Here is a 55,092-nt window from a genome sequence, read left to right on the forward strand (position 1 = left end):
ACAGGCTCTGTCATTGAGGTCGGGGTTACCCGCCCTGGAGCTTCGCGCCAGATCCTTGTCTCTGGAGCGAAGCGCTATCCGTTTGGTCCCTCCGCTGGCTGGGTCTACGGCAATGGCCGCACCTTGCTGCGAGAGTTGGACCAGGACTATCGTCCCCTTGGGTTGCGCGGAAGCGGGGTAGGTGGACTCAGTGTTGGCTATACGTTCAATACCGCTGGAGATCTCATCGCCTTGAGCGGCTCTGCGACCGGGGAGCCGTCCATTGCGCTTGCTTACGACTCGTTGGGACGCCTCACGGCGTTCACGGATGCGGCCACAGGGGTCACTATCGAGAGCTATGCGTACGACGCAACGGGCAATCGCCTCTCGGCAAAGGTCAATGGCTTGGAGCAGACCTACGTTTACCCGGCAGAGAGCCATCGTCTGCAAAGCATTTCCGGTGCGGCACGGAGCTATGATTCTGTGGGGAACATGGTGTCGAATGCCGGAAATGGAAGAGACTATTCCTACAGCGCAGCGAACCGCATGAGCATCGTGCGTCTGAACGGAGTGCCCGCTGCAGAGTATCGTTACAACGAGCTGGGGCAGCAAAGCCGCCGGGTCGCGGGAGGGGAAGTCAGCCATTCCCTCTATGACGAACAAGGGCGATGGCTTGGTGACTACGGCTTGGACACCGGTAGCGTTCAGCAGCTGATTTGGCTCGATGACCTGCCGGTAGGTGTAATGAAGGGGGATGCCCTTTTCTATGTTCAGGCGGATCATCTGGGGGCACCTCGAGTGATCATCGATCCTGTGCGAGACGCCGTTGTCTGGACCTGGGACTTGAAGAGCGAGGCGTTTGGCTCAACTTTGCCGAATGAAGATCCCGATCTGGACGGGGCCAACTTCGAGTTCAGTCTCCGCCTCCCTGGTCAAAGGTACGATGCGATTTCTGCTCTGAGTCAGAACATGCATCGTGATTATGATCCGGCTGCTGGACGGTATGTGCAGAGCGATCCAATCGGACTGGCGGCAGGGGTTTCAACGTACGCCTACGTCAATGGGAATCCCATGTCGGGTGTTGACCCCGATGGGCTGGACTCTATCGTGACGTATCAGAATCTTGGTGTTACCACATACTATGATGATGGCGGCAATGTTGTTAGATCCTGGCAGTCGCTAAGCGCCGTCGCAGGCAATGCGCTTCCCGGTGCGGCTGGTCCCTACCAGTCTGCAAATGTCTATCCCATAAGGGGGCCCTACAAGATGAACGACAGGGCTTATGGCCCCAACGACATTCTGAAGACCGATGACCCGCGTGGCAGGTGGATCCATGGTGGTGGGTCAAGGCTCCGCAATCCGCTGGCGCCGAGGCAGGGCTGGACCCCGGCTGTGGGGTGCACCAGGATGCAGAACGAAGACATCCAGGAACTGGTTGATATGGTTCGCGAGGCAAAGGCTCGCAATCCTTCAAAACCGATCTCCTATCAGCGGATGAACTACGAACGCCCGGTGATCATCCCATTCTTCTGAGCATTCAGAGATCATTATGAAGACAAGCAAAGTCGCCTTGGTTGGACTTGGATTGCTGGCCGCGGCCGCGTACTCTGCGGCGGGAACGGCTGGAGTAGACTACGTATCAAAGGTGTTCCGCGACGGCGCATACCTTCCTCATGCCTACAGCGAACGTGAGGTCCTTCGCCGGTATGGAGAGGGCGACAAGGTCGTAGATGCCGTGGGTCTAATTCGGCGTGTATACCGGGATCCAGCCACACAGCTGGAGGTGATAGTTAGCTCCAATCCTGACGTTGAGCCGAAGTTCCGAACAATCGATGAGATTCGCGTCTCATCGATCGCGGCCGATCGTCCTTCCTCGGCTCGTGTCGAGAGTCTGAAGGGCCTGAGGCTGAAGGGGGTTGCGATCGGTGATCCGGCGTCCAAGGCGGTCAGTGCTGCGCGTAGATACGGCTCGATGGACACTGCGCGAGCGAAGCTGGGTTCCTTCGACGTTGAGCGCGTCTGCGCCTTCTCGGAAGGTGGATCTAACATATGTTTCTTCACCCGAGATGAGAAAGTCGTTTCAATGGCCGTGGGGTTCGGCCCTTGAGCGATTAGGCCCGGAGGCTCGTTCCACCGCCTGGAACATTGCCCGAGGGTGACAGCGCGAGTTTGCTTACAACGCAATGGGGCGCCTGAGTGCGGTGAAGCGAAACGGCACGGTTGCTGCGGAATACCATTACAACGATCTTGGCCAGCAGAGAGCCCGTAAGGCCGGAGGTGCCTCAGCACTGAGTCTCTACGATGAGCGCGGGCAATGGCTGGGGGAGTACGACCAGGCGGGTATTGCACGTCAGCAGGTGATCTGGTTGGACAAATTGCCTGTCGGATTGCTGAAGGGTAGCGCCCTCTACTACGTCCAGCCGGATCATCTGGGTACCGCTCGTATTGTCATTGACTCAGCCCGTGACGTGGCGGTTTGGAGTGGGGATCTGAAGGGGGAAGTGGTCGGTGCGACGGCACCAAACGAGGATCCGGACCAGGACGGCACGCTTTTTGAGTTCGCGATGCGCTTCCCTGGGCAGCGATACGACCCTGAAAGCGGCCTTCACTACAACGTTCAGCGTGAATACGATCCCGCCAGTGGCCGCTTCGTGACGTCAGACCCGCTCGGATTGCAGGGGGGAATCAGCACCTATGGCTACGTGAAGGGCAACCCGCTCGCATCGGTTGACCCCGATGGGATGCAGGCCATTCCTTTGCTGCCCCCGCCCCCCGTGGTCACGGGCGCCCCGGGTGCCGTTGGGGCGCACAATGGGACAGACCTCAGCAATCCGAACGGCAACTGGGATTTTGGTCCAAAGATCAACAGCGATAGCCTTAGGAATGCCCTTAAGGCGGGTGAGATGTTGGGAGTCGGGCCGAACGGTATTCTGAATCCGCATAGCCCAGCGTCGCAGATGGCTGTTGCATTGATCAAATCTGCGTGTGCCGACGGGGATGACGACGACTTCGTTGCTGACCGCCAAAGCCGTATCCAAGGCTGTAAGACTACCTGCACGCGCGCTGGTGGAGACTTCAGACAGCCTGGGGTGTGGGGGGCTTCTTCGTTGCATGACCGGCTGCGTCCCGCACCGCTGTCAAGACTTGATCAAGGAGAGCGATATTAGGAGTGCCAAGTTGCTGCTGGAGTCGGGCGACGTGGATGGTGCTCGTCAGCAACTGTTGGAGATCGTTGAACGTGATTCCTCTTCCGAGCGCGCTTGGCTATTGTTGGTCGGCCTCGGTTTTCGAACAAATGACGCGAATCTATCGCTGCAAGCCTTGCGCCAGCTTGAAAAAACCCGAACGCGTGACGCGTTCGTTGTTTCTGGGTTGGTGGACTGTTTGATTCAGCTGGAGCGCTATGGCGAGGCGAAGGAGGTCATTCGCGCATTCTCGGATGCAGCCGTTCCTGGAACTCCTGCTCACGATACCGTGCTGCAAGAACATCGCAGAGCACTTCAGTTCATCAACGATAGACTTGAGGCTGCAGGTGACGAAGACGAATAGCTGAAGCGTTCGCTAATCGCGAAGCCTTGGATTGATCGATTACTTTCGCTCGACGTCACGAGCTCTACGCCTTGGTTAGGTTGCTCTCCGAGCCGTGCCTGGCTGGCAGCGTTGTCCTCGATGAGTTTCTCAAGCTTTTGCGCGAGAGTGCTGTTCTTGATTCGCCCCCGAGCAGGCGTGGAGAATTAATATGTGTCAGCTTGCGCGCTTTCCGACATTTCTGGTGAGTCTATGAAAACCACCGCACTGATTTCGTGCTTCGTCTTTTGTGCTCAATTTGGGTCCTCGCTAGCCGCCCGTCCGCTGTCAGAGAGACTCGCGGCGGACATTGAGATGGCCGAACACTCTATTCTTGCCTCGCTGGTGGTGCACAAAAGTTCCGAGAGCAAGTCACTGTGCTCTCAGACGCCATATGCTTGTGTTGGAGCAGACGGTGCTGAGCTTGGTCTCGCCTTGATAGGGGGCAGCAGGAGCGCTGCCGCTCCTCGGCACTTGGTTGGGCTGTCGCGATTCCGTATGGATGGAGCGCTTTCAGAGGACTACAAGTGCTACCTCGCTGCGCAGGGCAATTCAGTGGTTCAGGCCGCGTCGAAGCTGGATGCCAAGAAGCTGGCAGGGCAATGCATGTCCGAATTTGCTGCTTTCAAGCGTCGGGCCGGCCCTGCAAAGTTCGACGTGGCGCCCGAGAACATTTGCAGCTCAGTGGCGGACATCCAGGGTTCCCTGCGTGAAGTTGTCCTACTAGCCAATGCAGGTGGTGACTGTGACGGTGTCTGAGGCTGTCGTCGGAAAAAGCTGATGCATACCCGATTCGCGAAGCCTTGGCTTGGTCGACTACTATCGCTCGACGTCGCGAGCTATACAGTTCTGCAGTTCGCTGGCTCCGAGGCAGGATGGACCCCGGCGGTGGGGTTCAGCCGGATGCAGAACGAAGGCATCCAGGAACTGGTTGATATGGTTCGTGAGCCTACGAACGCCTGGTGATCATTCAATGCTTCTGAGAATAGGGCCAACGCATTGGCTCCGGGCGTCGAAGGTCTACTGATTCTGCTCGCTCGCTTGAGCAAAAAGCCAGTAGATCTCATCTCAGGCCACTGATTTGGTTAGAAAAGGAAGCCCCGCCGATGCGGGGCTTTTCTTTCTGCGCGATGTCGTTGGCATTGTGCTTCGCAGCATCAGTTTTCGTGCACCGCAACTTGCAAACAGGCAATTTCCTCCCCTATGGTGCAATCGATTGCATTGCTGTGAATCGTTGCGTTTGATACCGGTTGGGAGGCCGGCAGGTGGATGTCCATCCATTCGATCAGACCGGCCCCGGCGATAGGGCTCACGCGGCGCGATGCGTTGCGCCTTGCGGTTGCTGGCGGCATTGGCCTGGGGGCGGCAGGCGTGCTCCCCGCATTCGCCGCCACGGCGCAACTCAAGGGCAACCTGAAGCACTCCGTGGCCCGCTGGACCTTCCCGCAGCTGTCGGTCGCCCAGCTCTGCGCGACGGTGAAGGACATCGGTTTTGCCGCCATCGATCTGGTCGGCCCGGAAGACTGGCCGACGCTGAAGGCCAATGGCGTCTACAGCTCGATGTGCAATGGCGCGGAGCTGGGCCTGACCAAGGGCTTTGCCGGCCGCGAATTCCACGACCAGCTGGTGGAGCGCTACACGCGGCACATCGACCTGGTCGCCGATGCCGGTTACCGCAACCTCATCTGCTTCTCCGGCAATCGCAACGGCATGGACCCGAAGGAAGGTCTGGCCAATGCCGAGGCCGGCCTCAAGCGCATCCTCGGGCATGCCGAAAAGCGCGGTGTGGTGCTGGTGATGGAGCTGTTGAACTCCAGGGTCGATCATCGCGACTACCTGTGCGACCACTCCGCATGGGGTGTGGAGCTGTGCCAGCGGCTCGGCTCGGACAACTTCGGCCTGCTCTACGACATCTACCACATGCAGATCATGGAGGGCGACATCATCGCCACCATCGGCAAGTATCACGCCTGCTTCAAGCATTACCACACCGCGGGCGTGCCGGGCAGGAACGAGATTGGAGACCAGCAGGAGCTCCACTATCCGGCCATCTGTCGCGCGATCCGCGACACCGGTTTCAAGGGGTATCTGGCGCAGGAATTCATGCCTGCAGCGCCCGATCCCGTTGCCTCATTGCGCGAGGCGATCCGCCTCTGCGACGTCTGAAACGATATCCACCCAGGTGAGAAACCCATGGCAGATAATCACTACGACGCCATTGTTGTTGGCTCGGGAATCAGTGGCGGTTGGGCAGCGAAGGAGCTGACCGAGAAGGGCCTGAAGGTCCTGATGCTGGAACGCGGACGCAACATCGAGCACGTCAAGGACTACGTCAACGCGATGAAGGAGGCGTGGGACTTCCCGCATCGCAACCGGCCAACGCAGGCGATGAAAGCCGACTTCCCGGTGCTGATGCGCGACTATGGCCTGGCCGAGAACCTGGAAGGAATGTGGGCCAACGAACAGGACTCGCCCTACATCGAGACCAAGCGCTTCGACTGGTTCCGTGGCTACCACGTCGGCGGCCGCTCGTTGCTGTGGGGGCGGCAGAGCTATCGCTTCTCCGACCTGGACTTCGAGGCCAACCTCAAGGACGGCATCGCCACCGACTGGCCGATCCGCTACGCCGACATCGCGCCGTGGTACGACCATGTGGAAAGGTTCGCCGGCATCGCCGGCACGCGCGAAGGACTGGACGTGCTGCCTGACGGCGAGTTCCTTCCGCCGATTCCCTTGAACATCGTCGAGAAGGATGTGGCCGCGCGGATCAAGAAGGCCTTCGGTGGGACGCGCCATATGATCCACTCGCGCACCGCCAACATCACCAAGCCGATGCCCGAGCAGGGGCGCGTCAACTGCCAGTACCGCAACAAATGCATCCTGGGTTGCCCCTTCGGTGCCTATTTCTCGACCCAGGCGGCGACATTGCCGGCGGCGATGAAGACCGGCAACCTGACCCTGCGGCCGTTCTCGATCGTCAAGGAAGTGCTCTACGACAAGGACCGCAAGCGTGCGCGCGGGGTGGAGGTGATCGACGCGGAGACCGGGCAGACCTACCAGTACACCGCCAAGGTCATCTTCCTCAACGCATCGTCGTTCAACTCGACCTGGCTGCTGATGAACTCGGCCACCGAGGTGTGGGAAGGCGGGCTGGGCTCCTCGTCGGGCGAGCTCGGGCACAACGTGATGGACCATCACTTCGGTGCGGGCGCCTCGGGCCGGGTCGAGGGCTACGAAGACAAGTACTACTTCGGCCGCCGTCCCTGCGGTTTCTACATTCCGCGTTTCCGCAACGTCGCGGCTGACAAGCGCGGCTATCTGCGCGGGTTCGGCTACCAGGGCGGTGCCAGCCGCACCGGCTGGTCGCGCGAGATCGCCGAGCTGAACATCGGTGCCGACCTGAAGGAGGCACTGACCGTGCCGGGTGACTGGCGCATCGGCATGACCGGGTTCGGTGAAATGCTGCCGCACCACGACAATACGATCCGCCTGGACCGGGAGCGCAAGGACAAATGGGGGCTGCCGGTGCTGGCGATGGACGTTGCCATGCGTGCCAACGAACTGGCCATGCGCAAGGACATGGCCGCCGACGCCGCCGAGATGCTGGAGGCGGCTGGCGTCAAGGACGTGAAGATGCACGACCACGACTATGCCCCGGGCAAGGGCATCCACGAGATGGGGACCGCGCGGATGGGACGTGACCGGAAGAGCTCGGTACTGAACGCGCACAACCAGGTCTGGGATGCCCCCAACGTCTATGTGACCGACGGTGCCTGCATGACCTCCAGCGCCTGCGTGAATCCGTCACTGACCTACATGGCGCTGACCGCGCGCGCGGCCGACCATGCCGTACGCGAACTGAAAGCGGGGAACCTCTGATGGATCGCCGCGAACTGTTGAAGATGATCGTCGCCGCCACCGGTGCCGCCATGGTTGGTCTGCCTGCGCTTGTCCAAGGGCAGGCGCCTACTGGCGGTACGAAGATCCCGTTCTCCGACGCCGATGTCGGCGCGCTGGACGAGATCGCCGAGACCATCCTGCCGCGGACCCGGACACCAGGGGCGAAAGACGCGGGCGCTGGTCTGTTCATGGCGACCTTCGTCAGCGACTGCTACACCGCCCGGCAGCAGGCGACGTTTCGCGCAGGGCTGGCCGACATCGACAGACGCGCCGGCGGCCGCTTCGTGTCGCTCACGCCGGAAGCCCGAACCGAATTGCTGCGCACGCTGGATGCGGAAGCAAAAGCAAAATCACACACGGCCGAGGTCACCGAGACCGGTACGCCTGAAGAGGGCGAGGCGATGCCGCACTACTTCACGATGCTCAAGCAGCTGGCCATCTTCGGCTTCTTCACCTCGAAGGTCGGCGCGACCGGGGTGCTGCAGTACGTCGCCGTGCCGGGACGTTACGACGGCGAGCTCGCCTATGTTCCCGGCACGCCTGCCTGGGGCACCAGCTGATGGAGCGCAACACGATGATCAAGCGGTTGCTGATCGCGGCCACCGTGCTGGCCACCACCTCACCCGTGTTCGCGCAGAGCGGTGCCGATGCCGCGCGCGATCCGAAGAAGACCGAGGTGTGGGCGCCGGTGCCTGTAACCGTGGCTACGCCGCAAGGCAAGGCCCCCTCCGACGCGATCGTGCTGTTCGATGGCAAGGATGTCTCCGCGTGGGAGTCGGAGCAGGGCGGACGCGTGCCCTGGAAGGTTGCCGATGGCGCGATGACCGTCGTGCCCGGCAGCAAGGGCATCCGCACCAAGCAACGCTTCTGCGACGTCCAGCTGCATGTCGAGTGGCGCACACCCACCGACACGAAGGGCTTCGACGGCCAGAACCGGGGCAACAGCGGCATCTTCCTGCAGGAACTGTACGAGCTGCAGGTGCTCGACAGCTACAACAACCCGACCTATGCCAATGGCCAGGCGGGCTCGATCTACAAGCAGGCCATGCCGTTGGTGAACGCCTCGCGCGCGCCGGGTCAGTGGCAGGCCTACGACATCCTCTGGAAGGCGCCGCGCTTCTCGGCGGGCGGTGGGCTTGAGTCGCCCGCACGCATCACGGTGCTGCACAACGGCGTGCTGGTGCAGGATGACACTGTGCTGGCGGGCAAGACCGAGTACATCGGCGCACCGTCGTACGCGCCGCATGGGTGCGCGCCGCTCTATCTGCAGGAACATGACTCCAGGGTCAGCTACCGCAACATTTGGGTGCGCGAGCTGTAGCGGCACGTGGCCGGCGTGGTCGCCGGCCGCTTACTTCGCCAGGTAGCTGGCGATGTCATCGATCTCCTGCTGTGACAGCTGGGAGAAGGGCGGCATCAATCCGCCGCCCTTGCTGATCTTTTCCTTGATCTGCGCGGGTGCCATGCGCTTGCCGATGTCGGTGAGCGCCGGGAACGCGCCCGGCATGCCTGCACGATCGGCGCCATGGCAGGCCACGCAGTTCGCGGTGTAGAGCTTTGCACCGGCAGCCGGGTCGTCCTTGCACCAGGCGGCTGTCGCAACGCTCATGCCGCCCAGGGCCACCGCCATTGCCAGGATCATTTTCATGTGGGGCTCCTTGATGCGTCAGCGCTGCGCACGGGCAGGCGCATTCGTGGTCAGGTGTTCACGCAGATAGTCCGCACCGGTCTGGATGACCTTGGCCGGATCGCGTGGCTGGTCGTGCTCGATGATGTACCAGTGCACGCCGGCGGCTGCCGCAGCCGGCAGGATCGCGTTCCAGTCGAGTACGCCCTGGCCCACGGCAGCGAATCCGCCTTCGTCTTCGGCCTGCCCCTTGGGCGCATTGTCCTTGGCGTGTACCGCGAATACGTGGCCGCGGAATTTTCCCAGCATCACCGCCGGGTCCAGGCCTGCACGCGCGACCCAGGCCAGGTCCAGCTCGGTCTGCAGGTCTGGACCGGCGGCGGCGAACAGCAGCTCCAGTCCGGTCCTGCCGTCGAAGTTGGCCAGTTCGAAATCGTGGTTGTGGTAGGCCAGGCGCATCCCCTTGTCGCGCACCTGCTTTGCAATCCGGCCCAGTTCCTGGCCCAGGGCGGTCCAGCCGGCGGCATCGCTCGGGCGATCCCTCTTGTCCAGGTATGGCACCACCAGCGTCGTGTTGCCGATCGACCGGTTGAAGGTCACCACGCCATCCAGGTTGCTGCGCAGCTCGGCCAGCGGCACATGCGATGAAATCGCCTTGATCGAATATCTGTCCAGCAGCTGCTTGAGTTCGGCCGCGCTGGTGTTCTGCGTGCCGACCGTCTCCACCGCATGCACGCCTGCGTCGTGGACGATCTTCAACTGCTGCTCGAGCGAGCCGGCATCGCGCAAGGTGTACATCTGCACCGCGATCGGCTTCTGCGTGCTGGCGGCGTCGACTGCGAAAGCGGGCAGGGCGGCCAGCAACAACAGGGCGAGGGTTGCAGTTCCATGGACAAGGGCTTTCATCAACAGGTCCTCCCGGGATTCAACCGATGGTGGTCCAGGCGTGTGACCTGGCCGATGCAATGACACGATCGACGATCCGCGCCGAGCGCAGGCCGTCTTCGAAGGTAGGCAGGCCCTGCGGTCGCTCGCCGTCGATGGCGCGATAGGTGTCGGCGACGAACGCCTCGAAGCATTGGCCGTAGCCCTGCGCGTGCCCGGCCGGCAGCACCGACAGCCGGCGTTGTTCGGCACTGCCGGCGCCCGGACCGCGTACGAAGATCTCCTCGCGCTGGTCGGGCAGGCCAATCCACAGCCGCTCGGCATCCTCCTGGTTGAACGCCACGCTGGCGTTGGCGCCATCGATCTCGAACCAGAGGCGGTTGCGGCGTCCGGCCGAGACCTGGCTGACCGTCAGCGACGCCAGCGTACCGGCACCGGTCCTGAACATCGCCGCCGCCACGTCCTCACTCGCGACCGCCTGCGTTGCCCCGCTTGCCGCCGGCGTGCTGAAGCTCTGGCCGGTGACGGCGCTGCGTTCGGCGATCACCGTGGCGAACGCCGCGTTCACTTCGGCGAAGCGCTCGCCACTGACCCATTCGACCAGGTCGCACCAGTGCGAACCGATGTCGGCGAACACGCGCGACGTGCCACCCAGCGCCGGGTCCACGCGCCAGTTGTTGCTGGCCGGGTCCAGCAGCCAGTCCTGCAGGTAGCTGCCATGGATCAGGTGCAGCGGCCCGAGATCGCCCTGGGCGATGCGTGCGCGCGCCTCACGCACCACCGGGTGGTAGCGGTAGACGAAGGGGACTGCGGCAACCAATCCAGTCGAGGCGGCCAACGCCGCCAGCGCCTGTGCATCGTCCAGCGTCGTCGCCAGCGGCTTCTCGCAGATCACATGCTTGCCGGCGTCCAGCGCGGCCTGCGCCATCGCGCGGTGCAGATGATTGGGCGTGCAGATGTGCACGACCTGCACCTGCGGATCGGCGATCACGTCTTCGATGTCCCGGTAGGCGCGGGGTACATTCCACGCCTGCGCTGTCTCGCGTGCGCGCTGCGCGGTCGAGGCGGCTACGCCACGGACATCGGCACCGGCCAGCAATGCAGCGCGACGATGCACGGTACCGATCATGCCAGCGCCGACGATGGCGATTCCAAGCTTGGGCATCGGGCAGGTCCTCAGGGCGTGGAAGGCGTGGCCACGACCGTCGGCCGGTCGCGGAACAGCAGCAGGAAGGCGACCAGCACCACCAGTGCAACGCCGGCCGGGAACAGCCAGATCTGCTGCCAGTCGGGGCCGGCCTCGGTGGTGAAGTGCTCCACCACGGCACCGGACAGGAAGGTGCCGATCAACATGCCCACGCCGTAGGTGGCCAGGGTGATGAAGCCCTGCGCGCTGCTGCGCGCGGCGGGGCCGGCGTGGGCATCGGTGTAGATCTGGCCGGTGACGAAGAAGAAGTCGTAGCAGATGCCGTGCAGTACGATGCCGATCACAAGCAGGGAGAAGCCACTGCCCGCATCGCCGAAGGCGAACAGCGCGTAGCGCACGACCCAGGCCGCCATGCCGACCGCCAGCATGGTCTTCACTCCCAGCCGGACGAACAGGAAGGGCATGGCCAGCATCAGCAGCACTTCGGAGACCTGGCCCAGCGACTGCAGGCCTGCGGCGCCGTGCACACCGAGGTCGTTGAGATACGGATTGGTGAAGTTGTAGTAGAACGACAGCGGGATGCAGATGGCGATGGAAGCCAGGAAGAACACCAGGTAGGCGCGCGACTTCAGCAGCCGCAGTGAATCCAGCCCCAGGATCTGTCCCAGCCCGGCATCGCGCTGCTGCGCCAGCGGCGGCGTGTGCGGCAGGGTGAACGCATACAGGCCCAGCACCAGCGATGCCAATGCGGCCATGCGGAAGGTCAGCTCAAGCCGATGCGCCTGTTCCCAGCCCAGCCAGCCGATCAGCACGCCTGCGACGATCCAGCCGACGCTGCCCGCCACCCGCACCAGCGGGAACTGCTTCTCGGGCGATTGCATGTGGCGCATGGCTACGCTGTTGGCCAGGGCCAGCGTCGGCATGAACAGCAGCATGTAGCCCATGACGCAGGCGGAGAACATGCTGAAGCTGGATGCCGTGGATGCCAGCCACATCAGCACCGCGCCGGCCAGATGCAGCACCGCAAGGATGCGCTGCGCCGCGAAGTAGCGGTCTGCGATCAGGCCGACCAGGAACGGCGCCACGATGGCGCCGATGGACTGGCTGAGGAACGCCGTTGCCACCTGGCTCGCGCTGGCCTGCAGCGGGCCCTGCACCAGGTAGGTTCCGAGGGTGACGAACCACGCCCCCCAGATGAAGAACTGCAGAAACATCATCGCGCCCAGGCGCGACATGGCGTGCGTCATGGCTTGCCCTCCCGGGGCGGTCTTGGCTCAGATTCCCAGCATGCGGTGCAGTGATCCGGCATCCGTGCCGCTGTCGGCAAAGTCGTCGAAGGCGCGTTCGGTCACGCGGATGATGTGGTCACGGATGAAGGCGGCCCCCTCGCGTGCACCATCCTCCGGGTGCTTCAGGCAGCACTCCCATTCCAGCACCGCCCATCCGGGGAAGTCGTACTGGGCGAACTTGGAGAAGATCGCCTTGAAGTCGATCTGGCCATCACCGGGTGAACGGAACCGCCCCGGACGATCGATCCAGTCCTGGTAGCCGCCGTACACGCCGCTGCTGGCGCTCGCGTGGTACTCCGCATCCTTCACGTGGAAGACGCCGATGCGCGCGTGGTAGCGGTCGATGAAACCGAGGTAATCCATCTGCTGCAGCAGCAGGTGGCTGGGGTCGTACAGGATCTTCGCGCGGGGATGGTGATCCACCACATCGAGGAAGCGTTCGAAGGTCGCACCGTCATGCAGGTCCTCGCCCGGGTGGATCTCGAAGCACAGGTCCACGCCGCAGGCATCGAACACATCCAGGATCGGGCGCCAGCGGCGGCCAAGTTCGGCGAAGGCTTCTTCCACCAGTCCCGGTGGGCGTTGCGGCCAGGGATAGAAGTAGGGCCACGCCAATGCGCCGGAGAACGTGGCGTGGGCGGTCAGCCCCAGGCGTTGGCTGGCTTTGGCGGCCAACAGAAGCTGCTCCACTGCCCAGGCCTGACGGGCGGCGGGATCGCCACGCTTGTCCGCGGGTGCGAATCCGTCGAACAGGCTGTCGTAGGCGGGATGGACGGCCACCAGCTGTCCCTGCAGATGGGTCGACAGTTCGGTGATCTGCACCCCATGCCCGGCGAGCATGCCGGCGATGTCGTCGCAGTAGGCCTGGCTGCGCGCGGCCTCGGCCAGATCGAACAGGTGGGGCGCGGAGGTGGGGACTTGTACGCCAGAATAGCCCAGACCCGCGGCCCATCCGGCCAGCGTGTCCAGCCGATCAAAAGGAGCCGTGTCGCCGATGAGCTGCGCCAGGAACAGCGCTGGACCCTTGAGCGTCTTCAACGTGATTCGCCCTCGATGCAATCGATTGCATTATCCTAGCAGGGGCTCACGCAGGACCTGTTGTGCACTGCACAGCGGACAGGAGAACTAACGCCATGGCCACCATCTACGACATCGCAAAGCACGTCGGCGTCTCCGCAGGCACGGTGTCGCGGGCGCTTTCGCGGCCGGACAAGGTCCTGCCGGCCACCCGCGCCCGCATCGAGCAGGCCGCCGCCGCCCTCGGCTACGTGCCCAACACGGTGGCGCGCACGCTCAAGACCCAGCGCAGCGGCAAGATCCTGGTCACCGTCCCGGACATCGCCAATCCGTTCTTCGCGCAGATCCTGCAGGGCGCGGAGGAGGCCGCGCAGGCGGTCGGCTATGCGGTCCTGCTGGGCGATACCCAGCATCAACCCGACCGCGAAGAGCGCTACGCGCAGATGCTCCGGCGCAACGAGGCCGACGGCATGATCGTACTGGGCCATCGCCTGCCACCCACGGCACGCGAGATTGTCGAGCAGCGCGGCGCCGCCGCACCGGTGGTCAACGGGTGCGAGTTCGACCCTGCACTGGGCATTCCCAGCGTCCACATCGACAACGCGGCCGCCGCATGCGCGGTGATGGAGCATCTGTACGGGCTGGGACACGAACGGATCGCCGTGGTCGGCGGGCCGCCTGACAATCCGCTGCACCAGCAACGGCTGGAAGGGGTGCGGGCGGCCGGCAAGGCGCGTGGCCGCCTGCGCCAGCTGAACATCGTGCCGGGTGACTTTTCCGTGGAGTCCGGCCATGCAGCGGCGATGGCGCTGCTCGATGGCACGGCGGCGCCGACCGCGGTGTTCTGCTTCAGCGACCAGATGGCACTGGGTACCCTGGCCGCTTGCCGGGACCTGGGCATCCGCGTACCCGACGAGCTGTCCGTCGTCGGCTTCGACGATCTGGCGTCCTCCCGTTACCTCACGCCGCCGTTGACGACCATCCGGCAGCCGATGCGGGAGATTGGCGAGCGCGCGGTCAACCTGCTGCTCGCCATCATCGAACACGTCGACGTGCCGCTGCAGCAGACGCTGGAGTTCAGCTTCATGCTGCGCGGTTCGACGGCTGCGCCCCGGCGGGGGTGAGCGCGGGGGAGGGGGGCCGCGGGAGCATGGTGGCTGGCCCGCGCGACGTGCCACGACCTTGATCCCGAATTGACGCAAGGCTGTCAGACTCATCGCAGGCAGCCCGGCAAGGGCCGTAGCAGCAGGTGCGATCGCGCAAGGGGGGCGGCAATGCCATTCTTCACCGATTCGGCGGAAGGCGCGGTCGAAGGCATTGGCGCGGCACGTCGCATCGGCTGGATGCGTTTCGTCGGCAATGGACTGGGGGCGATCCCCATCGCTTCGATCATGCTTGAACGCCAGGATGGCGGGCTGGCGTGGGTCCTGCTGCTGCTCAACGCGCTGGCGTGGCCGGCACTGGCATTGCTGCTGACCCAGCGCTCCCGCCAACCGGCGGTCGTCCAGTTCCGCTGCATGGTGGCCGACTCCTTCTTCGGCGGTGGCTGGATCGCCTTCATGGCGTTGAGCGCGGTGCCCAGCGCACTGTTCGCCGCGCTGCTGGTGGCCGACAAGATCGCTGCCGGGGGCGTACGCCTGGCGATGCGCGCCACGCTGGCGCTGCTGCTGGGCTTCGCACTCACCTGGTGGGCGCTCGGCTTCCCTTACCAACCCGTTTCCTCGCAGCGCACGATCGTGCTCAGCGTGCCGTTCCTGTTCGTCTACGGCATCGGTCTCAGCATTCTCAGCTGGCAGCTGGCGCGCCGGGTCAAATCGCAGAACCGTCAGCTGCAGCGGCTCAGCCGGATGGACCCGCTGGTCGAGCTGGCCAACCGTGGCTTCCTGATCCTGCGTGCGCAGCAGGCGTTGGACCGCGCACAGGGCCAGGGCGGGTTTGCCTGCCTGCTGATGCTCGATGTGGATGACTTCAAGCACATCAATGACTCGCATGGCCACCGCGCCGGTGACGAGGTGCTGCGGCATATCGCGGCAACACTGCGCACCTTTGCCCGGCCCGGTGATACACCCGCGCGGCTGGGGGGCGACGAGTTCGTGGTGCTGCTGCGCGACTGCGCGCCCGTCGATGCGATGCACGTGGCCGAGCGGGTACGCCTGCATCTGCTCGAGGCCGCGCGGCAGGCCACGCCGGGCGTGGAGTTCAGCGTGAGTATCGGCATTGCCGCCACGCCGCGTGGCGGCAGTGTCGAGGACTGGTTGGCACTGGCCGACCGCGCGCTCTACCACGCCAAGCGGCAGGGCAAGAACACGGCCAGCTACGGTGAGTGAGGGGGGCGTGAGGGCGGCACGGCTGCCGCCGAACGAGGCCGAAACGCCCGTTCATCCTGCACGCGGAATCGGCACGCCAATCCTCTACCATGGGCCACCCCGCCCGGACGCGCTCCCATGCAAGACGCTCTTGTTGCCCAGCCCAAGCCCCCCATTCCAAGAATCGCGGCGTGGCTGATGATGCTGCTGGGCATGTGGCTGGCGCTGAAGCTGGGCCTGGTGGTGACCCTGTTGTCCGGCCTGCTGGTGTTCCAGCTGACCCACGTGCTGGCCTCCACCGTGGAAGGCAAGCTGCCGCCGGGACGTGCGCGGGCGATCGCGGTGATCCTGCTGTCGGCGATCATCATCAGCGGGCTGGTACTGGCCGGCATCGGCGTGGCCTCCTTCTTCCGCAATGAGACCGGCGGCCCGGACGCATTGCTGGCGCGCCTGATGGAGATCCTCAACACCTCGCGGCACCAGGTGCCGGCGCTGCTGCAACCCTACATTCCCGAAGACATGCCGGCGCTGCGCGCGGCGCTGAACGACTGGGCCGCCGAGCATCAGCGCCAGCTGGGCGTGGCCGGTACCTCGGTGGTACAGGTGGGTGTGCGCGTACTGATCGGCATGGTGCTGGGTGCGATGATCGCGCTGTATGACGAACTGCCGCTGCCGAAGATGGGGCCGCTGGCGCAGGAACTGATCGGGCGCACCAGCCGCCTGGCCACCGCGTTCCGCCAGGTGGTGTTCGCGCAGGTGAAGATCTCGCTGCTCAACACCGTGTTCACTGCCATCTTCCTGCTGGGCGTGCTGCCGCTGTTCGGCGTGCACCTGCCGCTGTCCAAGACCCTGGTGCTGATCACCTTCCTTGCCGGCCTGCTGCCGGTGGTGGGCAACATCATCTCCAACACGATCATCACCATCGTTGCGCTGTCGGTCTCGTTCTACGTGGCGGTGGCGGCGCTGCTGTACCTGATCGTGATCCACAAGCTGGAGTACTTCCTCAACGCGCGCATCGTCGGTGGCGAGATCCAGGCGCGTGCCTGGGAGCTGCTGCTGGCCATGCTGGTGATGGAGGCAGCCTTCGGCCTGCCGGGCCTGGTCGCCGCGCCGGTGTTCTATGCCTACGTGAAGCGCGAACTGGTCGACCAGCGCTGGATCTGACGCGGCAGGGTATGACGCATTTGCCCCGATTCGACGGCCCGCGCGGCCTTGTCGGCGCGTTCGCGGTGGGCGCGGTATACCCACGGCAACGGTTGGTCCGGTAGCGGCTTGGCGCCTGTGTAGGCGGCCGCTACAGTGTTCTGCACTACAGGGGAAATGTGCATGGCCCGCAAGGCGTCGCCCATCGGATTGCGGACCTGGGTCTGGATCCTGGCCGGGCTGTTCGTAGTCTGTACGCTGCCGTTGATGGCCATCGCGCTGGTGCAGGGCACGCTGCGCTTCACTGCCGCCGAGGACAACCTGGTCAGCCTGCGCCAGCTGCAGCAGACCTTCGACCTGGCCAACCTGGTGTCGGCCGAGCGCGGCCCCGCCAACAGCCTGCTGGGAGCCAACCCGGTCGATGCGGCCGAGCAGGCCCGGTTGGCCGCACAGCTGGCGGTTGCGCGCAAGCGGGTCGACACCGCCCTGCTGCAGCTGGACACCGTGTTCAAGGCCGATCCGGGCGTGGTCGACGAGCATGCGCTGCTGGCCGTCGCGCAACGTCGCCTGCAGTCGGCGCGCGCTGCGGTGGACCGGGTGGCGGCGCAGCCGCACGATGCGCGCCGGGTGGAGGACGTGGAGCGCGCGATCAGCAGCATGTTCGCCGTGGTTGATCGCCTGCACGTGCTGACCTCGGCACAGATCAACGTGCTGGTCAGCGCCGACCGCGAAGCGGCGATTCCGGCGATGCAGGGCCAGGTGCTGATCGACCTGCGCGAGCATGGCGGCCGCCTGGCCTCGAACGTGATGGCGCCGGTCGCGGTACCGGGGGCATGGCGTGACGAACAGGTGCGGGCTGCATTGCAGACCGAAGGCCGCCTGCTGGAGCTGTGGCGGCTGGCGGGCAGCCATGAAGCGGTGTTCCGCAGCGATCCGGCGCTGTCCTGGCATTGGGACATGGCACGCCGGCAGTTCTTCGGCGAATCGCTGCCGATGATCGAACAGTTGATCGAGGATGGCCGGCGCGGCGTGCCGCCGCCGTGGACCGCCGCCGAGTTCACCACGCGCTACGTGCCGACCCTGCAGTCGCTGGAAGCGCTGCGCGATGGCTACCTGAGCGTGTCCATCGCCCGTTTCGAGCACACCCGCAACCGCGAAGCGACGCGCCTGGTGGTGCTGGTGGCGACGGTGCTGGGCACGCTGGTGGTGCTGGGCGTGGCGCTGCGCATCGCACATCTTCAGATCCTGCGGCCGCTGCTGCAGGCGCAGAAGCAGGTCATCCAGATCGCCTCGGAAGCGCCCGGACCGGAACAGCACGTGACCCATCCGCTGGCCGAGATGCAGCGCCTGTTCGATGCGATTGAAGTGCTGCGCGAGAAGTCGCGCGAGCGCTCGGCGTTGACCAGCGAGCTGCGCCAGCTGGCCGGCACCGATGAACTGACCGGGCTGTTGAACCGGCGCGCGCTGGAAGAGCGGGTGCAGCAGCGGCATGCCGACGGCGGCAACAGCGCGGTGGTGATCCTGCTGGACGTCGATCGCTTCAAGGCCATCAACGATGGCCACGGGCATGATGCCGGCGACGAGGTGCTGGTGCAGGTGGCGCAGCTGCTGCAGCGCCACCTGCGCCGCAGCGACAGCATTGCCCGCTATGGTGGCGAGGAGTTTCTCGTGTTGCTGGCCGACGGTGATCTTGCCGGTGGCCGCCAGCTGGCCGAGTCGCTGCGGGTGGCGCTGCAGCAGCTGGACATCGCACTGGCCGGTGGCAAGGTGCTGCGGGTCACCGCCAGCTTCGGCGTCGCCTCAGGTGGCACCGATGCGCTGGGCTGGCGCACCCTGTTGCGTGCTGCGGATGCGGCCATGTACCAGGCCAAGGCGCAGGGCCGCGATCGCGTGCGCGTGGCCGGCGGTGGCCGCATCGCGCGCTGACGCGCGACGTTCATCACCGGCGCACGTGGGGGCCCCTAGACTGGACGCCCGCCCGCTGCTGGAGCCCATCATGACCGTGCGACCCATTGCCATCGCCGTGCTGCTCACTGGCCTGCTGGCCGGCTGTGCGACTCCCGCACCGAAGACCGTTTCCGATGAACCGCGTCATCCCTCCATCGCTGCCGGCATGAGCCCGGTGCCTGCCTTTACGGGTGGTGGCGCCGGGTGGCGCATCGAGATCACGTCCACTGGACAGGGCAACCACGATGCCAGCCTCAGTGCCGAAGGTCGTACCCACAAGGGCACGCTGCGCTATCTCGGCCAACCGGCCGACGCACCCAGCTCGCTGATCGTGCTCAACGGCGAGCTTGGCAGGCAGCCGGCCATCGTCGAGATCAAGCGCGAGTCGTGCCGCAATGCTGAAGGTGTGGACACCCTGGCCAGCGTGCAGGTGACGATGGAAGGGCAGCCGCAGCGTCGTGGCTGCGGTCACCTGGCCGTGTACTGAGTTGCTGCCCGGCATGCTCGAGATTCCCACCCTGCATACCGCGCGACTGCGGCTGCGTCCGCAGCAGCTGGACGACTTCAACGTCTATGCCGCGTTCCTGGCGTCGCCGCGCGCGCGTGGCATGGGGGGGCCGTTCGGTGAGGTGGCGGCGTGGGGCCAGTTCTGCCACGACCTGGCCAGCTGGCATCTGTTCGGTCATGGTGCATTGATGATCGAGCGTGCCGATACCGGTGCCTGCATCGGCCAGGTCGGGATCAACCACGGCCCGCTGTTCCCGGAAAAGGAACTGGGCTGGCTGCTGTATGACGGCCATGAAGGGAAGGGCTTCGCTACCGAAGCTGCCGGCGCGCTGCGCGACTGGGCCTTCGTGGTGGCGCAGCTGCCGACCCTGGTCAGCTACATGGCACCGGACAACCTGGCGTCGCAGGCCGTTGCACAGCGGCTGGGCGGCGTGCTGGACGATCACGCCGTGCGCAGTGATGCCGATGATCTGGTGTATCGCTACCCGCGCTGACGCCTAGCTGCCCGTGGCCGGGGCCTGTACCGTGCGGCCGAGCGCCTTGGCGACGCCTTCGCGCTTCTCGATCAGGAACTCCATCAGGGCGCGCACGCGCGGTGGCATCTGCTCGCGCGAAGGCACGTACAGGTAGAAGCCGGGGAACGGTGCCGACCACGCCGGCATCAGGCGGACCAGGCGCCCATCGGCCAGCATCGGCTGCAGTGACAGATCGATATGCTGCATCACGCCCAATCCCTGCAGCGCGGCGCGGATCATGCCCTCATCGTCGTTGGTGACATAGCGTCCGCGCGGTTCCACTTCAAAGTCATGACCGGGCTGGCCCGGCGTGCTGAATTCCCAGGCATAGACCCCGCCGCTGCCGGTCTGCCGGTAGCCCAGGCACTCGTGGGCGGCCAGTTCGGCGGGCGTGGTGGGCGTGCCATGGCGGGCCAGGTAGGCCGGCGAGGCGACCACCACCATTTCCAGCATCGGCGTGACCGGCACGGCGATCATGCCTTCGGCCAACCGCTCGCCAAGGCGGATGCCGGCGTCACAGCCGTCGGCAACGATGCTGGACAGGCCGTCGTCCATCACCAGCTCGATGCGCAGCTCGGGGTAGCGCGCGAAGAACTCCGGTAGATGCGGTTCGATCAGCGTCTTGGCAGTCAGGCGCGCGGTGTTGATGCGCAGCAGGCCGGACGGAGCGTCATGGCTGGCGCGCAGGTCGCGTACTGCGGTTTCGATGGTGCTCAGCGATGGCCGCAGTGCGTCGAACAGGCGCTGGCCTTCCTCGGTGAGCGACATGTCACGGGTGGTCCGGTGCAGCAGGCGTACCCCCAGCTGTTTCTCCAGGGTCTTCAGGCTCTGCGACAACGCCGGGCGCGAGACCCCCATCTCAACGGCCGCTTTGGTGAAGCTGCGATGGTGGGCGATGTGGGCAAACCAGGCCAGCTGGGGCAGCAGGGCCGGGTTGATCGGGCTGGGGGCGCTCATGGGGCTCGGTCGGCAGGACGGCGGGAGAAGATGGCGGCACAGGTTGTCGCTATTTGGTAATTGCAGCTTACTACTTTGGTTGTGATTGGCCGCTTTTTCGGCCCCAATCCCGGGTCTATCGTGCTTGCAACGGCGACACCCGTCGCCTCCCGCCGCTATCGAGGAGCCGCAGCATGGAAACCATCAACATCCAGAATCCGGACATGGCCTGGCCGATCGCCGCCGACCTGCATTTCCCGCCGGACTTCGACCGCAACCGGGTCTATCCCGCGATCATCAGCATGCATCCGATCGGCAGCTGCAAGGAGCAGACCGCCGGCAACATCTACGGTGAGGCCCTGGCTCGCGAGGGCTACGTGGTGATCGCCTATGACGCCAGCTTCCAGGGCGCCAGCGGTGGCGAGCCGCGTCGGGTCGAAGACCCGACCCAGCGCGTGGAGGATGTACGCCGCGTGGTCGACCATCTGGTCACCCTGCCGTACGTGGATGCCGAACGCATCGGCGTACTGGGCATCTGTGGCGGTGGTGGCTACGCGATCAACGCCACCATGACCGAGCGCCGCATCAAGGCGGTCACCAGCATCACCGGTGTCAACTTCGGCCGGCTCAGTCGTGAGGGCTTTGGCGGTTTCGATCCGATCGGCACGCTGGAGGCCATCGCTGCCCAGCGCACCGCCGAGATGCGCGGCGGCGAGGCCCGTGTGGACCTGTTCCTGCCGCCTTCGGTGGAACAGGGGCGCGCCGCCGGCATCACGGATATCGATGTGCTGGAGGCCACGGACTATTACCGCACGCGCGAGCCGCAGCCCAACGGCGTGGTCAGTGCGCTGTTCTCGCATCGCGGTGCAGCGGTGGGCTGGGATGCCTTCCACCTGGCCGAAGTCCTGCTGACCCAACCGTTGCTGGTGGTGATCGGTGACAAGCCGGGTGGCTTTGGCGCCTACCGCGATGGCCTGGAGATCCATGGCCGTGCGGCGTCGAAGCACAAGCAGTTGAAGGTGGTGGAAGGCTGGTCGCATTACGACCTGTATGACAAGCCGGAGCCGGTGCGCGAGGCCCTGTCAGCGGTCGTTCCCTTCTTCAAGCAGCACCTGTGAGCTGATGTGGCAGGTGGTGCCGGCCACGGGCCGGCATCATCTGTACGTGGAGTACTCCGCCCAGTCATCGAGATCGGCCAGTTCCGGCGCCAGCGCATGTTCGACCGCGCGGCGCAGCAGTGCCGGCGCGACGTAGTGCCGGTGCGCGGCATCGATCAGCGCCATGTACAGGCGGCCGAACGCATTGCGGGTCTGCACGCGTGTGCCGAGGCTGATCTCGATGTGGCCATCGGCACAGCGTTGCACGCGCACGCTGCTGCGGAAGCGCAGGTGGCGATCATCGGCGCCGAGCAGCACTTCGGCGCGGGTGTCCCCGTCATCGATGTGCGCGTCCAGCACCGGGTAGCGGCCGGCGAACAAGCGGCTGCGGTCGGTCGACAGCAGCGACGATACCGGGCAGCCGAGTGGCGACGTACGCAACCGCAACGGCGCCACCAGGCGGTTGCGCAGCGCCATCAGGTGGCCCACGCCGGCAGGTGGATTGCGCAGGAAGCCTTCCAGCACATCGGCCAGCAGCGCCGACGCGGCGTGATGGGTGACCTGCGCGCTGTCCAGGCGCAGGGTGGTCTGGTCCTGGTAGTGGCTGTGCGGTAGTGCCGTGGGCAGCAGGCCATCACTGGCGGCAGCCCGTGCATGGATGGGATAGGCCGGCGTGGCACGTTCGACGAAGCCACGCAGCGGCCGCAGCGGGATCCGCCGCAGCGGACCGAACAGGGCGCGGGTACGCGCGCACAGATGCGCGCACAGGCTGGGGGGCGCTGCCTGCAGTGACAGCTGCAGCAGCGGCGCCGCCGCGAGTGTGGCGGCCGAGGGCCAGTGCGCTTCCGGCAATACCTCGGTCAGGCTGGGGATATCGGCGGCATTGCGCTGCACCTGCGCACGAGCCTGCTCGTCCATCGCCCCGGCCAGCTCATTGCTGTGGCAGGACAACGCGAACAGCGCCGGGTGTGCACGATGGTTCGATGCGAACTGATGCCAGGTGCCTCCGCCGAAGCGCACCGTGAACAGGCAGTCCGGTGGAATGCGGATACGCCGCAGCGTGCGTGCGAAGGCCACGGGATCGCGCGCCAGCTGCGCGTCGGACGCGGTGGCGAAGCGCAGCTCGGCACCGGCGCTGCCGGCAATGGCGGTGAACATGCGCGGCCCGGCATGGCGATGGAACGGGTGGCCACCGGCGCCGACGGTGAAGCTGTACAGCGAGGAGGCGTCACCCTGCTGCAGATGCATGCCGCCCAGTCGCGCCGAAGGCTCGTCCAGCGCATCGATGAAGGCCGGGTGGTGGCGCTGGCGCTGGCTGGCGTCGGTCACCAACGCATCACCGGCGCCGATGCCGAGCTGCGCGATCAAGGTGACTTCGGTCGGGCTGCCACCTTCCAGTGCTGGAAGCTGTACCCCTGGAAACGAACGGCGGTCGCGGGTCGAACCAGGCATGGTCATGCTCCTTGGCGGGACGGTTCAGCGGGCAGGGGACTTGCGGCGGGCGCGTGCTTCGCGCTTCAGCGGGCCACCGACCGGACAGACTTCGGCCGCCCACGAGAACAACGTGTTGGCCAGGCGGTCGGGCACCTGCCGGAAGTACACGAACTGGCCGCGCTTCTCGCGTTCGATCAGGCCGGCTTCCTCAAGGATGCGCAGGTGGCTGGACAGCGCCGGCTTGCTGAAATCAAAGCGTTCGGCCAGTTCCCCCGCGCTGAGCTCGCCGGCGCTGAGATAGGCCAGGATCTGCCGGCGGGCGGTGGAGGCGAGCGCTTCGAAGATACGGTCCATGGAGAGCTAATTAACTAATTCGTTAACTGATAGTCCTCCCGCCTGTGCCGGCTGTCAAGCCATGACCGTTGCGCGCCGCGCCCGGGCTTTGCCATCCTCCCTGCTGTTTTCCGTACCGTGGAGTTCCAATGCGCCCTGCCTCCTGGCTGATCCTCGCCCTGCTGCCTGCCCTGGCGGCGGCGCAGCCTGCGCGTGCACCCAAGGCCAGCGCACAGGCGCAGGACCCGTTCAGCGAGTTGTTCGATACCGCCTGCATGCAGCACATCGGCGCGCCGGCGCGGTTGCAGTCGTTGATGGAATCCAACGGGCTGTCACCGCTGCAGCCTGCCGAGGCGGCAACGTTGCTGCAGGGGCAGTCGGGCGTGGCCTGGATGGTGCCGCTGGCCAGCGGCCGCTATGCGGTCAGCTGGGCCGACGATGGCACCTGCTCGGTGTATGCGGAGAAGGCCGATGCGGCGGTGGTGCAGAAGGGCTTCGCACGGCTGGTGCAGGCGGCACCGAAGCCATTGCAGGCACGCTCGCTGCCGGGACGTGGGCCGTTGTCGGCTGACCAGGTGGCGATCCAGTACGGCTGGGCCACGCCGGGGCAGGCCAAGCTGCAGGTGCGCTTCCGGCTGGTCACGCGGCAGGCGGCCGAGGCCGGCGTGCAGGCGATGGCCTCGGTGACGCCGGGCGAAGCGATGCGGGAACCGGCTGCGCCCGGGCCTTGACCGGGGGAGGGGCACGCTTGCGATTCAGCCTTTCACGCAGGTTGTGGTATATCGTTTATCGATAAATCCACCCCGGGGCGGCGAGGCCACCCCAATGCCGGAGGCCGCTTGACCGCTCGTCCCGCCCGCGCCAGACCCGCGCGAGGCCTGTTCACCCTGGCCCAGGCCGCCGTACAGGCCGTCCGGGCGATGTGCTGGCTGGGCATCCTGGCCGCACTGCTGGCCGTGCCGCTGGTCGCCCACGACCGCCGCTGGCTGCTCGACAGCGTCCATGACGCCGGTGCTGCCGCCGCGCACGGCAACGACCTGTTCCTGCACTTCTGCCTGGGCCTGGGTGCGATCGTCGCGCTGCTGGTGCTGTGCCTGCTGTTCCTGCGCCATCTGCTGCGGCTGCTGAAGTCGGCGGCGCGCGAGCGGCCGTTCACCCATGCCAACGCGCAGCGCCTGCAACGCATGGCATGGCTGATGCTGGCGATGGAACTGCTGTCGATCCTGATCGGCGCCTACGCGGCCTGGATGGGCCCGGACTTCACCTGGATGGAGGTGGGCGGCGGCATGTCGATCACCGGCCTGGTGGCGGTGCTGATGCTGTTCGTGCTGGCACGCGTGTTCGCCGTGGGTGCGGCGATGCGCGATGACCTGGACGGTCTGATCTGATGGGCACGCACTGATGGCGATCGTCATCACCCTGGACCGCATGCTGCAGGAACGGGGCATGACCCTGTCCGAGCTGGCCGGGCGCATCGACATCACCCTGGCCAACCTGTCGATCCTGAAGACCGGCAAGGCGCGCGCCATCCGTTTTTCCACGCTGGATGCGATCTGCCGCGAGTTGCAGTGCACGCCCGGCGACCTGCTCGGGCATGACCCGGCGCAGGCGCAGGACGCCGACTGAGTGATTGCCCTTTTCCCTTACCTACTGACGAAACGGACCTGAAATGGAATGGTTGGCTGACCCCTCGATATGGATGGGCCTTGCAACCCTGGTCGTGCTGGAGATCGTTCTCGGCATCGACAACCTGGTGTTCATCGCGATCCTTGCCGACAAACTGCCGCCGCACCAGCGTGACCGCGCGCGGGTGATCGGCCTGGCGCTGGCGCTGCTGATGCGGCTGGTGCTGCTGGCCGCGCTGGCCTGGATCATGAAACTGACCGAGCCGCTGCTCACGCTGTTCGACCACAGCTTCTCCGGGCGTGACCTGATCCTGCTGGGCGGCGGCCTGTTCCTGCTGTTCAAGGGCACCATGGAGCTGCACGAACGGCTGGAAGGCCGCGAGCACCACGAGGATGGCAAGAAGGTCTATGCCAGCTTCGCGATGGTGGTGGCGCAGATCGTGGTGCTCGACGCGGTGTTCTCGCTCGACTCGGTGATCACCGCGGTCGGCATGGTCGACAACCTGGGCGTGATGTATGCCGCCGTGACCATCGCGATGGCGCTGATGCTGGTGGCGAGCAAGCCGTTGACCCGCTTCGTCAACAAGCATCCCACGGTGGTGGTGCTGTGCCTGGGCTTCCTGCTGATGATCGGTTTCAGCCTGGTGGCCGAGGGCCTGGGCTACAAGATTCCGAAGGGCTACCTGTACGCGGCGATCGCCTTCTCGATCCTGGTCGAGGCGTTCAACCAGTGGGTGCGCTTCAATCGCGAGCGCAACGAGCGCCGCCAGCCGTTCCGCCAGCGTACCGCCGATGCCGTGCTGCGCATGCTGGGCGCGCGCCCGGCCAACGGCCACGCCGACGAAGGCGTGGACGAGCCGGTGGACGCCGAAGAACGCCTGCAGCCGGCCGAGCACGAAATGATCCGCAGCGTGCTGGGCCTGGCCGATCGGCCGGTGTCGAGCGTGATGACCGTGCGTGCCGATGTGCAGTGGATCGACCTGGCGCGGGGCCAGGAGGATGTGGTGGCCCGCCTGGTGGCGTCGCCGCACACCCGCCTGCTGGTGGGCGACGGTGACCTGGACAGCCTGCGTGGCGTGGTGCAGAGCCGCGACCTGCTGGCCGACCTGCTGCAGGGCAAGCCACTACAGCTGGAAGGCAACCTGCGTGAGCCGCAGTACGTGCTGTCCAGTGCCAGTGCGCTGCAGGCGCTGGAGCTGATCCGCCAGCATCCGGTGCCGCTGGCGGTGGCCGTGGACGAGTACGGCAGCGTGGAAGGCCTGGTGACCGCCAACGACCTGCTGGCGGCGATTGCCGGCGACCTGGTCGATACCCAGGACGAGCGCTATGGCGTGGTCGCGCAGGGTGAGGAGCAGTGGGAGGCCGACGGTGCGCTGACCCTGGACGACCTGCAGCGGCTGGCCGGCATATCGCTGCCGCGCAGTGCCGACTACATGACCATCTCCGGTCTGGTACTGGAGCGTCTGGGGCGCCTGCCCGACATCGGTGACGCGGTGGAAATTGCGGATGTGCGCATCACCGTGCTGGCGATGGAGAAGCGCCGTATCGCCCGCCTGCGGGTGGAGCGCCTGGGCCATCTGTAGGGCCGAGCCCTGCGCGACGGCTTGCTGAGCAGCCGGGCATGGGCCCGGCTCTACACAACGCTGCCCGCAGCCGTCACCATGGCGGGCCCGCTTTCTTTCCTGGATGGTTGCAGTGCTGAGTACGATCGGTTTGTTGATGGGCCTGTATGTGGCCTGGCGCCTGTTCTGGCCACTGCGCATGCCCACCTGGCTGAAGGTCGTGCTGTCGCTGCTGCTGGTGGGCGTGGGCGTGCAGCTGCGCATCGTCGCCACCTTCTGGGGCACGATGGCGTCGCCCGAGATTCCGAAACTGGCCATCGCCACGCTGGCGACCGGCTCCACCGCGGTGTTGCTGTTGGCGTTGCTGATGCTGCCGCTGGACGTGGGCCTGCTTGCTTCCCGCCTGCTGCGCTGGCCACGTACGGTAGGCGCATTGCGCACGCGGAGCCTGCGACCGGCGGCCGGCATGCTGGCCCTGCTGGTCAGTGGCTATGGCGTCAGCCAGGGCATGGCGGTGCCCAAGCCCCGGCAGATCGAGGTGAGCATCGCCGGGCTGCCCGCTGCGTTCGACGGCTACCGCGTGCTGCAGCTGACCGACATCCACGCCAGTCGCCTGCTCACCGGCGACTGGGTGCGCAAGGTGGTGGATGAGAGCAACGCACTGACGCCGGACCTGATCGTGATCACCGGCGACCTGATCGACGGCAGTGTCGAGGCCCGCCGTGACGACGCGCGTCCACTCGCGGACCTGCGGGCGCCGGACGGCGTCGTCGCCATCACCGGCAACCACGAGTACTACGCGCAGTACCAGGCGTGGATGCAGGCGTTCCGCGCGCTGCACATGCAGGTGCTGGAGAACAGCCACATGCAGGTGCGGCGCGGCGATGCGGCGCTGACCATCGCCGGTGTCACCGATCCGGTGGCCGCACGCTACGGCCTGCCGCTGCCGGATCTGGATGCTGCACTGGCCGGTGCCGATCCGTCCGCGCCGGTGATCCTGCTCGATCATCGCCCGCGCAATGCACGCGAGGCGGCGGCGCGTGGGGTGAAGCTGCAGCTGTCCGGGCATACCCACGGCGGGCAGATCATCGGCATGGACCAGCTGGTGAAGCGAGCCAATGGCGGTTTTGTGTCCGGCCGCTACGACGTGGATGGGATGACGCTGTACGTGGGCAACGGTGCGGGCCTCTGGGCCGGTTTCCCGGCGCGCATCGGCGTGCCGTCGGAGATCACCCTGGTAACATTGCGCCGCGCGCCGTGACCTTAGGCGGGGTCAGATCCCTTTCCCCTGGGGGAAAGGGATCTGGCCCCCGACAAACCACATGGAAGGAACCATGGCCCATCCCCGCGCCCCGATGGAGCGCCTGATCCGTGCCAATGCTGACGAGATCAACCGGCTGCAGCAGGCCATCCACGAGAGTGCCAGTGCGCGCTGGCGTGGGCCGGAGGAGCGGGAACGGCACGCTGCGGCCTGTGCCGAGTTCCACCAGCACTACGAGCGGCTGGCGTTTCCGGGAGGCTATGCCAACGCGTTGAAACGGCTGGCCGAACACGATCCAGATACGCTGGATGTCGCGCTGACCTTTCTCGAAGTGCGGCCGTATTTCTTCCGATCCGGATATATGTGGAAGACGCTGCTGAAGCGCGTGCAACGGGTCCCCATGGGGATCAAACAGCGCGCGCGGCTGCAGAAGATCCTTGATGCCTACGCGGCTTATCGCGCCACGCGCGACGGCTGATAGGGACGGCATGATGAGGTCAGATCCCTTTGCCTTTGGCAAAGGGATCTGACCCGGGCCCGTCAGGCCGCCCGCAGCGGCGGCCGCGCATGCGCACTTCGGCGCAGCGCCTGCGCCCGCTTGGCAATCCAGCGCACCACGAAGGCGGTGAACAGCAGCGCCGACGGCACCGCATACCAGAAGTTGCCCGGCACGCGCTTGAAGTACGAGTAGGTGAACACCGCCGCGATGATCCACATGCCGGCGACGTGCAGGCGACGCCACGCGGTGGGTCCCATGCGCCGGGCGAGCCCCCGGTGCGAGGTGATGGCCAGTGCCAGGATGGCGATGTAGCCCACCGTGCCCGGGAGGTTGGCCAGCGCGGATCGTGCTGGCCAGAACGCCGGGTTGAGGATGCCGAAACTGGTGATGGCGATTGCATGCAGCAGGTGCGAGAACGCGAAGGACAGGCCGATGATGCGCCGTTCGCGCAGCAGGAAATGAGTGAAGGGGCCGGGCAGCAGGGTGGCGAAGGAGGATGCTGTGAATGCCGCCAGGAACAGCAGGAACGATGTGCGGGCGGTGAGCCGGATCGCCGCGCGGCTGCCTTCGGCTGCATCGGGATACAGGGCGAAGGCGATCAGTGCGAACGCGATCAGGACCACGCCGATGGCTACGAACAGGCGCCAGCCGTGCAGGAAGGACGTCTTGGATACAGTCATGGTCAGGCCTCGAAGAATGGAGAGGGGGTAGTGCCGGCCGCTGGCCGGCATTCCCGGGGATCGGTCGACGCAACCAGAACGCCTGCCGTGCAGAGTTCGCGCAGCACGGGAATGCAGGCCGCACGCAATGCGTCCGTTGCCACGTCATGTGTTTCGGACAGCGCCTGCAGTGCCTCATCCACCGGCGCGCCGTCGTCACCGAAGACCGAAAGCAGCGCGTAGGCCAGCGGTGACAGTTCCTCGGCCTGCAGGCTGAAATCGGCGAGGCGCTGGATCACCAGCAGCGTGGGCGCTGCGCTCGATACCGGTTCCAGCGCCTCGTCCTCATGCACCGGCCACTGGTAGCCAAGCACCCGCACCGACGGCGAAACCGCCAGCACATCACTGTCCACGGGAACACGGTGCAGCGGCCTCCCGGCGTAACGCGCTTCAATGTGCAGCGACTGCAGCGTGCTCTCGTAGTGCGCCAGTTCTGCTGCCCAGCCCGGCAGTACCAGCGCGTCCTGCACCGCCAGCCAGGTCGCGAACTCGCCGGCGATCCGTGGGAACAACGGGGTCTGGCAGGCGTGGCGGGCGTAGTAGTGCTCCACTGTGTCGCGCCAGCGCGGCGTGCCCAACTGGTGTTGCAGTCGCGGCAGGCTGCCGGCCAGGAGGGTGTCCAGGCTGTCGATGCACAGGCGGCGGTACACCGCCAGCCTGCGCGCCTCGACGCCATCGGGTGCGGCCATTGCAGGGTCGCGCACATGATCGGCCCAGCGCCGTTGCAGGGTAGCCAGCGACTCAGCCATGGGCCACCTCGGGCCAACGTGCCTCGACCTGCGCCTGGCGGATCTGCGCAACCTCGGCCAGCAGCTCTGGCAGCGGCGGAAAGTTGAAGTCGCGTTCGAGCAGCGTGGGGCGCACGCCCACCCGCGCATAGGCCTCGCGCAACAGCGCCCAGACCACGCCTTTCACCGGCGCACCGTGGGTATCGATCTTGAAGCCATCGTCTTCATCGAAGTGGCCCGCTACGTGCAGCGAGGCGACACGGTGGGACGGCACGAGGGCCAGGAATTCGAAGGCGTCGTAACCGTTGTTGCAGGCGTTGACGAAGACGTTGTTGACGTCCAGCAGCAGGTCGCAGTCGGCTTCGGCGAGCACGGCGTTGATGAAGTCGATCTCGCTCATGTCCGCGCCGGCAACGGCGTAGTAGGAGATGTTCTCCACGGCGATGCGTCGGCCGAGCATGTCCTGCACCTGGGCGATGCGACCGGCGACATGGTGTACGGCCTCGGCGGTGAACGGCAGCGGCAGCAGGTCATAGACATGGCCACCGGCGGCGCAGTAGCTCAGGTGTTCGCTGTACAGCTGCACCTGGTGCAGGTCGAGGAAGGCTCGGGTCTGTGCCAGCAGGGTGCGGTCCAGCGGATCAGGGCCGCCCAGCGACAGCGACAGGCCGTGGCAGGTCAAGGGGTGGCGCTCGCTGAGTTGGCGCAGCGCTGCGCCGTGTGCACCGCCGACGCCGATCCAGTTGTCGGGGGAGACTTCGAGGAAGTCGATGGCACCGGCCGGCATTGCCAGCAGTTCGTCGATCAGGCCACGGCGCAGGCCAAGACCGGCGGCATTGGAGGGCAGGGGCAGGGACATGGCGGATGCTCCAGAGAGAGGGCGCCGCCCTGGAGGCGGCGCCGGTTGAACGTCGATCAATCGGCAACGCGGGAGAACAGGCCCTTCGGCATCGGCTTGCCGTTGGCGGTGTAGACGCTGCGCAGGTAGTCGTGTGCTTCCTGCTCGCTGATGTAACCATCGTGGTCGGTGTCGATGCGGTCGAACTCGGCGGCACGCTTGGCGGCCACAGCGTTGAACTCGGCGCGCGAGACCTTGCCGTCGTGGTCACGGTCGGTGCGGGCAAACGAGGCGTCGCCGCACTTGCCTTCGCCACACTGGCCCTCGGCCACCTTGGCCTTGCCAGCGGGCTTGCCGGTGGTGGCCTTGTTGGCCCCGCACTTGCCTTCACCGCACTTGCCTTCGGCGGCGGCGCTCATGGCCACCGCGCTGATCGCCAGCGGTTGGATCGCGGCGGCCTGGCCGGCCAGCAGCAGGCCACCGGCCAGGGCGATGCCGATGGCACCGATGCGCGGCAGGCGGGAGGAGGGGGTGTTCTTGGTCGAGACGGACATGGTGGTGACTCCTTGGGAAAGCACGCGGGGCGTGCGGGATGGACGCCGCCGAAGAGGCGACGGAAAGGGAAACGTTCGGGAACAGGGGGAAGCGGCTCAGGCGGTGCGGCGGCGACGCAGCAGATAGCCCAGCAGCAGCACGCCACCGAGCAGGGCGCCACCGAAGCCGATGCCGGGCAACAGCGCGGCAACCGGCAGCAGCAGGGCGATCAGGCTGACGCCCCAGCCCAGGCCGTCATTGCCGACGGGGGCATGCTGTGAGCCGGCCAGCAGCCGGTCCACGCTGAGCGCGCCACCGCCGTTGAGGATCAGTGGCAGCAGCATGGCCAGGAACAGCAGCGGCAGCTTGAAGTTGCCGTAGCCCTGGTCGGTGATCGCATAGCCCTGCCAGAGTTCACCCAGGCCGTTCCATTGGTCGGGCCAGTGCACGGCAGCGATGGCGACCACGGTCAACACCCAGAAGACGTAGGCCACTGAGCGCGTGGCCAGGCCGAGCAGCAGCATCACCGCACCCACCAGTTCCAGCCAGGTGGCAAGCTGCCAGTTCAACGACGCGGGCAGGGTGGAGAACGGGAACGGGAAGCGGCCTTCCAGGTCGGCGAACCAGTTCTGGCCGCCCAGCTTCTCGCGGCCGGATTCAAAGAACTCCCAGGCCAGCAGGGTGCGCAGCGCCAATGGCGAGAGCCAGCGGCCCACGGCGTCCAGGCGGGGGGTATACACGGAAGAGGCGGTGCTGATCATGGTGGTGTCCTGCGGGCCAGTGGTCGATGGAGGCCATTTCAGGCGGCGCAGGTATCGGCAACGTGTGCCGTTGCCCGGGGTTTTGTCAGCGACTGTGGCCGCGGCGGGGTTTCGTACAGTCAGATACAAAGACGATGCGTTGACGCACATCGGGGCGTTGCGCGCCCGCGTGCGGGGAGCGATATCCACCCGGTAGCGCCCAGCCAGGACCGGCGCCCGAATGTATCCCACTGTAGAAACCCGCCTGCGCCCTACAGTCCGGTACAACTCTGGGCCGCGGAGAAACAGCGGTGATACACCGGCAGGCGGAAATGGCCACTCCCAACACCGGAGTGCCACCCATGATCCGTACCTCGTTGCTTGCCGCTGCTGTCGCCCTTGCCGGCGCCGCGGCCCCCGCCTTCGCCAGCCAGGCCGATACCGCTGCACCGCCCACCGTCATCCTGGTGCACGGCGCCTTCGCCGATGGCTCCAGCTGGAGCAAGGTCATCAGTACCCTGCATGACTGGAAGCTGCCGGCGGTGGCCGTACAGAATCCGCTCACCTCGTTGGCCGACGATGTCGCCGCCACCCGTCGCGCGATTGCCGCCGCGCCCGGCAAGGTGGTGCTGGTCGGCCACAGCTGGGGTGGCACGGTCATCACCGAAGCGGGCAATGACCCGAAGGTGCAGGCGCTGGTGTACGTGGCGGCCTTCGCACCGGATGCAGGGCAGTCTTCGGCGCAACAGGGCGAAGGTTTCCCGGTCGGTCCGGGCCTGGCCCGACTGCAGGAAAGGGATGGCTACCTGACGTTGCCGGCTGATGCCATCGCCCAGGACTTCGCGCCGGACGTGATGAAAAAATCGGCCGCACTGCTGTACAGCACGCAGGTCCCGTTGAAGGCCAGCGCGCTGGGCGAGGTGGTGAACGTTGCGGCGTGGCGCAGCAAGCCGAGCTGGTACGTGCTCAGCCGCGATGACCGCATGCTGTCGCCGCAACTGCAGGCCGCGACCGCACGTCGCATCGGTGCACAGCTGCAATCGATCGGCAGCAGCCATGTGTCGCTGCTTTCGCATCCGGCGCAGGTGGCCGACAGCATCCTGGAAGCGGCAGGGGTGAAGCCGGCGGAACTGCCGCTGGCCGAGCAGGGGGGCTGAGCGATGGCCGCACTGCGAGGGTACGCATTGCCGCTGTTGCTGGGGCTGCTGGGCGGAGCGGCGTTGCTGCTGGCATGGCCCGGTGCGGATGCCGGCGCGCAGCCGCTCGATGCCGCACCGATGGCGGGGTTCGACGGTGGCGGGCCCTGGCACAACAGCCCACCGCTCACACTGAAGCAGTTACAGGGGCAGGTGGTGCTGGTCGAGTTCTGGACCTACACCTGCAGCAACTGCCTCAACGTGGCGCCCTATGTCCACCAGTGGCATGCGCGATACGCGTCGCAGGGCCTGAGGGTGATCGGCGTGCATACGCCGGAATTCGCCTATGAAGGGCTGCCCGGCAACGTGCGCAAGGCCATCGCACGGTTGGATATCACCTGGCCGGTGGTGCAGGACAACCAGTACCGGATCTGGAACGCCTGGGGCAACCGCTTCTGGCCCGCGCTGTACCTGCTCGACCGGCAGGGGCGGGTGGTCTACCGCCATTACGGCGAGGGCGACTACGCACGTACCGAAAGCGAGATCCAGCGCCTGCTGGCCAGCCCCTGAGCCGCGCTACCATGGCCGCGCCGCGCGGCGCTGTCCCCCTGCCTTCATCGAGAACGCAATGAACCATGTACCGCACATCCTGGTCGTCGACGATGACAGCGAGATTCGCCAGATGCTGGCCGACTACCTGCAACGCAACGGCCTGCGCGTGAGCCAGGCCGACGGTGGCCGGGCCATGCGCGCGCTGATGGATACCCATGCCGTGGATCTGGTGGTGCTGGACGTGATGATGCCGGGCGAGGACGGCCTGAGCCTGTGCCGCAACCTGCGCGCCGGCAAGCATCGTGCGGTGCCGGTGGTGCTGCTGACCGCCCGCGACGACGAGACCGACCGCATCATCGGCCTGGAAATGGGCGCTGACGACTACGTGACCAAGCCCTTCTCTTCGCGCGAACTGCTGGCACGCATCAATGCGGTGATCCGCCGCACCCGGATGCTGCCGCCGAATCTGCAGGTGAGCGAAGCAGGTCGCCAGCTGGCCTTCGGCGAGTGGCGCCTGGACACCACCGCACGCCACCTGCTGGATGCGCAGGACACCGCGTATCCGCTCAGTGGCGCCGAGTTCCGCCTGCTTCGCGTGTTCCTCGATCACGCCAATCGGGTGCTCAGCCGCGACCAGTTGCTCAGCCTCACCCAGGGCCGCGATGCCGAACTGTTCGATCGCTCGATCGACCTGCTGGTCAGCCGCGTGCGGCAGCGCCTGGGTGACGACGCACGCGAGCCGACCTACATCAAGACCGTGCGCAGCGAAGGCTATGTGTTCAGCGTGCCGGTGCAGTTGCTGGGACCGGACGAATGAACACCACCGCACGCCGTCCACGCTGGCCGCGCACGCTGTCGGCGCGGCTGCTGCTGGTGTTGCTGGGCGGACTGGCCCTGGCCCACGCACTGTCCTTCGGCCTGCTGTTCTTCGAACGCTACCAGTCCACCCGCAGCATGATGCTGCGCAACCTCGATGAAGACGTGGCCGTGAGTGTCGCGCTGCTGGAGCACCTGCCCGAGGACCAGCGCGATGCCTGGGTGCCGCGGCTGGAGCGGCGCACCTACCGTTACCTGCTGCGCCCCGCCGCGGCCGGACCAGGGCTGCAGACCGATCGTGCACGCCAGGTCACGGCGATCATCGACGACAGCCTGCAGCACCGCTATCCGTTGCAGGCGCGCCAGGTGGCTCGCCTGCCGGAGCGGTTCGAGGTGGAACTGCGCCTGCACGACGGCACACCCTTGACCATTGAAGTCACTCCGTCGGGCCTGCCGCTGGCACGTTGGCTGCCCGCCGTGCTGCTGGTGCAGCTGGCGCTGCTGCTGGTGTGCGCGTGGTTGGCGGTGCGCCTGGCCATGCGCCCGCTGCAGCAGCTGTCGCATGCGGTGGAGCATCTGCAGCCGGGCAAGGACGGGTCTGCACTGCCTGAAGACGGCCCTGCGGAAGTGGGCGGCGCGGCGGCCGCACTCAATGCACTGCAGGCACGCATTCGTGGCCATGTCAGTGAGCGCCTGCAGATCCTGGCCGCGATCTCGCACGACCTGCAGACCCCCATCACGCGCATGAAGCTCCGGGTGGAGACCCTGCCTGAAGACAGCACCCAGCAGCGGCTGCTGGCCGACCTCGACCACCTGGGTCAACTGGTGCGTGAGGGCGTGGCCTATGCGCGCAGCAGCCACGTCGCCAGTGGCGCGCCGGTGTCGATGGACCTGGGCGCGTTCCTGGCCAGTGTGGTCGGCGATTACGAGGACATGGGCAAGCCGGTCAGTGGTGGTGCGCCCGCTGGACTGGTCGTGCAGACCTGGCCGCAGCCGCTGCGCCGGGTGGTCGGTAATCTGGTCGACAACGCGTTGCGCTACGCCGGTGCCGCCGAGATCGAGGCGGGCCGCGATGAGGCCGGAAGGGTGTGGATCGGAATTTCCGACCGTGGCCCCGGCATTCCCGAGGGCCAGCTGCAGGCGGTGCTGGCGCCGTTCCACCGGCTGGAAAGCTCGCGCAATCGCGATACCGGCGGAACCGGCCTGGGCCTGGCCATCGCGGTGCAGCTGGCGCAGTCGCTGGGCGGCTCGCTGCGGTTGCACAACCGCGAGGGGGGCGGCTTGCGGGCGGAGCTGCAGCTGCCGGGGTAATTGGCGCGGTCAGAGCATCCACGCACGGCGCTGATCTATGGCAATCCTGCCCGGCCCCGGGATCGGCGATCATCTGCAGGGAGTGTCGAAACCAGGAAACACGCAATGCAGGGAACGCAGCATTCAATCCGGCGTCCGCGCCACGTCGCGCTGCTGGTCGGTCTACTCGCGCTGGCGGCCTGCCAGCGCACACCGGACGCGTCGACCTTGGCACCCGCAGCGGGCACACCGCTTGCCGCCCCGGCCACCGCAACAGACCTCTCACCGCTACTCGATGCCTTGCCGACCTGCGCGCTGGACGGCTGGTACATCGATCACCAAACCGACCGCCCGGCCCACCCCTGGTTGGCTGCGAACGCGCCGAAACCTTGCAAGGAGGACGGGGAGAACGAGATCGCCACGTTCTGCGTGCAGGGGCAATGGAAGGGGCTGCCGGTGGAGGAAGTGATCCTGCCGACGATGACGTTCGTTTCGTTCCGGGGGGCCAGGATCGGCCTGCCGCTGGAGAAGGCGCGTCCCATCGTCCGCCAGCGTTTCGGCCAGGACTTCCCGGGTGGTGCGGCTTACGAGGAGGGCCGAGAGCCGAAGCTGCTGGCCGACCCCGAGGATGCGCAGCGTTCGTGGCTGCTGTGCAGCACGCCGGAACCGGGAGACGACGTGGGCAGCCAGGCAGGCGTCAGCTACTCGGGCATGAACCTGCCCTACGACCACGACGGTTGCAGCTACCGCTACAGCCCGGTCGACTTCTGCGATGCGCCGCACCGGGCCGCCATCGACAATGCGCTCCAGCACCAGGAGCCCAATTTCAACCAGCACTACCTGCTGGTACAGGTCGATGATCGTCCAGAGTACTTCCAGCGCACGCTGGTGCTGGTCGATACCCGCACGGGCAGGGCGACGCCACTGCCGTTCGATGCCTTCACCGGGCCGGCGGGGAAGGGCGGTGATGCAACCGGATACGGGACACTGGAAACGGGCGTGGACCAGCAGCAGTTCTGCCTCGATGGCGCGTTGCTGGTCTACCGCGTGTTCGAGGAAGGGCGCTTCTGTTTCGGCTTTGACGGTGAGCGTTTCACCGGCCATGAAACCCAGTACATGCAGGCAGCGGATAGCTGACGACCGGCATTTCACCCCGTCCATGCCACGCTGCGCGGAACCTGTACATCCGGGATCGAGGCTGTTGAAGGCGAATACGCAATGACCGTGGCGCGGCAGCGCTCGATGTGGGTGGCGGGCCTGTCCACGGTGGTGGAGTGGTACGACTTCACCCTGTACCTGTACTTCGCCACGGTGTTGTCGCGGGTGTTCTTCGGCGGCGGCGAACAGGCGCTGCTGGTCACCCTGGCCGGCTTCGCGGTGTCCTACCTGATGCGTCCGCTGGGCGCGCTGTGCTTCGGCCACCTGGGCGACCGCCTGGGCCGGCGCTGGATGCTGCTGGCTTCGATGGCGTTGATGGCGGCGGCAATGCTGGCCACTGCGCTGCTGCCGACCGCGGCCACAGCAGGCACGACGGCGGGCGTGCTGCTGCTGGTACTGCGCTGCGTGATGGCGTTTTCGGTCGGCGGTGAGTACACCGGCGTGGTGGCGTACCTGCTGGAAAGCGCACCGGCGCGGCGACGTGGCCTGGTGACCTCGCTGGCCTCGGCCGCCAGCGAAGTAGGCGCACTGCTGGCGGTGGCGATCTCCGCGGTTACCGTGGGGCTGCTCGCGCCCGCACAGCTGGACAGCTGGGGCTGGCGTATTCCGTTCTTCGTCGGCGCGGCGCTGGCACTGGTGATCCTGGTCGCGCGCTCGGGCATGCACGAATCGCCGGAGTTCGAGCGTCAGCGCCGCGAAGGCAGCATTCCGGCTACACCGCTTCGCCACGTACTGCGCAACCATCCGCTGGCGGTGGCACGCACCTTCGCGATCTCGGCGCTGGGCTCGATCACCTACTACGTGGGCATCACCTATGTGCCTGCGTTCCTGCACGCGCGGGGTCATGACGAGGGCGACGCACTGTGGCTGTCGACGATTGCGGCGGTGGCAGTGATCGCGATCACGCCGTTGTGTGGCGCATTGTCCGACCGCGTTGGACGACGGCCGGTGTTGCTGGGCCTGACCGTGCTGGCAGCGTTGTTGCCACTGTCCCTGTTTGCGTGGATGGCGCAGGCGACGGCGCTGGGCATCGTGCTGGCCGCGGTGCTGCTGGCCTGCGTGGCCGGTGGTGTAAGCGCGGTGGCGGCCCCGGCCACGGCCGAACAATTCCCGGGCGAGGGCCGGGTCAGCGGGCTGGCACTGGGGGTGACCATGGCCACCGCCTTCTTCGGCGGTGCAACGCCATGGCTGGCGCAATGGTGGGTGGAGCGCAGCGGCTGGGCGGCGGCGCCGGGCGCGATGATCGCGCTGGTGGCGGTGCTGGTGTTGCCGGTGCTGTGGACCCTGCCCGAGACGGTCCCGGGCAGGGCCAAGCGCTAGCGGGTCAGACCTTCAGGGTCTGCTCGATGTCGGCCAGTACCGCGGCCGCATCCACGCCGATGGCAATCGACTGCACCACGTGGCCGTCCCACACGCTGGGGCCGAACGCCAGGCCTTCCGGCTTGGGAATGGTCATGCCGCGGGCAACGCCGTCGGTGGCCACGCGCACGCTGGCGCGCTCGAACTGGAACAGTTCCGGGCGGGTCAGCGCGATGCAGGCGCAGCAGTCATGCACCACCATGCCCTTGTGGCCGGCCTGCAGGTAGAAGTCCACGTAATCCTGCGACAGCGCACGCACCAGCTCGGCATCGGCACCGCCGATAGCGGCCAGCGTGTCCAGACCGTCACGGTTCATTTCAACGCGGGTGGTCACGTCCAGGCCGATCGCAGTGACCGGCCAGTTGGCGGTGAACACCACGTCGGCCGCTTCGGCATCGCCCCAGATGTTGGCCTCGGCGGCCGGGGTGATGTTGCCGTTGACGTGGAAGGCGCCGCCCATGATCACCACGCCGCGCACCAGACCGGCAATGTCCGGGGCCTGCTGCAGGGCCAGGGCCAGGTTGGTCATGCGACCGACCGCGACCAGGGTCACTTCGCCCGGATGGGTGCGGACCAGATCGATGATCAGCTGATGGGCCGGGCGGGCATCAGCGGCCACGTCCAGTTCGGCCGGCACCGGGTGGTTGCCCAGTCCGTTGTGGCCGTGGATGTGTACCGGCCAGGCTTCCGGGGTGGCTTCCGGCTGCAGCGGGCCTGCGGCGCCGCGCGCGACCGGGGCGGCAAAGCCCCAGGCCTGCTTCAGGTACAGCGCGTTGTGCGTGGTCGACTCCACCGAGGCATTGCCGAAGGTGGTGGTGACGCCGATCAGGTCGATCTGGGCGTGCTTGTGCAGGTACAGCAGCGCCAGGGCGTCGTCGACGCCCGGGTCGGTATCAAAAATGACTTTCAGCATGTTGTTGTTCTTCTTCTTCCGTGTGGTGCGGGGGGCGCCGGCGGCCTGGAAGCAGGCCGGCGCGCCCTACATTGTCCCATCTTCATGACAGGCAGGGCCATTGCCGGGCTGGCAGGCCCATAATGCCCTCCAGTCCAGGCATGGAGCCGCCGAATGCTGATCGTTGCCCTTCTGCTGGTCCTGCTGGTGCTGGGCCTGAACGTGGTGGCCACCGTGGTGGTTGCCCAGCGCGATGGCCTGTCGGCGGGCGGTCGCGCGGTGCAGCTGCTGCTGGTCTGGCTGCTGCCGCTGGTTGGCGCCATCCTGTGCCTGGCAGTGGCCACGGCCGATGGCTCGGGCAGCCGGGGGGATGGCGGCGGAACCCATGACACCTCCGTTGGCTATTCCAGTGACAACCACAGCCATCACAGCTACAGCAGCTCCGACTGCAGCAGTGATGGTGGCAGCAGCGACGGCGGCAGCTGCGGTGGCGGCGATTGATGAGACGTTCCGGGGGGCCGGCCAAGGTCACGTCCTGGTAGTGCCGGCCGCTGGCCGGCAACCTCATCCGCTCAGCCGCCACCTTCGGTGGGCAACGGCGCCGGTACGTTCAGCAGTCCGCCCGACGCCACATAGGCGGCCAGGGCCTGGCCCTGGCTCAGCAGATGGCGCTCCATGGTGCGTTCGGCAGCCTGTGCGTCGCGGCGGCGGAAGCACTCCATCAGCTCGCGGTGTTCGGCCAGCGACTGCGCGGTGCGGCCGGGCGTCAACAGCTGGCGGCCACGGTGCATCTTCAGGATGCGGTGCAGGTCGTGGGTGATGCGGATCAGCCACGGATTGCCTGCGTAGTGCTGCACGGTTTCGTGGATCAGGTAGTTGTTGCGGTAATACTCGGCAATGTTGCCTTCGGCGGCCGCGGTTTCCATCGCTGCGTGCAGCTCTTCCAGCTGTCGCACGCCGGCTTCGTCGATGTGCTTCACCGCCTCATGCGCGCAGCGACCTTCCAGCATGGCCATTACCGGGAACAGCTGGTTGAGGTCTTCCAGCGTCAGCCGGGTGACCCGGCAGCCACGGCCGGCATCGATCTGCACCAGGCCTTCGGCTGCCAGCAGCTTCAACGCCTCGCGCAGGGGCGTGCGGCTGATGCCCAGTTCTTCGCACAGCGCGGGCTCGTCGATCCACTCGCCCGGCGGCAGCCGGTAGTCGTAGATGCGCTCGCGCACGTGCTCGGCCACCTCTTCATACAGAGGCGCGCGCTTCTTCGGTGACCGCGGGGCAGGGGCAATGGCCATGCGCAGAGTGTAACGCCAGGTCGCGCCGGCCAGCGGCCGGCACGTCCCGATGGCGGTTACATCCAGCCTGGCACCACGAACACCAGCCAGGCCAGCAGCGGCCCAAGCGCCACCACCAGTCCGCTGTAGACCAGGAAGCGGCGGAACAGGGTCTCGCGTTCTTCCTTGGCTGCCGAGGCCACCACCAGTGCGCCATTGGTTGAGAACGGGCTGACATCGACGATGGTGGACGACACCGCCAGCGCGCAGATCACGCCGGCTGCGCTGAGGTGGCCCTGCATCAGGAACGGCACCGCCAGCGGAATGGTCGCGCCCAGCACCGCCGCCGACGAAGCAAAGGCGGACACGATGCCGCCGACATAGCAGACCAGCAGCGCACCCAGCAGCGGAATGCCGATGCTGGAAACACCGTGGCCGATGAAGTCGACCGCGCCGGCATGTTCCAGCACGCCGATGTAGGTCACCACACCGCAGATCAGCAGCACGGTGGACCAGCTGATGCCATCGACCGCACCCTTCTGGCTCTGCGGCGACAGCAGCGCCAGCGCCACCGCCACGGTGATCGAGACCAGGCCCACGTTGAGGTTGTAGATCAGCGCGGCCACGCCCAGGCCCAGCAGGCCGATCAGGGTGAACAGACGCTCGCGGGTGAAGCCCACCGCTTCCAGCGCCGCCGGGTCGTTGGACAGGGTGCCGCCGCCAGCGGCGACCAGCGCGCCATGGCCTTCGATCGCGAACTGCCGCGACGACGCCTGTGGGCCGCCGGCCATCGCCAGATCGGCAGTGCCGACGCCGTCGGCCACGCTGATCGAGCCACGGCGCAGCAGGGCGATGCCACCGAAGGCGAAGAAGCAGATGATCGCCATCATGAAGTTGAAGCCGAGGCTGGTCAGGAACACCGCCATCTCGGTCACTTCCAGCCCGGCCTTCTGCACCACGCCATTGGTGATGCTGCCGTACACACTGATGGGCGAGAAGCCGCCCGCCTGGGCGCCATGGATGACCAGCAGGCCCATCATCAGCGGGTTGATGTTGTACTGCTTGGCAAAGCGCAGGGCGACCGGGCCGATGATCGCGACCGCCGCCGGGCCCAGCGCACCGAACGCGGTGAGGACCGCGGTGATCACGAACATCACCCATGGAATGGCCACGATATGGCCACGCACCGCTTTCACTGCCCAGTGCACCAGCAGGTCGATGGTGCCGTTCTTCTGCGCGATGGCGAACAGGTAGGTGATGCCGACCAGGGTCAGGAACAGATCGCCGGGGAACCCGGCCAGGACCTCCTTGCCGCCCATGTCGACCCACAGCCCGCCGATGATGAAGGCCAGTGCGAAGGCGACCGCGCCCATGTTGATCGGCATCGCCGTGGCGACGATGAACATGATCACCAGACCGATGATCGTTGCGATTTGTGGACTCATGCGCCCTCCCAGACACGTGACTCACGTACAGCGCGGATGGAGACCCGCCATCCCGGGGTAAGGCGACGTACGGCGTGGTGCGTGATACGTACTGCTCGAACCCGTTACTGCAGCCGCTCCAGCGCGCTGCGGACCCAGGCCGCGGCGCCTTCAAGGCTCTGGAACTCTTCCACCGCGCGCACTTCGCAGCACGGATAGGCCGGCGCGACCATGCGCGCCAATGCGTTGCCCGGGCCCAGCTGCAGGAATACCCGCGCGCCACGCTCGAAGGCCTGGCGCATCACCTGCGCCCATTCGATGGTCTGTGCCAGCTGCGCCGACAGCGTGTGCACCACGGCGGCGCGATCCCGCACAGGGCGCGCATCGATGCCGGCCAGCAGCGGCAGGCGCGGCGCCTGCAGCGACGAAGCATCAAGCGCGGTGGCAAACGGTGCCACCGCACTGGCCAGCAGCGGCGTGTGTGCCGGCACATGCACCGGCAACGGGCGGACCTCCGCACCCTGTGCGCGTGCTGGCTCGGCCAGCGCCTGCAGGGACGCCTGCGTACCGCCAACGATGAAATGATCCTGCCCGTTGGCAATGGCCACATGCGCGCCGTGTGCATCGCACAGTGGCTGCAGGGTGTGGCGCTGCAGCCCCAGCACCGCCTGCATGCCCGCATCGGCAGGGCTGGCGGCATCCATCAGCCGCGCGCGCTGTGCGGCCAGGGCCAGGCAGGTTGCGGCGTCGACGCTGCCGGCAACCGAATGCGCGGCCAGTTCACCAATGCTGTAGCCCGCCACGACCACCGGCGCCGGCAGGCCGTCGCGCAGGCCCAGCCAGTGCGCCAGCGTAGCCGCACACAGCAGCGGTTGCGCCAGCACATTGTCGAAGCGCGCTTCGTCGGCAGCGGCCGCGAAGACATCACGGTCCAGTACCGCGCTCGCGGCCTGCAGGACATCGCGGGCCGCGGGCAGATCGCGCACGCGGTCGAACATCGCCGCATGCTGAGCACCTTGGCCGGGGCAGAGCAGGGCAAGGCTCATGCGCCCTCCTGCTGCAGCAGGAACCAGGCGCAGGCCAGCAGGTCGGCACTCCCACCGGGGCTCAGGCGACGGGCGATGAAGCCCTCGCCAAGGACGTGCAGGCGTGCCTGCCAGCCGGGTGCGAACGCGCCGCCCTCGGCCAGGAAACGGTGGGCCTGCTGCTGCGCCCAGCGCAGGCCTTCAGCGCCGCCGCGATGCAGCAGGTTCAGGTCATCCACCTGCGCAACCAGCTGCATCAAGGTCTGGCTCATGGCCGCATCGCGCGCAAGGCCATGGTGCAGGGCGTGGCGCAGGGTGGGTACGGCCAGTTCGCGCAGCAGGGGGTAGCCGGCGGCGGCCTGCTCGCGGACACCCGCGACACCGTGGCGCAGGCGCGCGCGCTGGCCGGGGCTGGATGCATCCAGCGGCGCAGCGGCGAAGTCATCGGCCCAGTGCTGCACGCCAAGACAGACCTGCGCGGCGGGCGGGGCGTGGCCCTGCTGGCGGCGGCAGCGTGCGGCGGCGGCTACCAGCAGGCCCAGGCTGAAGATGGCACCGCGATGGGTATTGATGCCGCCGGTGGCGCGCAGCATCGCGCTCTCGGCGGCAAGGCCGTGCGCGCGCAGGGCGGCGAACGGTGCATCGTCGGCACCGGCGCAGGCAATCGCGGTGAAGTAGTGGCGCAGTGCGAACAGGCTGCGCAGGAACGTGCCGGCATCCATGTCGTGATGGCTGCCGGTATCGAACGGAGTGACCAGGCCTGGCTTCGGTGCCAGCGCCAGTTCCGCATGCAGGCTGGCGACGGCAAGGCGCCCCAGACGCGCGCTGTCGACGCGATGCGCAACCGACCGGGCGGCCTGCGCGAAGGCGTTCATGCGGCGACTCCGGTGGCCACGAACAGCCGTTCGCGGGTTTCCAGCGCAGCACCGTGCAGGCGCTTGACCAGCACCTGGCGGCTACCACCGGCGTACTCGCGCCAGTTCACTGCGCCGCCGTCGGCCAGGCACAGTTCGCCATCGACCCGCCGGCCGTGCTCGGCTTCCCACTGCTGCAGGCGCACCACCAGGGCATCGGCCTGCGCGATGGTGTCGATCCGCCACAGCAGATCGATGTCCGAGCGCGCGTGCACATAGTGCAGTCCAGTGAGGTGCTGCCAGGCAAACGCTCCGAATACGCGTGCCGCTGCGATGTCCTGCAGTGCCTGCAAGGGGCGCTGCCAATCCTGCACAAGGTCGCTTTCCAGTACCGTCTGAAGTGCCGGTGGCGGCGCGGTGCGCAGCACATCGTGTGCCGGCACGCGCAGGGCCAGGCGCAGTTTGCCCTCAGCGGGCGGCAGCGGTACGCCGAGGCGCAGGCGGGGATCGGCATCGTCGGCGGCACGCCGGGCGACGATGGCCGGCAGACCCTGCGCAAACCAGTCGGCCAGGCGCGGCTCATGCGCGGCGATGTCCGCCTGCCAGCGGGCGTGCGCTGACAACCAGACCAGCGTATGGCGGGGCAGCCGCTCAGGCATCGCCCTGGCTCACGGCTGCAGCCACGCGTGCGGCCAGCATGCGACCGCCACGTTCGGCGCCGCGCACGGCACGGCGGTCGCCATCGGCGGGCGTGCGCAGCGCCTGCAGCAGGCATGCGGCCAGGTCGCCGTTCCAGATCGAATCGACCGCGCCCATCGCCACGTAGTTGGCCACGCCCGGTGCGAACACCGGCGAGGTCTGGCTGAGCGCCTGCAGTTTCTCCAATGGCTGCTTGGTCACCCGGGCCATCGCGCGCAGGTCCATCACCCGCACCTGTGCATCGGGCAGGGCGTGGATGTGGTCGGCCATCAAGCCGAACGACAGGAAGCCGCCGCTGACCGACTCGCCATAGACCAGCGTCACCAGCCGCGCACCGCGTCGGCGTGCCAGATCCAGCGTCTGCGCCAGGTGCGCGAAGTAACCGTTGATGCCGAGCAGTTCGTCACGGCGTGCCAGGCGTTGGCCGGCGGTGTCGACCAGCATCACGATCGGACGCTGTGGATGCGCGGCGGTGCTGGCCAGCACGGTTTCGGCCAGGACGAGTGCATGGTCGACGCCGACCTCGACACGGTCGGTGGTGCCGATCACCGTCACTTCGCCATCGACGGTGGTGGCCGTGCCGGTCACTACCGAATCGCGCACGTCGATAGCGTGCCCACGCGGGAACAGCGCGTCGAGAAGGGTCTGCAGCGGTGCACTCATGGCAGGCTCCGGCCATCGGTGGCGGCGAGGAAGGCATCGGTATCCAGCAAGGGCATTCGCTCGGGCTCGGCAATGCCCTGACGGGTCCAGATCTCCAGCCCGTCGCGGCAATCGCCCCAGGCCTGCACGCGTGCCTTCAGCGCGGTGTGGCGGGCCTGCAGGGCGCTCAGTGCGGTGCCGGTATCGCTGCTGGCTGCATCGGGCTGCAGTGCATCGGCGGCGGCGTGGGCGAAGGCGTCGATGGCGTCGGGTACCAGCACCTGGGCCTCGTCGATCAGGTAACGGTGCTTGCCACCGGTCACGCGCCACACCAGCGCGCGATCGCGTGAGTCGAACTCTTCCACGCCACGCACGGTCTCGATCACTTCCGGGCCGGACAGCGACAGGCGCCCCTCTTCGGACATGATGACCGTGGTGCAGCAGCGGGCGACGATGCCCATGCCACCGAAGGCGCCGTTGCCGCTGCCGATCAGGGCGACCACCGGCACGCCGGCAGCGCGTGCGCCCAGCGTGGCGCGCATGATTTCGGAAATCGCGATCAGCCCGGCATTGGCTTCATGCAGGCGCACGCCGCCGGTGTCCAGCAGCAGCAGTACGCCGTCGGGGCGTGTTTCGGCCGCGCGGCGCAGCAGGCCGGTCAGCTTGGCGCCGTGCACCTCGCCCACGCCGCCGCCCATGAACTCACCCTGCTGTGCGGCCAGCAGCACGCGCTTGCCCTGCAGCGTGGCTTCGCCGACCACGATGCCATCATCGAATGCGGCCGGCTGGTCGAGCTGGGCCAGGTGCGGGCTCATCATCCTCCGCGCCGGGCCGAGGAATTCGCGGAACGAACCGGCGTCGACCAGCCCGGCAATGCGCTCGCGTGCATCGGCTTCGTAATAGCTGTGGCGTCGAGCGTGGCTCATGGCGTGCCTCCGGCCAGCAATGTTTCCACCGCCTGGTCCAGGCGCAGGCTGACCACCGCCGGGGTGGCACCGGCGTCGTTGATCGACACGCGTACATCGCGCAGCGGATGGCGATGGGCAAAGTCGGTGATCACTGCCTGCCAGATGCTGCCGAACCCCTGCGCGGCGGTGATGATGCGCACCGTCATCGCACCGTCCAGCGCAGCGGGCTCCAGCAGGATTTCCAGGTTGCCCGAGGCGAGCACGCCTACCAGCACCACATCGCGCGGGAACTGCACGCGGGTGCGGCCGTCGAATCGATAGTCGAGGGTTTCCATGCTCTGTCCCTTACCAGTTGCGGAAGCGCTTGGGCGGGTCGTACAGGCCGCCGGACCAGCGCACCAGGTCCTTCACCGAACGTGCGGCCAGCAGGTCGCGACTGGCATCGCGCGGCGAAATGTCGAGGTCCTCAGGGCGCCGGATCACGCCGCGGTCGCGCAGGTTCTCCACCATCGCGCGGTCGCGGCCCAGGCCAACCGCGGTATAGCCGGAGACGCCGCGGATCGCCTGTTCGCGCTCCTCGGCAGTGCGGCACAGCAGCAGGTTGGCGATGCCTTCCTCGGTGAGCACGTGGCTGACGTCGTCGCCGTAGATCATCACCGGCGGCAGCGGCATGTCCGCGCGCTCGGCAAGTTCCCAGGCATCGAGTCGTTCAACGAAGGCCGGCGCCATGTGTTCGCGGAAGGTTTCCACCATCTGCACCACCAGCTTGCGCCCGCGCGGCATTTCGCCGGGGCGTGCGGCCTGCTGCCCGGCCTTGATCCAGGCATCGCTGGCGTGGCGCCGGCCGCGTGCATCGGAACCCATGTTCGGCGCGCCACCGAAGCCGGCGATGCGGTCACGGGTGGCAGTGGAACTGTTGCCCTGCAGGTCGATCTGCAGGGTGGAGCCGATGAACATGTCACAGGCATACAGGCCGGCGGTCTGCGAGAACGCGCGGTTGGAGCGCATCGAGCCATCGGCACCGGTGAAGAACACATCACTACGCGCGGCGATGTACTTCTCCATGCCCAGTTCCGAACCGAACGAGTGCACCGATCTGACGAAGCCCGATTCGATGGCGGGTATCAGCGCCGGGTGCGGATTGAGCGCCCAGTGCTGGCAGATCTTTCCCTTCAGCCCCAGCGATTCAGCGTAGGTCGGCAGCAGCAGTTCGATGGCGGCGGTGTCGAAGCCGATGCCATGGTTGAGGCGGTTGACGCCGTATTCGGCATAGATACCCTTGATGGCCATCATCGCCATCAGCACCTGGATCTCGGAGATCTGCGCTGGGTCGCGGGTGAACAGCGGCTCGATATGGTTGGGGCGCGGCGCCTGCACCACGAAGTTGACCCAGTCGGCGGGGATATCGACGCGGGGGAGGGTGTCGACGATCTCGTTGACCTGGGCGATGACGATGCCACCTCCGAAGGCGGTGGCTTCGACGATCACCGGGGTGTCTTCGGTATTCGGCCCGGTGTACAGGTTGCCGTGCCGATCTGCGGCCTGTGCTGCGACCAGGGCCACGCGCGGGGTCAGGTCGATGAAGTAGCGGCCGAACAGTTCCAGGTAGGTGTGGATGGCGCCGATCTGGATGCGGCCCTCGGCCACCAGGTTGGCCAGGCGCACCGATTGCGGGCCGGAGAACGAGAAGTCCAGCTTCGAGGCGACGCCGCGCTCGAACACGTCCAGGTGCGAGGGCAGCGACAGCACCGACTGCACCATGTGCAGGTCATGCACGCGGGCGGGGTCGAGGTCGGCCAACGCCTGGGCGAGGAAGTCGGCCTGCTTCTGGTTGTTGCCTTCCAGGCAGACCTTGTCGCCGGGCTCCAGCAGCGCATGCAGCAGTTCGCCCACATCACTGGCGGCAACGTCGCGGCCCCTGGCCCATGGCGCGGCCCGTTGCAGGCGGGCCTGGCGGCTGCGTTCCAACGTGTCCCAGCTCGGGTTCATCGACCGGCTTCCGATTGGCATTGAAATAATTACGGCATAATTATGATGGGTGTGCAATCCGCGCTGCAGCAAATCCGGGACTGGTGATCCACGCCATGCGTGGGTGTGCTGATGGGCGCATTCAGTTTTAGGCTCGGCCTCTGTACGCTTGGTCTCGACGCGGGCGCCGCCCGCCGTCCAGGGAAAGGAGACCCGCATGGATCTACGGACATTGGCCGCCGGCATGGCACGCCTGCGCAGGCTCACCCGCGTAGTGGCCTTCGCACTGCTGGGGCTCCATGTGTTGGGAATGCTGGTGGGGCAATTGGTGAAGGGCGCACCGCCACCGCTGTGGGCATGGGGTCTACCCCTGCTGTTCGCGGGCGTGATCTGGTTCGATGTGCGCCACCTGTTGGCGCGCAGCGATGCAGTGCGCGCGGTCAGCGCTTTCGACCAGGCCAGGGAGAAACTGTCAACGCTGGACGAGGCCGCGCGCGTTGCGCACCTGCTGCGTCTGAAGCGGCGGACGTTGTTGGCCGGCGTGTCATTGATCGCCAGCGTCGTCACGCTGCTGTTCGTCCCCGACGATCACCCGCGTGCGGTTGCCTGGACGTGGCTGTGGCTGTTCGTCAGTGGGTTCATGACGTTCACCTACTGCGGCGGACTCCTGCTGGCGCGCCGCTGGCTGCGGTGAGTCACCGCCGGGAATGGCCCGGCGCCAGCGCCAGGCCATTGAATCCACGCATTTCATGCATCTACCGTGTCGGCCAAGCTCGACACGTACCGACAGCGCCGCACATCTGTCGGAGGCGGGGCACTGCGGGTGTGCGGGGTGTGAGCCGCATGGATGCGGCGACCAAGCCCCCATGGACGGGTTCACGGCGTCCCCGCACACCCACAGTGCCCCGCCGCTACCCAGGAAACCTGCATGTGACCTTGATGTTGCTTCGGCGGGTGCCGGGCGCAGCCCGGCAACCCTGCCTGCCTCAGAACTTCCAGCGCAGGCTGGCCGACACGAAGCGCGGCTCGCCGAAGTTGTTGTAGTCCAGGTTGGCCCAGTAGGTCTTGTCCAGCGCGTTGCGCACGCTCAGCGTCGCGGTCCAGTTGTCGCTGATGCGGTAGTTGGCGTTGAACTGCACCAGTGAGTAGGCCGGCTGGTTCACCGTCACCGTGCCTCCCAGCGGGTAGGCGATGTTGTAGCCCTGCACCTTGCTCTGCCACTGCAGGCCACCGCCGATGCTCAGGCGCTCCAGCGCGCCGCGCAGCTGCAGCTGGGTGTTGAGCTGCAGCAGGTCCTTGGGCGGATTGGCGTACAGCAGGTCGGTGGCGGCGCGGGTCACCTTGACGCGGGTGTAGCCGGCATTGACCGTCCAGCCCGGCAGGATCTCGCCGTTGACGTCCATCTCCCAACCACGTGCCTTGGTGCCGTTGATGCCGATGTAGGCCGAGCTGCCGTCGCTCAGCGTGCCTTCCGGCACGCTCATGTCGCGCACCGCGTAGTTGTCCTGCTTGGCCTCGAACACTGCCGCATTGGCGGTCAGGCGGCCATCGAACCACTGCGTCTTGATGCCCGCTTCCAGGTTCGAGCCCTGCACCGGTGCCAGCAGGTTCTCGTTGCGGTCCTTGTAGTTCTGCGGATTGAAGATCTCGGTGTAGCTGGCATACGCCGAGACGTTCGGGGTGATCTCGTAGACCAGGCCCACGTACGGGGTGACTTCATCGCTCACCTTGTACGCACCGCTGGTGCCGGTATAAGCACCGGCGGCGTTGTACGAGCGGCTGAGCGTTTCCCAGCGGCTCAGGCGTGCACCGGCAATCAGGGACAGCGGCTCGGCCAGGCGCAGGCGGGTGGCCAGATAGACGCCGCTCTGCGTGGTCTTGGCCACGCGACGTGCGCCGGTGCGGGTGTAGGTCACCTCGGAAATGTCGCCGTTCCAGTTGAACACGTTGGGGATGTAGTAGCAGCGCTCACGCCCGCAGGTCGCCCAGTCGCCCGGGAAGTTCAGTGCCACGGTATTGGTGGTGCCTTCCAGGTCCGACCACTGCGCGCCGACGGTGAGATCGTGGTCGCGGCCGAACAGCGGGAAGGTGCCGGTCAGGTAGGCATCGACATTGCGGCGGGTGTCCTTCGAATCACCGGCGGCCGCGCGCAGGTAGATGCCCGAGCCGGTCACCGGGTCCGGGTTGCCGGTGCCGTACAGGCGCACGTTCTGCACGTTGCCGCGGGTGTAGGCGGTGTTGATCTTCAACAGCCAGTTGTCGCCGAAACGCTGCTCCAGGTTGGCGAAGGCGGTGTTGCTCTCGCGCTTCCAGTAGCTCCACTTCGGCGACAGGTTGGTCGAGCGCGCCAGATGGGCGAAGTTGCCCTGGTTGTCGAAGAACGCCACGGTGCCCCAGGTCGAACCGGTGGGGTTGTTGTCCTGGGTCTGGTAGCCGACGGTGACGGTGGTGCTGTCGGTGACATCGCCTTCCAGCACCGCCATGCCGGCCATCTTGTTTTCCTTGTAGCGGTCGTAGTACAGGCCGCGGTCGGTGTAGGCGGCGACCACGCGGCTGCGGAAGCGGCCGTCGGCGGTCAGCGGCGCGGTCACGTCGGCTTCCATGCGGCGGTAGTCCCAGCTGCCGGCGCTGACCGCGAACGACGCATCGAATTCCTTGCCGGGGCGCTTGCGCAGCAGGTTGACCGTGGCCGATGGCACGCCGGCGCCGCTGAGCAGGCCGTTGGCGCCGCGGATCACTTCGATGCGGTCGTAGAAGGCGGTGTCGTATTCCTGGTTGGTGGAGCCGCTGTAGGTGGGAATGCCATCGACCTGGAAGTCGGTGATGGCAAAGCCGCGCGCGTAGTACAGCGGGCGCTGCGTGTCATAGAAGGACACGCTGACGCCGGTCACGTTGCGCATCACATCGTTGATGCTGAACAGTGATTCGTCCTGCAGGCGCTTCAGGATGATCGCGGTGGCCGACTGCGGCGTTTCCTGCAGGGTGATCGGCAGGCGCGTGGTGCTGGCCGGCGGAGCCGACTGCTCGGCACGCACGCTCACCCTGTCCAGGGTTTTGGCATCGGCATCGGCAGCGCCATCGGCGGCGAACGCGCTGGGCGCGGCCAGCAGTGTCAACGACGAAAGCAGGGCGGCCGGCAGCAGCGCGCGGCGGGGCAGGCGGTTACGGAGGGGCAGGGACATGGTGGGCTCGAGGCTCGGAAGCGGGGAAGGGCGGCAACAGTCGTCCAGCACCCGGGGCGGCGGCTTCGGGCACAGCAGGTCCATCTGGGAGGGGCGCGGTCACTGCGCAGGACGCAAATGTAAATAATTCTTAACAACATTACAATTCGCGTCATTGTGCATCGCCTTTCCGGCACTGGGCATCGCCTGGGCCGGGGTCGGATCCCGTTGCTGCAGGCAATGGGCCCTGACCCCACCATCGGCGCCCAGGCGCAGGTCAGGGCCCTCCCGCGCGGGAGGAATCCGACCCGCCCTGCACAAAAACAAACGGCCACCGGAAGGTGGCCGTTCGTCTGCATCGAAAGGAACGCGCAGGCTTACAGCGCCTGCAGTTCCTCGTTGGCGTTGCGCTTTTCCTTGGCCGGCGCCGGAACCGCTGCCGGCACCGCTACCGGAGCGGGCGATGCTGCATTCGCGTCCACCGGCACATCCAGGTACGGCAACTGCAGGGTCTGGCTGGTCAGCGTGCGGATCTCGTTGACCAGCGCGGCGCTGTCGTTGAGCTTGCGCCCGTACGACGGCACGATCTCGCGCAGGCGGGTTTCCCAGCCGGCCTTCATCTGGTCCGGGAAGGCCTTGGCCATCAGGTCCAGCATGATCGGCGGCGAGGTCGACGCACCCGGCGAGGCGCCGAGCAGGGCGGCGATGGTGTGATCCTTGTCGGTCACGATCTCGGTACCGAACTGCAGCACCGGGCCCTTCAGCGGATCACGCTTGATGATCTGCACGCGCTGGCCGGCGGTGACCAGCTTCCAGTCACCCGGCTTGGCATTGGGGAAGTACTTGACCAGCTCGGCCTGGCGGTCGGCATCGTTCAGGCGTGCCTGGCCCATCAGGTACTGCACCAGGTCCAGGTTGTCCTTGCCCACTTCCAGCATCGGGCCGACGTTGTTGTGGTTCACCGACGAATACAGGTCCCACCACGAGCCGTGCTTGAGGAACTTGGTGCTGTACAGCGCGAACGGCCCGAACAGGACCACCGGCTTGCCGTCCAGCTTGCGCGCATCCAGGTGCGGCACCGACATCGGCGGCGAACCGGTCTCGGCCATGCCGTAGGCCTTCACGCCGTGGCGCGAGGTCACGTCCTGGCCCTGGAAGGCGAGGAACTGGCCACCGACCGGGAAGCCGGCGTAGTCCTTCGATTCCGGAATGCCGGACATCTGCAGCAGCTTCAGCGCGGCGCCACCGGCACCGATGAACACGAAGCGGGCGTGGGTGGTGGACTCGGTGCCGGCCTTGAGGTCCTTCACCGTCACGTTCCAGCTCTTGTCGGCGTTCTGCCGCAGCGCGCTCACCTCATGGTTGAGGTGCAGGCTGAAGTTCGGGCTGCGCTGCAGGCCGGTGGTCAGCTGGCGGGTGATCACACCGAAGTTGACGTCGGTGCCCAGCGGCATCCAGGTCGCGGCGACCTTCTGCTTCGGGTCACGGCCTTCCATCAGCAGCGGTGCCCACTGCTTGATCTGTGCCGGATCCTCGGAGTACTGCATGCCGTAGAACAACGGGTTCTTGACCAGAGCCTGCTGGCGCTTGTGCAGGTAGGCGATGTTGTCATCGCCCCAGACGAAGCTCATGTGCGGGGTCGGGTTGATGAAGTCGCTGGGCTGGCTCAGCCGGCCTTCCTTCACCTGGTGCGACCAGAACTGGCGCGAGACCTCGAACGATTCGGCAATGCCGACCGCGCGCTTGGTCTCGATGCTGCCGTCGGGCAGCTCCGGGGTGTAGTTCAGTTCGGCGAAGGCCGAGTGGCCGGTACCGGCATTGTTCCAGCCGTCGGAGCTTTCACCGGCGACGCCGTCGAGGCGTTCGTAGACCTGGATGTTCCAGTCCGGCTGCAGTTCCTGCAGGTAGGTGGCCAGGGTGATGCTCATGATGCCGGCGCCAACCAGCACAACATCGACGGGCTTGTCGTTGCTGGCGGCGGGCACGGAACGCTGGGTCAGCGGCCAGTACAGGAACAGCGCGGCGGCCAGCAACAGCAGCACGAGCAGGGCGAGCAGGGCCTTGCCAAATTTCTTCATGGGGGCGGGATCGTTGGCGGAGGGGAGGAGTTCAGGATGCGCATGGGGCAGGGAAAGGGCGTGAAGAAACAACGCCTTGCAACATCCTGGCGCGATTCTAACCGGTTCCGGTCCTTTTTTGATGCAACGCAGCATCCGACGTTTCGCGGCACCGTCACCAGTAGCGCAGGCTAGGCTTGGCGACGCCTTCAATCAGACCAGCTCAAGGATCTCGTCACCGGCCTCGTCGACCCCGCCGGTCGGGCGCCAGCCCAGGCGGCGGTAGAAGCCATGCGAGCGCGAACGCGGGTCGGCCGAGCAGGCCAGGAACAGCCGCCGGTGGCCGGCATCGCGGGTCAGGCTGACCACTTCCTGCAGCAGCTGGCGGCCGATGCCGCGGCCCTCGTACTCCGGCAGCAGCGCCAGCACCAGCACCTCGCCGCTGTCGCGGTCGGCGAAGCAATAGCCGGCCATGCGCTCCCCATCCCAGGCGACGCGGCCAATCGAATCGCCCTGGGCAATGCCGGCCGCCCAGCTGTCCACGGTGATGCCCAGCCGCGCCAGCTGCTCGGCACTGAAGGCGTTCTCGCGGGTGCGCCCGCGCAGGTCGATGCAGGCGGCGGCATCTTCGGGGCGGGCGTCGCGTACGAACACGGGCATGCCGGACATCCTTGTAGTGATCGGCCCGCCAGTATCCGCATCGCGCATGGACCCGGTGTGTAGGCTCGATGGAGATCCGATGGAGCCCCAAAAAAGGGGACAGAGGGGATTAAGTCGTATTTGCCTTGGATGTCGTACTGGCCTTAAACGACTTAATCCCCTCCGTCCCCTTTTTGCGCTGTGCGTCAGCGCTTGCGCCGGATCAATGCCGAGGAAGCATCCAGCACCGCGCGGGTCAGCAGCGCCATGGTCTGCACGTCGCCCTTCCAGTGCTGCCAGTACAGCGGCACGTCTTCCCATGCGCGCTGGCGCACGTAGACCAGCCGGCCGGCGTCCAGGTGCCGCTTGACCAGCGGCAGCGGGTTCATGGTCCAGCCCATGCCACCGAGGTTGGCCTGCACGAAGGCGCGGGTGGAGGGAATCCACCAGGTCGGCGCGGTGCTGGGCAGGTCGTCGCCGGCCATGCGCCGGGCGAAGCGCGACTGCATTTCGTCCTTGCGGTTGAACACCAGTACCGGCGCCTGTGCCAGCGCCTGCGCGGTCACGCCCTTGGCGAAGTGGCGCTCGCGGAACTCGGGGGTACAGGTGGCGGCGTAGCGGATGCTGCCCAGCGCATGGATCTGGCAGCCCTGCACCGGCTCGTCCAGCGTGGTCACTGCGCCGAGTACCGTGCCTTGGCGCAGCAGCTCCACGGTGTGGTCCTGATCCTCCACGCGCAGGTCCAGGGTGGTGCCGGTGCTCTGTGCGAACTGCGAGGCCGCCTGCGGGAACCAGGTTTCCAGGCTGTCGTGGTTTACCGCCACCGGGATGCTGGCCTGGGGCAGGTCTTCGTCGGCCAGACCCATCCGGTGCAGCGCATCGTGTTCGAGCAGGGCGGTCTGTTCGGCCAGCTGCACCAGCACCTGGCCTTCGGCGGTGGCGGTGGCCGGGGTACCGCGCTTGACCAGCAGGCGCCCGACCCGGTCCTCCAGTGCCTTGACCCGCTGCGAGATGGCCGAGGGCGTGACATTCAGCGACTGCGCGGCGCGGTCGAAGCTGCCTTCGCGGATCACCGCGGCCAGGGCGCGCAGCTGGGCATGGTCGAT

57 protein-coding genes (2 of these 57 cut by a window edge) are annotated in these 55,092 nt (G+C 66.7%); 30 read left to right on the forward strand and 27 right to left on the reverse strand.

Annotation, left to right across the window (positions count from 1 at the left end):
* The 9 genes from EGM71_RS05330 to EGM71_RS05370 all read left to right on the forward strand — a co-directional run.
* Positions 1-1,512, forward strand: the final stretch of a protein-coding gene (locus EGM71_RS05330; RefSeq protein ID WP_188488250.1) for an RHS repeat-associated core domain-containing protein. 3,039 nt of this gene lie to the left of the window's left edge; the window shows 1,512 of its 4,551 coding nt (coding positions 3,040-4,551); the start codon falls outside the window, past its left edge; it ends in the stop codon at positions 1,510-1,512.
* Positions 1,513-1,528: 16 nt separating this feature from the next.
* Positions 1,529-2,086, forward strand: coding sequence for a hypothetical protein (locus EGM71_RS05335; RefSeq protein ID WP_157355480.1), 558 nt, complete (start codon positions 1,529-1,531; stop codon positions 2,084-2,086).
* A 76-nt stretch (positions 2,087-2,162) separates the two neighbouring features.
* A complete protein-coding gene (locus EGM71_RS05340) occupies positions 2,163-3,146 on the forward strand; it encodes an RHS repeat-associated core domain-containing protein (RefSeq protein WP_188488252.1) in 984 nt (327 codons plus the stop codon).
* Positions 3,147-3,156: 10 nt separating this feature from the next.
* The gene (locus EGM71_RS05345) at positions 3,157-3,528 is read left to right on the forward strand and encodes a tetratricopeptide repeat protein (protein ID WP_188488254.1); all 372 of its coding nucleotides are present in this window, start codon (positions 3,157-3,159) and stop codon (positions 3,526-3,528) included.
* Positions 3,529-3,759: 231 nt separating this feature from the next.
* Positions 3,760-4,305: an Imm57 family immunity protein gene (locus EGM71_RS05350; protein WP_188488256.1), complete on the forward strand. Its 546-nt coding sequence runs from the start codon at positions 3,760-3,762 to the stop codon at positions 4,303-4,305.
* Positions 4,306-4,815: 510 nt separating this feature from the next.
* A complete protein-coding gene (locus EGM71_RS05355) occupies positions 4,816-5,712 on the forward strand; it encodes a hydroxypyruvate isomerase family protein (RefSeq protein WP_188488257.1) in 897 nt (298 codons plus the stop codon).
* A gap of 27 nt (positions 5,713-5,739) precedes the next feature.
* Positions 5,740-7,425 (forward strand): GMC oxidoreductase, encoded by a 1,686-nt coding sequence (locus tag EGM71_RS05360; RefSeq protein ID WP_188488259.1) that lies wholly within the window; start codon positions 5,740-5,742, stop codon positions 7,423-7,425.
* A complete protein-coding gene (locus EGM71_RS05365; RefSeq protein ID WP_188488261.1) occupies positions 7,425-8,006 on the forward strand; it encodes a gluconate 2-dehydrogenase subunit 3 family protein in 582 nt (193 codons plus the stop codon). The genes EGM71_RS05360 and EGM71_RS05365 overlap by 1 nt, the downstream gene beginning before the upstream one ends.
* A gap of 14 nt (positions 8,007-8,020) precedes the next feature.
* Positions 8,021-8,767: a 3-keto-disaccharide hydrolase gene (locus tag EGM71_RS05370; protein WP_223224539.1), complete on the forward strand. Its 747-nt coding sequence runs from the start codon at positions 8,021-8,023 to the stop codon at positions 8,765-8,767.
* Positions 8,768-8,797: 30 nt separating this feature from the next.
* Here EGM71_RS05370 and EGM71_RS05375 read toward each other — a convergent pair whose 3' ends face one another.
* The 5 genes from EGM71_RS05375 to EGM71_RS05395 are packed head-to-tail and all read right to left on the reverse strand — an operon-like array spanning position 8,798 to position 13,432.
* A complete protein-coding gene (locus EGM71_RS05375) occupies positions 8,798-9,094 on the reverse strand; it encodes a c-type cytochrome (protein WP_049398853.1) in 297 nt (98 codons plus the stop codon).
* An 18-nt stretch (positions 9,095-9,112) separates the two neighbouring features.
* The gene (locus tag EGM71_RS05380; protein ID WP_188488265.1) at positions 9,113-9,979 is read right to left on the reverse strand and encodes a sugar phosphate isomerase/epimerase family protein; all 867 of its coding nucleotides are present in this window, start codon (positions 9,977-9,979) and stop codon (positions 9,113-9,115) included.
* Between the two features lie 19 nt (positions 9,980-9,998).
* Positions 9,999-11,123, reverse strand: coding sequence for a Gfo/Idh/MocA family protein (locus tag EGM71_RS05385; protein WP_188488267.1), 1,125 nt, complete (start codon positions 11,121-11,123; stop codon positions 9,999-10,001).
* Positions 11,124-11,134: 11 nt separating this feature from the next.
* Positions 11,135-12,352 carry a nucleoside permease gene (locus EGM71_RS05390; protein ID WP_188488269.1) on the reverse strand — a complete coding sequence of 406 codons (1,218 nt, stop codon included), beginning with the start codon at positions 12,350-12,352 and terminating at the stop codon, positions 11,135-11,137.
* Between the two features lie 27 nt (positions 12,353-12,379).
* A complete protein-coding gene (locus EGM71_RS05395; RefSeq protein ID WP_188488270.1) occupies positions 12,380-13,432 on the reverse strand; it encodes a sugar phosphate isomerase/epimerase family protein in 1,053 nt (350 codons plus the stop codon).
* Between the two features lie 95 nt (positions 13,433-13,527).
* On the opposite strand from EGM71_RS05395, the gene EGM71_RS05400 reads away from it, so the two are divergent.
* From EGM71_RS05400 to EGM71_RS05425, 6 genes are all read left to right on the forward strand, one after another.
* Entirely contained in the window at positions 13,528-14,535 is a 1,008-nt protein-coding gene (locus tag EGM71_RS05400) for a LacI family DNA-binding transcriptional regulator (protein ID WP_188488272.1), read from the forward strand.
* Positions 14,536-14,685: 150 nt separating this feature from the next.
* A complete protein-coding gene (locus EGM71_RS05405) occupies positions 14,686-15,738 on the forward strand; it encodes a sensor domain-containing diguanylate cyclase (RefSeq protein ID WP_188488274.1) in 1,053 nt (350 codons plus the stop codon).
* Positions 15,739-15,855: 117 nt separating this feature from the next.
* Complete coding sequence (locus tag EGM71_RS05410; RefSeq protein WP_188488276.1) at positions 15,856-16,881, forward strand: AI-2E family transporter; 1,026 nt, start codon at positions 15,856-15,858, stop codon at positions 16,879-16,881.
* 162 nt (positions 16,882-17,043) lie between these two features.
* Positions 17,044-18,786, forward strand: coding sequence for a GGDEF domain-containing protein (locus tag EGM71_RS05415; protein WP_188488278.1), 1,743 nt, complete (start codon positions 17,044-17,046; stop codon positions 18,784-18,786).
* Positions 18,787-18,856: 70 nt separating this feature from the next.
* Positions 18,857-19,294, forward strand: a complete 438-nt coding sequence (locus EGM71_RS05420) for a hypothetical protein (protein WP_188488280.1) — start codon at positions 18,857-18,859, stop codon at positions 19,292-19,294.
* Positions 19,295-19,307: 13 nt separating this feature from the next.
* Positions 19,308-19,808 (forward strand): GNAT family N-acetyltransferase, encoded by a 501-nt coding sequence (locus tag EGM71_RS05425; protein ID WP_188488282.1) that lies wholly within the window; start codon positions 19,308-19,310, stop codon positions 19,806-19,808.
* A 3-nt stretch (positions 19,809-19,811) separates the two neighbouring features.
* On the opposite strand, the gene EGM71_RS05430 is transcribed toward EGM71_RS05425, so the two are convergent.
* Complete coding sequence (locus EGM71_RS05430) at positions 19,812-20,786, reverse strand: LysR family transcriptional regulator (protein WP_049443813.1); 975 nt, start codon at positions 20,784-20,786, stop codon at positions 19,812-19,814.
* A 173-nt stretch (positions 20,787-20,959) separates the two neighbouring features.
* On the opposite strand from EGM71_RS05430, the gene EGM71_RS05435 reads away from it, so the two are divergent.
* A complete protein-coding gene (locus EGM71_RS05435; RefSeq protein WP_032127632.1) occupies positions 20,960-21,883 on the forward strand; it encodes an alpha/beta hydrolase in 924 nt (307 codons plus the stop codon).
* A gap of 36 nt (positions 21,884-21,919) precedes the next feature.
* Here the strand turns inward: EGM71_RS05435 and EGM71_RS05440 are convergent, their stop codons facing one another.
* Entirely contained in the window at positions 21,920-23,314 is a 1,395-nt protein-coding gene (locus tag EGM71_RS05440) for a DUF2867 domain-containing protein (protein WP_188488284.1), read from the reverse strand.
* A 24-nt stretch (positions 23,315-23,338) separates the two neighbouring features.
* On the reverse strand, positions 23,339-23,650 hold the full coding sequence (locus tag EGM71_RS05445; protein ID WP_004147836.1) for a metalloregulator ArsR/SmtB family transcription factor: 312 nt from the start codon (positions 23,648-23,650) through the stop codon (positions 23,339-23,341).
* A 128-nt stretch (positions 23,651-23,778) separates the two neighbouring features.
* Here EGM71_RS05445 and EGM71_RS05450 point away from each other — a divergent pair, with 128 nt between their 5' ends.
* The 6 genes from EGM71_RS05450 to EGM71_RS05475 all read left to right on the forward strand — a co-directional run bounded on the left by EGM71_RS05450 (position 23,779) and on the right by EGM71_RS05475 (position 28,555).
* Entirely contained in the window at positions 23,779-24,360 is a 582-nt protein-coding gene (locus EGM71_RS05450; protein ID WP_188488286.1) for an NMCC_0638 family (lipo)protein, read from the forward strand.
* 189 nt (positions 24,361-24,549) lie between these two features.
* Complete coding sequence (locus EGM71_RS05455) at positions 24,550-25,017, forward strand: DUF2975 domain-containing protein (RefSeq protein ID WP_188489754.1); 468 nt, start codon at positions 24,550-24,552, stop codon at positions 25,015-25,017.
* Positions 25,018-25,030: 13 nt separating this feature from the next.
* The gene (locus tag EGM71_RS05460) at positions 25,031-25,255 is read left to right on the forward strand and encodes a helix-turn-helix domain-containing protein (RefSeq protein WP_005408494.1); all 225 of its coding nucleotides are present in this window, start codon (positions 25,031-25,033) and stop codon (positions 25,253-25,255) included.
* Positions 25,256-25,298: 43 nt separating this feature from the next.
* Complete coding sequence (locus tag EGM71_RS05465; protein ID WP_188488288.1) at positions 25,299-26,837, forward strand: TerC family protein; 1,539 nt, start codon at positions 25,299-25,301, stop codon at positions 26,835-26,837.
* A gap of 103 nt (positions 26,838-26,940) precedes the next feature.
* Positions 26,941-28,077: a metallophosphoesterase gene (locus EGM71_RS05470; protein WP_188488290.1), complete on the forward strand. Its 1,137-nt coding sequence runs from the start codon at positions 26,941-26,943 to the stop codon at positions 28,075-28,077.
* 73 nt (positions 28,078-28,150) lie between these two features.
* On the forward strand, positions 28,151-28,555 hold the full coding sequence (locus EGM71_RS05475; RefSeq protein ID WP_101765093.1) for a hypothetical protein: 405 nt from the start codon (positions 28,151-28,153) through the stop codon (positions 28,553-28,555).
* Positions 28,556-28,617: 62 nt separating this feature from the next.
* Here the strand turns inward: EGM71_RS05475 and EGM71_RS05480 are convergent, their stop codons facing one another.
* The 5 genes from EGM71_RS05480 to EGM71_RS05500 form a co-directional block, all read right to left on the reverse strand.
* Positions 28,618-29,256 carry a ferric reductase-like transmembrane domain-containing protein gene (locus tag EGM71_RS05480; protein WP_188488292.1) on the reverse strand — a complete coding sequence of 213 codons (639 nt, stop codon included), beginning with the start codon at positions 29,254-29,256 and terminating at the stop codon, positions 28,618-28,620.
* Between the two features lie 2 nt (positions 29,257-29,258).
* The gene (locus EGM71_RS05485; protein ID WP_188488295.1) at positions 29,259-30,044 is read right to left on the reverse strand and encodes an HvfC family RiPP maturation protein; all 786 of its coding nucleotides are present in this window, start codon (positions 30,042-30,044) and stop codon (positions 29,259-29,261) included.
* Positions 30,037-30,882, reverse strand: coding sequence for an HvfB family MNIO-type RiPP peptide maturase (locus tag EGM71_RS05490; RefSeq protein ID WP_188488297.1), 846 nt, complete (start codon positions 30,880-30,882; stop codon positions 30,037-30,039). Before EGM71_RS05490 ends, EGM71_RS05485 begins: the two co-directional genes overlap by 8 nt.
* Positions 30,883-30,938: 56 nt before the next feature.
* Positions 30,939-31,415, reverse strand: a complete 477-nt coding sequence (locus tag EGM71_RS05495; protein ID WP_069139051.1) for an HvfA family oxazolone/thioamide-modified RiPP metallophore — start codon at positions 31,413-31,415, stop codon at positions 30,939-30,941.
* 96 nt (positions 31,416-31,511) lie between these two features.
* Complete coding sequence (locus EGM71_RS05500) at positions 31,512-32,156, reverse strand: HvfX family Cu-binding RiPP maturation protein (protein WP_188488299.1); 645 nt, start codon at positions 32,154-32,156, stop codon at positions 31,512-31,514.
* A gap of 341 nt (positions 32,157-32,497) precedes the next feature.
* Between EGM71_RS05500 and EGM71_RS05505 the strand changes: the two genes are divergently transcribed.
* The 6 genes from EGM71_RS05505 (at position 32,498) to EGM71_RS05530 (ending at position 38,407) form a co-directional block, all read left to right on the forward strand.
* Complete coding sequence (locus EGM71_RS05505; RefSeq protein ID WP_188488301.1) at positions 32,498-33,292, forward strand: alpha/beta fold hydrolase; 795 nt, start codon at positions 32,498-32,500, stop codon at positions 33,290-33,292.
* A 3-nt stretch (positions 33,293-33,295) separates the two neighbouring features.
* Positions 33,296-33,841 carry a redoxin family protein gene (locus EGM71_RS05510; RefSeq protein ID WP_049422763.1) on the forward strand — a complete coding sequence of 182 codons (546 nt, stop codon included), beginning with the start codon at positions 33,296-33,298 and terminating at the stop codon, positions 33,839-33,841.
* Between the two features lie 58 nt (positions 33,842-33,899).
* Complete coding sequence (locus EGM71_RS05515; RefSeq protein WP_032960784.1) at positions 33,900-34,640, forward strand: response regulator; 741 nt, start codon at positions 33,900-33,902, stop codon at positions 34,638-34,640.
* Positions 34,637-35,950 (forward strand): sensor histidine kinase, encoded by a 1,314-nt coding sequence (locus EGM71_RS05520; protein ID WP_188488303.1) that lies wholly within the window; start codon positions 34,637-34,639, stop codon positions 35,948-35,950. The genes EGM71_RS05515 and EGM71_RS05520 overlap by 4 nt, the downstream gene beginning before the upstream one ends.
* Positions 35,951-36,055: 105 nt before the next feature.
* Positions 36,056-37,066, forward strand: coding sequence for a hypothetical protein (locus tag EGM71_RS05525; protein ID WP_188488305.1), 1,011 nt, complete (start codon positions 36,056-36,058; stop codon positions 37,064-37,066).
* Positions 37,067-37,147: 81 nt separating this feature from the next.
* Positions 37,148-38,407 (forward strand): MFS transporter, encoded by a 1,260-nt coding sequence (locus EGM71_RS05530; RefSeq protein ID WP_188488307.1) that lies wholly within the window; start codon positions 37,148-37,150, stop codon positions 38,405-38,407.
* Positions 38,408-38,411: 4 nt separating this feature from the next.
* On the opposite strand, the gene EGM71_RS05535 is transcribed toward EGM71_RS05530, so the two are convergent.
* Positions 38,412-39,359 carry a nucleoside hydrolase gene (locus tag EGM71_RS05535; RefSeq protein WP_188488308.1) on the reverse strand — a complete coding sequence of 316 codons (948 nt, stop codon included), beginning with the start codon at positions 39,357-39,359 and terminating at the stop codon, positions 38,412-38,414.
* 153 nt (positions 39,360-39,512) lie between these two features.
* Here EGM71_RS05535 and EGM71_RS05540 point away from each other — a divergent pair, with 153 nt between their 5' ends.
* A complete protein-coding gene (locus tag EGM71_RS05540) occupies positions 39,513-39,839 on the forward strand; it encodes a hypothetical protein (RefSeq protein WP_188488310.1) in 327 nt (108 codons plus the stop codon).
* A 71-nt stretch (positions 39,840-39,910) separates the two neighbouring features.
* On the opposite strand, the gene EGM71_RS05545 is transcribed toward EGM71_RS05540, so the two are convergent.
* From EGM71_RS05545 to mdcA, 9 genes are all read right to left on the reverse strand, one after another.
* Complete coding sequence (locus EGM71_RS05545; RefSeq protein ID WP_188488311.1) at positions 39,911-40,630, reverse strand: GntR family transcriptional regulator; 720 nt, start codon at positions 40,628-40,630, stop codon at positions 39,911-39,913.
* A 56-nt stretch (positions 40,631-40,686) separates the two neighbouring features.
* Positions 40,687-42,054 carry an SLC13 family permease gene (locus tag EGM71_RS05550; protein ID WP_188488313.1) on the reverse strand — a complete coding sequence of 456 codons (1,368 nt, stop codon included), beginning with the start codon at positions 42,052-42,054 and terminating at the stop codon, positions 40,687-40,689.
* 104 nt (positions 42,055-42,158) lie between these two features.
* Positions 42,159-43,079 carry a malonate decarboxylase subunit epsilon gene (gene mdcH / locus EGM71_RS05555; RefSeq protein WP_188488315.1) on the reverse strand — a complete coding sequence of 307 codons (921 nt, stop codon included), beginning with the start codon at positions 43,077-43,079 and terminating at the stop codon, positions 42,159-42,161.
* Positions 43,076-43,933 carry a triphosphoribosyl-dephospho-CoA synthase MdcB gene (gene mdcB, locus EGM71_RS05560; protein ID WP_188488318.1) on the reverse strand — a complete coding sequence of 286 codons (858 nt, stop codon included), beginning with the start codon at positions 43,931-43,933 and terminating at the stop codon, positions 43,076-43,078. Before mdcB ends, mdcH begins: the two co-directional genes overlap by 4 nt.
* The gene (gene mdcG, locus EGM71_RS05565) at positions 43,930-44,571 is read right to left on the reverse strand and encodes a malonate decarboxylase holo-[acyl-carrier-protein] synthase (RefSeq protein ID WP_188488320.1); all 642 of its coding nucleotides are present in this window, start codon (positions 44,569-44,571) and stop codon (positions 43,930-43,932) included. The genes mdcB and mdcG overlap by 4 nt, the downstream gene beginning before the upstream one ends.
* Positions 44,564-45,274 carry a biotin-independent malonate decarboxylase subunit gamma gene (gene mdcE, locus EGM71_RS05570; RefSeq protein WP_188488322.1) on the reverse strand — a complete coding sequence of 237 codons (711 nt, stop codon included), beginning with the start codon at positions 45,272-45,274 and terminating at the stop codon, positions 44,564-44,566. Before mdcE ends, mdcG begins: the two co-directional genes overlap by 8 nt.
* Positions 45,271-46,179 carry a biotin-independent malonate decarboxylase subunit beta gene (locus EGM71_RS05575; RefSeq protein WP_188488324.1) on the reverse strand — a complete coding sequence of 303 codons (909 nt, stop codon included), beginning with the start codon at positions 46,177-46,179 and terminating at the stop codon, positions 45,271-45,273. Before EGM71_RS05575 ends, mdcE begins: the two co-directional genes overlap by 4 nt.
* On the reverse strand, positions 46,176-46,496 hold the full coding sequence (gene mdcC, locus EGM71_RS05580) for a malonate decarboxylase acyl carrier protein (RefSeq protein ID WP_188488326.1): 321 nt from the start codon (positions 46,494-46,496) through the stop codon (positions 46,176-46,178). Before mdcC ends, EGM71_RS05575 begins: the two co-directional genes overlap by 4 nt.
* Before the next feature lie 10 nt (positions 46,497-46,506).
* Complete coding sequence (gene mdcA, locus EGM71_RS05585) at positions 46,507-48,150, reverse strand: malonate decarboxylase subunit alpha (protein WP_188488328.1); 1,644 nt, start codon at positions 48,148-48,150, stop codon at positions 46,507-46,509.
* A 223-nt stretch (positions 48,151-48,373) separates the two neighbouring features.
* Here mdcA and EGM71_RS05590 point away from each other — a divergent pair, with 223 nt between their 5' ends.
* Positions 48,374-48,823: a hypothetical protein gene (locus EGM71_RS05590; protein ID WP_188488330.1), complete on the forward strand. Its 450-nt coding sequence runs from the start codon at positions 48,374-48,376 to the stop codon at positions 48,821-48,823.
* Positions 48,824-49,115: 292 nt separating this feature from the next.
* Here EGM71_RS05590 and EGM71_RS05595 read toward each other — a convergent pair whose 3' ends face one another.
* From EGM71_RS05595 to EGM71_RS05610, 4 genes are all read right to left on the reverse strand, one after another.
* Positions 49,116-51,311 (reverse strand): TonB-dependent siderophore receptor, encoded by a 2,196-nt coding sequence (locus EGM71_RS05595; protein WP_188488332.1) that lies wholly within the window; start codon positions 51,309-51,311, stop codon positions 49,116-49,118.
* 356 nt (positions 51,312-51,667) lie between these two features.
* Positions 51,668-53,368, reverse strand: a complete 1,701-nt coding sequence (gene mqo, locus EGM71_RS05600; protein ID WP_188488334.1) for a malate dehydrogenase (quinone) — start codon at positions 53,366-53,368, stop codon at positions 51,668-51,670.
* A 192-nt stretch (positions 53,369-53,560) separates the two neighbouring features.
* Positions 53,561-54,007, reverse strand: coding sequence for a GNAT family N-acetyltransferase (locus tag EGM71_RS05605; protein WP_188488336.1), 447 nt, complete (start codon positions 54,005-54,007; stop codon positions 53,561-53,563).
* Positions 54,008-54,192: 185 nt separating this feature from the next.
* Positions 54,193-55,092 carry the 3' portion of a LysR family transcriptional regulator ArgP gene (locus EGM71_RS05610; protein WP_006424060.1) on the reverse strand. Its footprint extends 6 nt past the window's final position, so the window shows 900 of its 906 coding nt (coding positions 7-906); the start codon falls outside the window, past its right edge — the gene reads right to left on this strand; the stop codon is at positions 54,193-54,195.

The organism is Stenotrophomonas maltophilia, assembly GCF_006970445.1.
Taxonomy (GTDB): Bacteria; Pseudomonadota; Gammaproteobacteria; order Xanthomonadales; family Xanthomonadaceae; genus Stenotrophomonas; species Stenotrophomonas maltophilia_AU.

Coding starts and splice junctions, on each gene's coding strand:
- EGM71_RS05335 (WP_157355480.1), top strand. CDS start 1,529: ATGAAGACAAGCAAAGTCGCCTTGGTTGGACTTGGATTGCTGGCCGCG.
- EGM71_RS05340 (WP_188488252.1), top strand. CDS start 2,163: ATGGGGCGCCTGAGTGCGGTGAAGCGAAACGGCACGGTTGCTGCGGAA.
- EGM71_RS05350 (WP_188488256.1), top strand. CDS start 3,760: ATGAAAACCACCGCACTGATTTCGTGCTTCGTCTTTTGTGCTCAATTT.
- EGM71_RS05355 (WP_188488257.1), top strand. CDS start 4,816: ATGTCCATCCATTCGATCAGACCGGCCCCGGCGATAGGGCTCACGCGG.
- EGM71_RS05360 (WP_188488259.1), top strand. CDS start 5,740: ATGGCAGATAATCACTACGACGCCATTGTTGTTGGCTCGGGAATCAGT.
- EGM71_RS05365 (WP_188488261.1), top strand. CDS start 7,425: ATGGATCGCCGCGAACTGTTGAAGATGATCGTCGCCGCCACCGGTGCC.
- EGM71_RS05370 (WP_223224539.1), top strand. CDS start 8,021: ATGATCAAGCGGTTGCTGATCGCGGCCACCGTGCTGGCCACCACCTCA.
- EGM71_RS05375 (WP_049398853.1), bottom strand. CDS start 9,094: ATGAAAATGATCCTGGCAATGGCGGTGGCCCTGGGCGGCATGAGCGTT.
- EGM71_RS05380 (WP_188488265.1), bottom strand. CDS start 9,979: ATGAAAGCCCTTGTCCATGGAACTGCAACCCTCGCCCTGTTGTTGCTG.
- EGM71_RS05385 (WP_188488267.1), bottom strand. CDS start 11,123: ATGCCCAAGCTTGGAATCGCCATCGTCGGCGCTGGCATGATCGGTACC.
- EGM71_RS05390 (WP_188488269.1), bottom strand. CDS start 12,352: ATGACGCACGCCATGTCGCGCCTGGGCGCGATGATGTTTCTGCAGTTC.
- EGM71_RS05400 (WP_188488272.1), top strand. CDS start 13,528: ATGGCCACCATCTACGACATCGCAAAGCACGTCGGCGTCTCCGCAGGC.
- EGM71_RS05405 (WP_188488274.1), top strand. CDS start 14,686: ATGCCATTCTTCACCGATTCGGCGGAAGGCGCGGTCGAAGGCATTGGC.
- EGM71_RS05410 (WP_188488276.1), top strand. CDS start 15,856: ATGCAAGACGCTCTTGTTGCCCAGCCCAAGCCCCCCATTCCAAGAATC.
- EGM71_RS05415 (WP_188488278.1), top strand. CDS start 17,044: ATGGCCCGCAAGGCGTCGCCCATCGGATTGCGGACCTGGGTCTGGATC.
- EGM71_RS05420 (WP_188488280.1), top strand. CDS start 18,857: ATGACCGTGCGACCCATTGCCATCGCCGTGCTGCTCACTGGCCTGCTG.
- EGM71_RS05425 (WP_188488282.1), top strand. CDS start 19,308: ATGCTCGAGATTCCCACCCTGCATACCGCGCGACTGCGGCTGCGTCCG.
- EGM71_RS05430 (WP_049443813.1), bottom strand. CDS start 20,786: ATGAGCGCCCCCAGCCCGATCAACCCGGCCCTGCTGCCCCAGCTGGCC.
- EGM71_RS05435 (WP_032127632.1), top strand. CDS start 20,960: ATGGAAACCATCAACATCCAGAATCCGGACATGGCCTGGCCGATCGCC.
- EGM71_RS05440 (WP_188488284.1), bottom strand. CDS start 23,314: ATGCCTGGTTCGACCCGCGACCGCCGTTCGTTTCCAGGGGTACAGCTT.
- EGM71_RS05445 (WP_004147836.1), bottom strand. CDS start 23,650: ATGGACCGTATCTTCGAAGCGCTCGCCTCCACCGCCCGCCGGCAGATC.
- EGM71_RS05450 (WP_188488286.1), top strand. CDS start 23,779: ATGCGCCCTGCCTCCTGGCTGATCCTCGCCCTGCTGCCTGCCCTGGCG.
- EGM71_RS05455 (WP_188489754.1), top strand. CDS start 24,550: ATGTGCTGGCTGGGCATCCTGGCCGCACTGCTGGCCGTGCCGCTGGTC.
- EGM71_RS05460 (WP_005408494.1), top strand. CDS start 25,031: ATGGCGATCGTCATCACCCTGGACCGCATGCTGCAGGAACGGGGCATG.
- EGM71_RS05465 (WP_188488288.1), top strand. CDS start 25,299: ATGGAATGGTTGGCTGACCCCTCGATATGGATGGGCCTTGCAACCCTG.
- EGM71_RS05470 (WP_188488290.1), top strand. CDS start 26,941: ATGGTTGCAGTGCTGAGTACGATCGGTTTGTTGATGGGCCTGTATGTG.
- EGM71_RS05475 (WP_101765093.1), top strand. CDS start 28,151: ATGGCCCATCCCCGCGCCCCGATGGAGCGCCTGATCCGTGCCAATGCT.
- EGM71_RS05480 (WP_188488292.1), bottom strand. CDS start 29,256: ATGACTGTATCCAAGACGTCCTTCCTGCACGGCTGGCGCCTGTTCGTA.
- EGM71_RS05485 (WP_188488295.1), bottom strand. CDS start 30,044: ATGGCTGAGTCGCTGGCTACCCTGCAACGGCGCTGGGCCGATCATGTG.
- EGM71_RS05490 (WP_188488297.1), bottom strand. CDS start 30,882: ATGTCCCTGCCCCTGCCCTCCAATGCCGCCGGTCTTGGCCTGCGCCGT.
- EGM71_RS05495 (WP_069139051.1), bottom strand. CDS start 31,415: ATGTCCGTCTCGACCAAGAACACCCCCTCCTCCCGCCTGCCGCGCATC.
- EGM71_RS05500 (WP_188488299.1), bottom strand. CDS start 32,156: ATGATCAGCACCGCCTCTTCCGTGTATACCCCCCGCCTGGACGCCGTG.
- EGM71_RS05505 (WP_188488301.1), top strand. CDS start 32,498: ATGATCCGTACCTCGTTGCTTGCCGCTGCTGTCGCCCTTGCCGGCGCC.
- EGM71_RS05510 (WP_049422763.1), top strand. CDS start 33,296: ATGGCCGCACTGCGAGGGTACGCATTGCCGCTGTTGCTGGGGCTGCTG.
- EGM71_RS05515 (WP_032960784.1), top strand. CDS start 33,900: ATGAACCATGTACCGCACATCCTGGTCGTCGACGATGACAGCGAGATT.
- EGM71_RS05520 (WP_188488303.1), top strand. CDS start 34,637: ATGAACACCACCGCACGCCGTCCACGCTGGCCGCGCACGCTGTCGGCG.
- EGM71_RS05525 (WP_188488305.1), top strand. CDS start 36,056: ATGCAGGGAACGCAGCATTCAATCCGGCGTCCGCGCCACGTCGCGCTG.
- EGM71_RS05530 (WP_188488307.1), top strand. CDS start 37,148: ATGACCGTGGCGCGGCAGCGCTCGATGTGGGTGGCGGGCCTGTCCACG.
- EGM71_RS05535 (WP_188488308.1), bottom strand. CDS start 39,359: ATGCTGAAAGTCATTTTTGATACCGACCCGGGCGTCGACGACGCCCTG.
- EGM71_RS05540 (WP_188488310.1), top strand. CDS start 39,513: ATGCTGATCGTTGCCCTTCTGCTGGTCCTGCTGGTGCTGGGCCTGAAC.
- EGM71_RS05545 (WP_188488311.1), bottom strand. CDS start 40,630: ATGGCCATTGCCCCTGCCCCGCGGTCACCGAAGAAGCGCGCGCCTCTG.
- EGM71_RS05550 (WP_188488313.1), bottom strand. CDS start 42,054: ATGAGTCCACAAATCGCAACGATCATCGGTCTGGTGATCATGTTCATC.
- mdcH (WP_188488315.1), bottom strand. CDS start 43,079: ATGAGCCTTGCCCTGCTCTGCCCCGGCCAAGGTGCTCAGCATGCGGCG.
- mdcB (WP_188488318.1), bottom strand. CDS start 43,933: ATGAACGCCTTCGCGCAGGCCGCCCGGTCGGTTGCGCATCGCGTCGAC.
- mdcG (WP_188488320.1), bottom strand. CDS start 44,571: ATGCCTGAGCGGCTGCCCCGCCATACGCTGGTCTGGTTGTCAGCGCAC.
- mdcE (WP_188488322.1), bottom strand. CDS start 45,274: ATGAGTGCACCGCTGCAGACCCTTCTCGACGCGCTGTTCCCGCGTGGG.
- EGM71_RS05575 (WP_188488324.1), bottom strand. CDS start 46,179: ATGAGCCACGCTCGACGCCACAGCTATTACGAAGCCGATGCACGCGAG.
- mdcC (WP_188488326.1), bottom strand. CDS start 46,496: ATGGAAACCCTCGACTATCGATTCGACGGCCGCACCCGCGTGCAGTTC.
- mdcA (WP_188488328.1), bottom strand. CDS start 48,150: ATGAACCCGAGCTGGGACACGTTGGAACGCAGCCGCCAGGCCCGCCTG.
- EGM71_RS05590 (WP_188488330.1), top strand. CDS start 48,374: ATGGCACGCCTGCGCAGGCTCACCCGCGTAGTGGCCTTCGCACTGCTG.
- EGM71_RS05595 (WP_188488332.1), bottom strand. CDS start 51,311: ATGTCCCTGCCCCTCCGTAACCGCCTGCCCCGCCGCGCGCTGCTGCCG.
- mqo (WP_188488334.1), bottom strand. CDS start 53,368: ATGAAGAAATTTGGCAAGGCCCTGCTCGCCCTGCTCGTGCTGCTGTTG.
- EGM71_RS05605 (WP_188488336.1), bottom strand. CDS start 54,007: ATGCCCGTGTTCGTACGCGACGCCCGCCCCGAAGATGCCGCCGCCTGC.